The organism is Micromonospora sp. NPDC050784, assembly GCF_044456765.1.
In the GTDB taxonomy this organism is placed as follows: Bacteria; Actinomycetota; Actinomycetes; order Mycobacteriales; family Micromonosporaceae; genus Micromonospora; species Micromonospora foliorum.
Genome location: NZ_JBITGG010000012.1, coordinates 173,015 through 219,262, shown reverse-complemented (window position 1 = coordinate 219,262; position 46,248 = coordinate 173,015). Strand labels below are relative to the sequence as shown.

The 46,248-nt window shown below is 70.1% G+C and carries 36 protein-coding genes (1 of these 36 running past the window's edge); 17 read left to right on the top strand and 19 right to left on the bottom strand.

Going from position 1 to position 46,248, the window contains the following annotated elements:
• Positions 1 to 126: 126 nt before the first annotated feature.
• The 8 genes from ACIBD9_RS18695 to ACIBD9_RS18660 all read right to left on the bottom strand — a co-directional run bounded on the left by ACIBD9_RS18695 (position 127) and on the right by ACIBD9_RS18660 (position 13,695).
• Positions 127 to 1,476, bottom strand: coding sequence for a cytochrome P450 (locus ACIBD9_RS18695; protein WP_396719195.1), 1,350 nt, complete (start codon positions 1,474 to 1,476; stop codon positions 127 to 129).
• The gene (locus tag ACIBD9_RS18690; protein ID WP_387172956.1) at positions 1,473 to 2,024 is read right to left on the bottom strand and encodes a flavin reductase family protein; all 552 of its coding nucleotides are present in this window, start codon (positions 2,022 to 2,024) and stop codon (positions 1,473 to 1,475) included. The genes ACIBD9_RS18695 and ACIBD9_RS18690 overlap by 4 nt, the downstream gene beginning before the upstream one ends.
• On the bottom strand, positions 2,021 to 2,461 hold the full coding sequence (locus ACIBD9_RS18685) for an acyl-CoA thioesterase (RefSeq protein ID WP_396719192.1): 441 nt from the start codon (positions 2,459 to 2,461) through the stop codon (positions 2,021 to 2,023). Before ACIBD9_RS18685 ends, ACIBD9_RS18690 begins: the two co-directional genes overlap by 4 nt.
• Positions 2,458 to 8,223, bottom strand: coding sequence for an SDR family NAD(P)-dependent oxidoreductase (locus ACIBD9_RS18680; RefSeq protein WP_396719190.1), 5,766 nt, complete (start codon positions 8,221 to 8,223; stop codon positions 2,458 to 2,460). The genes ACIBD9_RS18685 and ACIBD9_RS18680 overlap by 4 nt, the downstream gene beginning before the upstream one ends.
• Positions 8,220 to 9,215 carry an enediyne biosynthesis protein gene (locus tag ACIBD9_RS18675; protein ID WP_238660303.1) on the bottom strand — a complete coding sequence of 332 codons (996 nt, stop codon included), beginning with the start codon at positions 9,213 to 9,215 and terminating at the stop codon, positions 8,220 to 8,222. Before ACIBD9_RS18675 ends, ACIBD9_RS18680 begins: the two co-directional genes overlap by 4 nt.
• A gap of 5 nt (positions 9,216 to 9,220) precedes the next feature.
• Positions 9,221 to 11,185 carry a CRTAC1 family protein gene (locus ACIBD9_RS18670; RefSeq protein WP_396719188.1) on the bottom strand — a complete coding sequence of 655 codons (1,965 nt, stop codon included), beginning with the start codon at positions 11,183 to 11,185 and terminating at the stop codon, positions 9,221 to 9,223.
• A 361-nt stretch (positions 11,186 to 11,546) separates the two neighbouring features.
• On the bottom strand, positions 11,547 to 12,602 hold the full coding sequence (locus tag ACIBD9_RS18665) for a carboxymuconolactone decarboxylase family protein (protein ID WP_396719186.1): 1,056 nt from the start codon (positions 12,600 to 12,602) through the stop codon (positions 11,547 to 11,549).
• A 37-nt stretch (positions 12,603 to 12,639) separates the two neighbouring features.
• Positions 12,640 to 13,695 (bottom strand): carboxymuconolactone decarboxylase family protein, encoded by a 1,056-nt coding sequence (locus ACIBD9_RS18660; RefSeq protein WP_396719184.1) that lies wholly within the window; start codon positions 13,693 to 13,695, stop codon positions 12,640 to 12,642.
• 235 nt (positions 13,696 to 13,930) lie between these two features.
• Here ACIBD9_RS18660 and ACIBD9_RS18655 point away from each other — a divergent pair, with 235 nt between their 5' ends.
• Positions 13,931 to 14,500 (top strand): hypothetical protein, encoded by a 570-nt coding sequence (locus ACIBD9_RS18655; RefSeq protein ID WP_396719182.1) that lies wholly within the window; start codon positions 13,931 to 13,933, stop codon positions 14,498 to 14,500.
• A 1-nt stretch (position 14,501) separates the two neighbouring features.
• Complete coding sequence (locus ACIBD9_RS18650) at positions 14,502 to 15,059, top strand: copper resistance protein CopC (RefSeq protein ID WP_396719180.1); 558 nt, start codon at positions 14,502 to 14,504, stop codon at positions 15,057 to 15,059.
• A gap of 146 nt (positions 15,060 to 15,205) precedes the next feature.
• Here the strand turns inward: ACIBD9_RS18650 and ACIBD9_RS18645 are convergent, their stop codons facing one another.
• Positions 15,206 to 16,168: a DUF1702 family protein gene (locus ACIBD9_RS18645; protein WP_396719178.1), complete on the bottom strand. Its 963-nt coding sequence runs from the start codon at positions 16,166 to 16,168 to the stop codon at positions 15,206 to 15,208.
• The gene (locus ACIBD9_RS18640) at positions 16,165 to 17,163 is read right to left on the bottom strand and encodes a DUF1702 family protein (RefSeq protein WP_396719176.1); all 999 of its coding nucleotides are present in this window, start codon (positions 17,161 to 17,163) and stop codon (positions 16,165 to 16,167) included. Before ACIBD9_RS18640 ends, ACIBD9_RS18645 begins: the two co-directional genes overlap by 4 nt.
• A gap of 161 nt (positions 17,164 to 17,324) precedes the next feature.
• Between ACIBD9_RS18640 and ACIBD9_RS18635 the strand changes: the two genes are divergently transcribed.
• The 5 genes from ACIBD9_RS18635 to ACIBD9_RS18615 all read left to right on the top strand — a co-directional run bounded on the left by ACIBD9_RS18635 (position 17,325) and on the right by ACIBD9_RS18615 (position 22,191).
• Positions 17,325 to 17,876 (top strand): DUF5987 family protein, encoded by a 552-nt coding sequence (locus ACIBD9_RS18635; protein ID WP_396719174.1) that lies wholly within the window; start codon positions 17,325 to 17,327, stop codon positions 17,874 to 17,876.
• The gene (locus ACIBD9_RS18630) at positions 17,873 to 19,507 is read left to right on the top strand and encodes a GMC family oxidoreductase N-terminal domain-containing protein (RefSeq protein ID WP_396719172.1); all 1,635 of its coding nucleotides are present in this window, start codon (positions 17,873 to 17,875) and stop codon (positions 19,505 to 19,507) included. Before ACIBD9_RS18635 ends, ACIBD9_RS18630 begins: the two co-directional genes overlap by 4 nt.
• A gap of 351 nt (positions 19,508 to 19,858) precedes the next feature.
• The gene (locus tag ACIBD9_RS18625) at positions 19,859 to 20,650 is read left to right on the top strand and encodes an AraC family transcriptional regulator (protein ID WP_274527817.1); all 792 of its coding nucleotides are present in this window, start codon (positions 19,859 to 19,861) and stop codon (positions 20,648 to 20,650) included.
• A 117-nt stretch (positions 20,651 to 20,767) separates the two neighbouring features.
• Complete coding sequence (locus ACIBD9_RS18620) at positions 20,768 to 21,421, top strand: MerR family transcriptional regulator (protein ID WP_396719170.1); 654 nt, start codon at positions 20,768 to 20,770, stop codon at positions 21,419 to 21,421.
• A gap of 335 nt (positions 21,422 to 21,756) precedes the next feature.
• Positions 21,757 to 22,191: an SgcJ/EcaC family oxidoreductase gene (locus ACIBD9_RS18615; RefSeq protein ID WP_238660999.1), complete on the top strand. Its 435-nt coding sequence runs from the start codon at positions 21,757 to 21,759 to the stop codon at positions 22,189 to 22,191.
• Between the two features lie 71 nt (positions 22,192 to 22,262).
• Here ACIBD9_RS18615 and ACIBD9_RS18610 read toward each other — a convergent pair whose 3' ends face one another.
• Positions 22,263 to 22,700: an SCP2 sterol-binding domain-containing protein gene (locus ACIBD9_RS18610; RefSeq protein ID WP_396719167.1), complete on the bottom strand. Its 438-nt coding sequence runs from the start codon at positions 22,698 to 22,700 to the stop codon at positions 22,263 to 22,265.
• A 229-nt stretch (positions 22,701 to 22,929) separates the two neighbouring features.
• Here ACIBD9_RS18610 and ACIBD9_RS18605 point away from each other — a divergent pair, with 229 nt between their 5' ends.
• Both ACIBD9_RS18605 and aroH read left to right on the top strand, forming a co-directional pair.
• Positions 22,930 to 23,733 (top strand): TIGR03084 family metal-binding protein, encoded by an 804-nt coding sequence (locus tag ACIBD9_RS18605; protein ID WP_396719165.1) that lies wholly within the window; start codon positions 22,930 to 22,932, stop codon positions 23,731 to 23,733.
• 16 nt (positions 23,734 to 23,749) lie between these two features.
• On the top strand, positions 23,750 to 24,178 hold the full coding sequence (aroH, locus tag ACIBD9_RS18600) for a chorismate mutase (RefSeq protein ID WP_396719163.1): 429 nt from the start codon (positions 23,750 to 23,752) through the stop codon (positions 24,176 to 24,178).
• Here the strand turns inward: aroH and ACIBD9_RS18595 are convergent.
• From ACIBD9_RS18595 to ACIBD9_RS18565, 7 genes are all read right to left on the bottom strand, one after another.
• Positions 24,113 to 24,889 (bottom strand): SDR family oxidoreductase, encoded by a 777-nt coding sequence (locus ACIBD9_RS18595; RefSeq protein WP_396719207.1) that lies wholly within the window; start codon positions 24,887 to 24,889, stop codon positions 24,113 to 24,115. The genes aroH and ACIBD9_RS18595 overlap by 66 nt on opposite strands.
• A gap of 6 nt (positions 24,890 to 24,895) precedes the next feature.
• On the bottom strand, positions 24,896 to 26,431 hold the full coding sequence (locus tag ACIBD9_RS18590; RefSeq protein WP_396719161.1) for a 4-hydroxyphenylacetate 3-hydroxylase family protein: 1,536 nt from the start codon (positions 26,429 to 26,431) through the stop codon (positions 24,896 to 24,898).
• Positions 26,428 to 28,032: a tyrosine 2,3-aminomutase gene (cmdF, locus tag ACIBD9_RS18585; RefSeq protein ID WP_396719159.1), complete on the bottom strand. Its 1,605-nt coding sequence runs from the start codon at positions 28,030 to 28,032 to the stop codon at positions 26,428 to 26,430. The genes ACIBD9_RS18590 and cmdF overlap by 4 nt, the downstream gene beginning before the upstream one ends.
• A gap of 13 nt (positions 28,033 to 28,045) precedes the next feature.
• Positions 28,046 to 31,252: an AMP-binding protein gene (locus ACIBD9_RS18580; RefSeq protein WP_396719157.1), complete on the bottom strand. Its 3,207-nt coding sequence runs from the start codon at positions 31,250 to 31,252 to the stop codon at positions 28,046 to 28,048.
• Between the two features lie 104 nt (positions 31,253 to 31,356).
• Positions 31,357 to 32,514, bottom strand: coding sequence for a methionine adenosyltransferase (gene metK, locus ACIBD9_RS18575; protein WP_396719155.1), 1,158 nt, complete (start codon positions 32,512 to 32,514; stop codon positions 31,357 to 31,359).
• Between the two features lie 26 nt (positions 32,515 to 32,540).
• A complete protein-coding gene (locus tag ACIBD9_RS18570; protein WP_210780593.1) occupies positions 32,541 to 33,479 on the bottom strand; it encodes a cyclase family protein in 939 nt (312 codons plus the stop codon).
• Entirely contained in the window at positions 33,476 to 34,630 is a 1,155-nt protein-coding gene (locus tag ACIBD9_RS18565; RefSeq protein WP_396719152.1) for an epoxide hydrolase family protein, read from the bottom strand. The genes ACIBD9_RS18570 and ACIBD9_RS18565 overlap by 4 nt, the downstream gene beginning before the upstream one ends.
• 237 nt (positions 34,631 to 34,867) lie before the next feature.
• On the opposite strand from ACIBD9_RS18565, the gene ACIBD9_RS18560 reads away from it, so the two are divergent.
• The 5 genes from ACIBD9_RS18560 to ACIBD9_RS18540 all read left to right on the top strand — a co-directional run bounded on the left by ACIBD9_RS18560 (position 34,868) and on the right by ACIBD9_RS18540 (position 40,414).
• Positions 34,868 to 36,049, top strand: coding sequence for an acyl-CoA dehydrogenase family protein (locus ACIBD9_RS18560; protein WP_396719150.1), 1,182 nt, complete (start codon positions 34,868 to 34,870; stop codon positions 36,047 to 36,049).
• A 208-nt stretch (positions 36,050 to 36,257) separates the two neighbouring features.
• Complete coding sequence (locus tag ACIBD9_RS18555) at positions 36,258 to 36,527, top strand: phosphopantetheine-binding protein (RefSeq protein WP_396719148.1); 270 nt, start codon at positions 36,258 to 36,260, stop codon at positions 36,525 to 36,527.
• Between the two features lie 7 nt (positions 36,528 to 36,534).
• The gene (locus tag ACIBD9_RS18550) at positions 36,535 to 37,407 is read left to right on the top strand and encodes a phytanoyl-CoA dioxygenase family protein (protein WP_396719146.1); all 873 of its coding nucleotides are present in this window, start codon (positions 36,535 to 36,537) and stop codon (positions 37,405 to 37,407) included.
• 142 nt (positions 37,408 to 37,549) lie between these two features.
• Complete coding sequence (locus ACIBD9_RS18545) at positions 37,550 to 39,040, top strand: FAD-binding oxidoreductase (protein ID WP_396719144.1); 1,491 nt, start codon at positions 37,550 to 37,552, stop codon at positions 39,038 to 39,040.
• A gap of 27 nt (positions 39,041 to 39,067) precedes the next feature.
• On the top strand, positions 39,068 to 40,414 hold the full coding sequence (locus tag ACIBD9_RS18540) for an FAD-dependent oxidoreductase (RefSeq protein ID WP_396719142.1): 1,347 nt from the start codon (positions 39,068 to 39,070) through the stop codon (positions 40,412 to 40,414).
• A 70-nt stretch (positions 40,415 to 40,484) separates the two neighbouring features.
• Here the strand turns inward: ACIBD9_RS18540 and ACIBD9_RS18535 are convergent, their stop codons facing one another.
• Complete coding sequence (locus tag ACIBD9_RS18535) at positions 40,485 to 42,116, bottom strand: MFS transporter (RefSeq protein ID WP_396719140.1); 1,632 nt, start codon at positions 42,114 to 42,116, stop codon at positions 40,485 to 40,487.
• A gap of 267 nt (positions 42,117 to 42,383) precedes the next feature.
• Between ACIBD9_RS18535 and ACIBD9_RS18530 the strand changes: the two genes are divergently transcribed.
• The 3 genes in view from ACIBD9_RS18530 to ACIBD9_RS18520 are tightly spaced (at most 31 nt apart) and all read left to right on the top strand, a layout consistent with a single transcriptional unit that may run on beyond the window.
• A complete protein-coding gene (locus ACIBD9_RS18530; protein WP_396719138.1) occupies positions 42,384 to 43,745 on the top strand; it encodes an extracellular solute-binding protein in 1,362 nt (453 codons plus the stop codon).
• A 31-nt stretch (positions 43,746 to 43,776) separates the two neighbouring features.
• Complete coding sequence (locus tag ACIBD9_RS18525) at positions 43,777 to 45,153, top strand: condensation domain-containing protein (protein ID WP_396719136.1); 1,377 nt, start codon at positions 43,777 to 43,779, stop codon at positions 45,151 to 45,153.
• A gap of 2 nt (positions 45,154 to 45,155) precedes the next feature.
• Positions 45,156 to 46,248, top strand: the 5' portion of a protein-coding gene (locus ACIBD9_RS18520; protein WP_396719205.1) for an FAD-dependent oxidoreductase. It continues 305 nt past the right edge of the window; 1,093 of the gene's 1,398 nt are visible here — the first part of the coding sequence; it begins with the start codon at positions 45,156 to 45,158; the stop codon falls past the right edge of the window.

Sequence of the window (46,248 nt, the reverse complement as noted above, 5' to 3'; positions counted from 1 at the left end):
TTTTGGTGCCCGGCCTTTACCCTGGCGTGGCCGGGGGGGGGGGTTCCCCGCTCGGGGGGGGGGGGCCCCGGGGGCCCCCCCCGGTTCGGTCCCCCCCGGGGGCCCCCGCAGCCCGATCCGATCCCGCTATGCCTCGTGCACGGTCATCGGCAACCCGCCGCGAACCCGCAGCGACAGCATCGGCTCGGGCACCACCCGGTATCCCGGCACCTTGGCCAGCCGCAGTTCCCGCGCGACCATGGCGACCACGAACGCCGCCTCCATCATCCCCAGGTTGTTGCCGACGCAGAACCGCGGGCCGGCGCCGAACGGGATGTAGGCGTACCGGGGTCGCGAGGCAGTGCCGTCCTTGTCGAACCGCTCCGGGCGGAACCGTTCGGGCTCCGGCCAGAACTCCGGGTTGCGGTGCAGGGTGTACGGGCAGATCAGCACGTCGACCCCGGCCGGCACGTCGTACCCGCCGATGGTGTCCGCCTTCTGCGGAATGCGGGAAAGCATCCACACCGGCGGGTACAGACGCATCGCCTCCTCGATCACCGTCGTGGTGTAACGCAGGCGGTGCAGGTCGTCGAACGTGGGCTGTCGCTCCCCGAGCACCGACAGCGCCTCGGCCCGCAGCCGCTCCCAGACGGCCGGGTTCTCGTCGAGTAGGTGGAACGTCCAGCTCAGGGTGCTGGCCGTCGTCTCGTGACCGGCCAGGCAGAGGGTGACCAACTCATCGCGCAACCGCCGCTGCCCGACCGCGGCGTCGGGCTCGGCGTTCGTCGACTGGATCAGCCGGCTCAGGGCGTCGTCGCCGTCGAGCCGGCCGCCGCGCGCATCGACCAACTCGTTGACAACCGTCTGCAGGTGACGGCGGGCGCGGCGAAACCGCACCTGGTGCGGCAGGGGCACCCACATCGGCACCGCGCTCATCGTGACCATCTCGAACATCGCCTGGTCCTGCATCGCCTCGAAGGACCCGCCGACGTCGCCGAGCCCGCCGAGATCCGCGTCGAGCAGGGTACGGCCGAGCACACCGAGGGTGAGCCCGGTGGCGGCGCCCGCGATGTCGACCGGACCTCGCCCGATGTGGCCACGCAACCGGTCCACGAACCGACCGGCCTCCTCGGCCACCACGTCGGCCTGCCGGGCGATCCGTTTGGGCTGGAACACCGGCTGGATGACCCGTCGCTGCTTGCGCCACAGGTCGCCCTCGCTGGTGAGCAGCCCGTCGCCGAGGGCCCGTTTGGCCTGGGCCAGCCCGACGCCCTTGTGGTAGTTGTCCGGGTTGTCGGCGAGCACATGCTTGGCGTGGTTGGGGTGGTTGAAGAAGAAGAGGACCTTCGGGCCGATCGCGATGCGGGCCGCGTCACCGAAGGCCTCGGCTGCCGACGACATCAGCCCGAGCCGGTCCCGGCCGAGCTTCCAGAGCAGCTTCGGCGCCGCCCAGAACGGTGGTCCGGGCGGCCGCCGCCGCGACGCGGTAAGCGTCATGTCGCCGCCTCGCTCGGCTCGGGCACCGCCGCCGGCTCGGTCATGCCACGGAACTGCCCGTTGACGAAGACCAACACGTCACCGGTGCTCTCCCAACGCAGCGACACCACGCTGCTCAGGAAGATCGTGTGATCACCGCCGTCGTACGTCCGCCAGACCCGGCACTCGAAGTGAGCCACCGCGTCGTCGATCAGCGGGGCGCCGGTGACACTGCCCGGCGTCCACTCGACCGAGCCGAACTGCGCCAACCCCAGTGGCCGCCACCGATCGGCGAAGTGGCGTGCCACCTTCTCCTGCCGGTGCCCGAGCACTGAGATGCCCAGGGTGCCGGCCTCGGTGAGGATCTGATGCATGATCGCGTCGCGGCTGACACAGACCAGCACGAGCGGCGGGTCCAGCGAGACCGACGCGAACGAGTTGGCCGTCATGCCGTGTGGTGTGGCGCCGCCGACCGTCACGACGGTGACGCCTGTCGCGAAGGTCCCGAACGCCCGCCGCAGCAGCTTTGATCCGGCAACCTCGCTCGGACTGAGCAGTTCGCCGCTCATCTCGCCTCCCCGTTCGCGTAGGGCTCGAGTGCGCGAGCCAACGCCTCTGGCACCCGCGCCGGCAGTGTCCGGGTGTTGGGGCCGCGCATGCACGCGACCCGTTGCCGACCTCGGGCGACGAGCGTCTCGCCGCCGTCCGGGTCGAGCCGCACGTAGTCGAAGCCGAACTCGATCTGGGTCTGCGCCAGTTCCACGAGCCGCATCCGGATCGAGACGTCGTCGAACGCCGTGATCTCGGCGTAGAACTCGCAGTCGACCTTCAGGGTGAAGAGCTTGAGGTCGTCCTGCAGGTCGGCCAGCACGTCCGGTGCCCGCTGCTTGAGGAACATCTCCCGGCACCGCCCCTGCCAGCGCAGGTAGTTGACGTAGTAGACGTTGCCCACGAGGTTGGTTTCCTCGAAGCCGACCGTGTGCGGGTACTCGAAGTACTTGCTCATCGCAGCGACCACCCGTCGGTGAGCACCGCGACGACGACCGGGTCGGCGTGGTCGCGCAGCCGGGTCACGAGCACGGCGATCCGCAGGGTGCCGGAGGCCAGGGTGAGCCAGCCGTGCGGCCCGACCGCGCTGAGCGTGATCGGCGTCTGCACCGGCAGTCCGACCTTGCGGAGGCACTCGATCGCCGTCCAGACCCGGGTGCTCGCGGTGTCGAGGTCCTCGTCGGTGTCCTTCGTGAGCTGGCCGACCAGGCCGTCGTGCGGGCCGAGCAACGTCGACCAGGTCTCCGCGTCGCGCTCGGAGACCGCCTCGATGTCGCAGCTCAGCACCCCCCGACCGCCGACGCAGACGGTCACGCCGGCGCCGTGTGCCGCCGAGACGACCCGGTCGTCGTCGACCTCCGGCCGGCCGTCGGGCCGGTAGCGCACCTCGACCGGGCGGCCGAACACCCGTCCGGCCGCGAGGCCGGTCATGGCGCGTCGGGGCGGGTCGTCCGAGCCGTGTGGCTCGACCGCCACCGCGACCTGGGCACCGAGCAGGTCGTCGAGCGACCGTTCGAGGTAGGGGCCGAGCAGCGGCGCCGCCCACGGGCCGCGCCCGTCGCCCTTGCGCACCGCCTGCAGGCGCAGGCCCTCCCACCGTTCCACCACCTCGCCGCCCGGCGTGCGGACCGCGATGTCGTAGAGGTAGGTGTCGCCGTCGCGGCTGCGCTCGGTCGCCGTGAACCGGGCCTCGCCCTTGTCGGCGAGGATCGGGCCAGCGGCGTGTACGCGTTCGATGCCGGCCGGCAGGAGCGTCGCGTGCGGTACGCAGACCTGCAGACCGTGCATGAGCGCGTCCCGCATTCCGGGGTCACCGAGCAGCAGGTCACCGCCGAGGAAGCTGGCGAACCAACCATCGGTCGCGACCGCTGACACGTCCACGTCGACGTGCCGTGCCGCCGCCCGGTGGTAGCCGCGGAGCCGCTGGAACCGCTGTCCCTGGAAGAGGATGCCCCCGTACAGGTCCGTGGCCGGGTCGAGGGGCACCAGCGGCAGGCCGGCGCCGGTCTCGTCCGGTGGGCCGTCGAGCTCTCCGCGGTCGCCGAAGCGCAGCCGCGCCCGGAAGTGGTCGACCGCGAAGCCGGTGTCGGCGGCGCGGATGGCGACGTCGACGTCTCCGTCGCCGGTTACCACGGCCGCGATGCGGATCGTGGCGCTGCCGTCGACAGGTACCACGATCGGTCGGAGGAACTCGACGTCCTCCATCGCCGGCACCTCAGCTCGCCCGGTGAGCGCCGTGGCGGTCTGCGCCATGGCCTCCATGCCGAACACCGCCGGAAACAGCAGGTTGCCGTCGAGTAGGTGGTCGGCGAGATACAGGTCGGTGCCGGTGTTGAGTTCGACCTCGGTCACCAGTTCCACACCGTGGTAGTGCACCAGCGGCGTGCCGACGAACCGCAGCAGCGGCAGCGTCGGCGTCTCCCGACGCACGGTGTCGATGCCCTCGGTGCGGCCACTGATCACCACCACCGGCGGGGCGTCGGGGTCGGCGACCAGGCGACGCATCAGGCGTACGCCCTCGTCGGGCGAGATCGGAACGATCCCGTCCCGCTGCAGACCCTCCACGACCGAGAGCCGCTCGCCCATGCCGACGCCGGACCAGACCGACCACTCCAGGCAGAGCGTCCGGCATTCGGGGTACGCCGCCGCGAAGTCCGCGGTGATTTCGGCCAGCCAGTCGTTGGCGGTCGCGTAGTGCGCCTCACCGCGCAGGCCCGCCCGGCCGATGATGCTGCCGAAGGTGACGAGCATCCGCAGGGCGCCCGGCTCGATGGCGTCGAGGACGGCGCGCAGCCCGTCGATCTTCGGGGCGAACGTCGCCCGGAAGGCCGCCGCGTCCAGGTTGGCAAGCGTCGCAGGCTCGTTGCGGCCGGCACCGTGCAGGACCGCCGTCACCGGGCCCAGCTTCTGGCGTACGCCGTCGACCGCGGTCCTGACCTGCGCCGGGTCGGTGACGTCGGCGCGGGCGTAGTGCAGGCGCACCCCGGCGGCCGTCATCCGGTCGAGGTTGGCGGCCAACTCCGCGTCGGTCGCCGGGTCGCTGCGACCCAGCACGGCCAACGCCGCGCCGGTGTCCTGTGCGACGGCGAGCGCGCACTCGGCGGTGATGCCCTTGCCACCGCCGGTCACGAGCATCACGTCCGACGCGTCGAGCGGCATGATCTCGCGGGCCGGTCGCACCGGCATCGCCCGCAGGGTGGGCACCCGCCGAACGCCGTCGGCGTCGTAGGACACCTCGTGGAACCGCCCGGTGGCGGCCACCTCCGCGACGACCAACGCCGGGTCGTCGAAGTCGGCGGGTACCCGAACGATCGTGGTCCGGATCCGGGGCACCTCCAACCGCAGCGACTTGGCCAGCCCGGCGGCACCTCGACCACGCTGCACGACCACGAACCGGTCGCGCTGCTTGTCGGCGATCGCCGCCTTGGCCCCGTCCAGTGCGAGCGTCAGGTCGGCCTCGGTGCAGTCAGCCGGCAGGCAGACCAGTACCCCGCCACCGACGCCGCCGTGCTCCAACGCCTGCCGCAGAGACTCGGCGAGCCGGTCGCCGTCACGCGACCAGCGCCGCCAGGGGCCGTTGGCCTCCACCTCGACGCGCGGCGGCAGCGGCAGGGCGTCGAGGTCGACGGAGAACGCCCGGGACCAGGCGGCCGCACCGGCCACCGTGGCCGCCGTCGCCGCGCCACCCTCCCCGGCGGAGCCGGCCAGGTCCTCCAACGCCTGGGCCAACTCCCCGACCGTGGCGACGGCGAAGTTCGTCGGCGTCTGGGCGCTCGGCACCGACAGCAGTTGGGCGGCCTGGTTGACCACCTGTCCCACCGTGATCGAGCTGAGGTGCAGATCGTCGAGGAGGTGACTCTCGCCGCGTACCATCTCGATCGGAAGCTCGGCGCGGTCGGCCACCAACCGACGCAGCAGGTGCAGCGGCGGCTCGGAGGCGTCGGTGTCGGTCTCGATCTTCTTCGCCTCGACGGCCCGCCGCAGGGGCTGCACGGTCAGCGGCGGCGCGGCCTCGCAGGGGCTTGCGAAGAAGCTGAACTTGGCCCCGAGCTGCAGCGGCCGGGTCAGGCGACCCTGGAACAGCGCGTCGTCGACCCGGAAAGCGCCGACGACGTACGCGGCGCCGACGGCGTTGAGCAGACCGGCGACCGACTCGTCATCGGTGTCGAGGGACACCGACGGCACGTCTGTCGCCGCGGTCGCCAACGCTCCCAGCACCCGCCCGGGGCCGACCTCGATGAACAGGTCAAGGTCCTTCGCCGCGAAGGCCACCGCCTGGGTGAAGAGCACCGGGTCGGTGATCTGGCGGCGCAGCAGGGCCGGCACGTCGGTGTCGGCCGGGAGGACGTCGCCGGTCACCGTCGACACCACCCGGCGCGACAGCGGGTCGAACTGCTCGTCGGTCAACCGGTCGCCGAACGCGTCGGCGGCCGGTGCCACCAGCGGTGAGTGGAACGCGTGCGAGACGCGCAGCCGGGTGGTGGTGAAGCCCGCTTCGCCGGCGCGGCGACAGGCTTCCTCGATCCCCTCTGCCGTGCCGGCAACCACCGTCTGTTGTGGACCGTTGAAGCCACCGATGACCACCGGGAGGTCGGCCAGCAGGGGCCGGACCGCCTCGGGTGCCGCCGCGATGCTCGCCATCGTCCCCGACGAGCTGTGCTCGGCCATCGTCTGACCGCGGACCATCGCGGTACGCAGCAGGGCGTCCTCGTCGAACGCGCCCGCCCAGTGCAGGGCGGTGATCTCGCCGAGGCTGTGCCCCACCGCGGCGGTCGCCTCGATGCCGAGCGCCGACAGCACGCGCAGGCCCGCCAGCGAGCCGGTGACGATCCGGGGCTGGGCGACCGTCGTGGCGACCATGTCGCCCGAGGTGGGCAGCGCCGCCTTGGTGTAGACCTCGTCGACCTCGGTGAACCGGCGGCGCAGGGCACCGCCGCTCGTCCCCCGCCCCGAGCCCTGCCCGGGGAAGAGATAGCCGATCCGGCCCGGACCGCCGACGTGGCCCAGGAAGCTGCGCTCGTCGGCGCTGACCAGGCTCGTCTCGCCGGCGTCCAGTAGGGCGCAGAGTCGTTGCAGCCGGGCGACCGCGTCGGACGGTGACGAGACCACGACTGCCGCCCGGTAGGGCAGGTCGCGCAACTCCCCGTGCAGCGTCGCGGCCAGGTCTCCCAGCTGGGCGTACGCGACGCTGTCGACGAACTCGACGAGCTTGTCCAGCCGCTCCCGCAACTTTTCCCGGGAGGCGCCGTCGACCAGCAGCAGCTCGACATCCTGGCCGGAGGAGGCCAGCCGGCTGGTCCGGCTGTCGAACCCGCGCCGACGCCGGGAGGGGCCGCCCTCGAGCACGATGTGCGTGTTGATCCCGCCGAAGCCCATCGCCGTGACCCCGGCCCGGACGTTCGGCAGCTCGGGCCACGGCTCCGCCTTGCGCAGCGCGCGCAGCGCCGGGTGGTCGTCGTCGGCCAGGATCTCGTGCGGCATGACGCAGCCGATGGCCGGGGGCAGCACCTGATGGTGCACGGCCAGCGCCGCCTTGATCAGGCCGGCGACACCGGCGGCGGCCTTGGTGTGCCCGATCATGCCCTTGATCGACCCGATCGCGGCCGGAGCGGCGCTCGGGTCGGCGGAACGGCGGGCGAGGGACAGCGCGGTCAACTCGGTGGCGTCACCGACCCGCGTACCCGTGCCGTGTCCCTCGAAGAGGCCGACCGTCTCGATTCCGAAGCCGGCGCGCTCGTACGCCCGGTCGAGCGCGAGTCGGTAGCCGCTGACCTCGGGTCGGGTCATCCCGCCCTTGCCGTCGGAGGAGATCCCCCACCCGGCGATGGTGGCGTAGATGCGGTGGCCGGCGGCGCGAGCGTCGTCCTCGCGCATCAGGACGACCATCCCGCAGCCCTCGCCCGGCCAGAAGCCGTTCGACCCACGGTCGTAGACGCGCATCTCACCGGTCGCCAGCGCGCCGGTCTTCGCGAACCCGATGATCTCGAAGGGGTCGATCGACAGGTCGACACCACCGGCGATGGCCACGTCGACGTCACCGTCGATGAGGGTCTTGCTGGCGGTCGCGACCGACAGCAGCGACGAGGAACAGGCGCCGTCGACGGTGTAGCCACCACCCTTGAGGTCGAAGTGGTTACAGATCCTCCCCGCGATGGTGTTGGAGAGCCCGCCGGCCAGAGTGTCCTCGTCGACCTCGGGGAAGGGACTCTTGAAGGTCGCCTCGAACGAGTCGAGGAAGGTCATCAGGTGGTCGTCGTCCCAGTCCTGGTCCTTGAGCGCCGCGGCGACCATGCGCCGGACGAAGGGCCAGCGCAGCCGCAGCTGATTCGCGCGGGTGAACTCACCGGTCAGGGTGTTGCCGACCACCACGCCGGTACGGTCCCGGGGCAGTCCCTCGGCCATCGGGAAGCCGGCGTCGGCCAGGGCCATCGCGGCCATGTCGAGGGCGAGCCAGTGGGTCAGGTCCGTCGAACGGTAGGTGCTCCCGGCGACCTTGTAGGCGATCCGGTCGAACTCGTACCCCTCGATGACGGCGGCGTTGCGGGCGTAGAACTTGTCGGGCGTGTTCGGGTCCGGGTCCCAGTAGTCCTCGAGCCGCATCCGCTCGTCGGGTAGACGGCGGAACGCGCGCCGCCCGGCGAGGGCGTTCTCCCACAGCTCCCTGGGTGACGTGGCGTCCGGATAGCGGCACGCCATGCCGACTATCGCTACACGAGTCATGCGGGGACGACCTCCTTGCCTGTGTGTTCCTTGCCGTTGCCGTTGCCGGTGCTCGCTGGCACCGGCATCGCGGCCGTGCCGATGCTGGGTGCGCGGTCGGCCTTGGACTTCTCGATGAAGTGCAGGGTCCAGTGGAAGCCGCCGCGGATGAGGCAGACGGCGGCGGTGGCGAAGAAGATGCCGTACGCGATGCCGAAGCCGGTGAGCAGGCCGTAGACCACGGCCACGCTGGCACCGAACGCCACCTGCGCGGCCGGCGCCGACGGTGAGGTGCCCGGGTCGGTGACCATGTAGTTGGTGAACAGCACGAACGCGACGCCGGTCATCATGCCCAGGGCCGCCGGGATCGACGTGTCGAGCAGCACCCCGCGCACGATCGCCTGCAGGGCGAACGCGGACAGCCAGCCCAGGATCAGCCACATCCGACCGGTCAGCTTGCCGTTGATCATCGTGCCACCGACGATGATGATCGCCGGGATCAGCCAGTCCCAGAAGCCCGAGATGTACTCGGTGAAGTGGTAGGGCGGCGCGACGCTGGCCCAGGGGAACACCAACAGGATCACCGCGATGCCGAAGTTCGACGGGTTCATGTAGTGCCGCATCCGGCCCCGGATAGGGGCCTGCAGGACCCACTTGGCGCCGATGGCGACCGCGATACCGAAGAGCATCGTCCAGAGCTGGTCGTTGACGTAGATCAGCATGTTGAGCGCGAGGCTCGTAATGTGCGCCGGATAGAGGAACTCGATCAGCCCGCGCAGCCCTCGGCCGCTGAATCGCGGGGCTCGGCCCTCGACGCGGGCACCGATGGCCTCCAGGGCGATCTCGATCGTGTAGCCGGCGAAGACCGCGATGAAGGGCCAGGTCCAGGGCTGTTCGAAGCCGAAGACCGTGAAGCCGAGGATGTTGAAGACCGTGATCGAGATAGCGAAGTTGCGAAGTGCGATGTTGACTTTCGGGTCGTGACGTGGCGGGGTGACGGTACTGGTTGCCATGTCGCTCACCTCTCCTGGGCCTGGGCGCCGAGCTCGAGCGAGTGCCAGCCCGGGGTCATCGAAAGCTCCTGTTGATGCGGCTGACCGGTGCGGTCACGCCAGTTCAGCTCGACCCGTACCGGGCCGGTGACGTTCTTGCCGAGTCCGATGTGGACCTCGTTGCTGCGCTTGCCGGAGTGGCCGCTGCCGCCGTCGACACGGCCGAGCAGCACCCGACCGTCTGCCGTCGTGACCTTGACCTGGGCGCCGACGACTGGCGAACCAGCGGTGCCGGTCGCGGCCGTCGCGCCGGCTGGGGCGGGGTGGGTCAGTCGGAGGCCGAGGAAGGCGCCGGGGTTCGGGCTCTGGTTGTGGTAGAAGACCGGTTCGTCCCACTGCCGAGCGACCGCGAAGTCGAGGCGTCCGTCGCCGTCGGCGTCGCCGGTCGCGATGCCGCGGGTCGGCACCGGTGCGTCGAGGCCCAGCCGCGGCGCGATGTCCAGGTAGCGGCCACTGTCGGACTTGACGAAGAAGTGCAACCGCTGGCTACCGCCGATGTCGTCGCCGGGGCGCAGGTGCGGCCACCAGGTGGTGTTGCTGAGCAGGTTGTCATTGGACATCGCGAGTTCCTGCAGCTGCGGCCACCTATTGACCTCGCCCTTGACGAAGCCGGTCGTCTGCGCCACGACCAGGTCGCCGCTGTTGTTGAAGTCCGCCATCTTCACGTCCCAGCCCCAGCCGGACCAGGCGAGCCCGAGCGGCGCGCTCTCGTCCTTGAACGGGGCGGTGCCGTCGTCGAGGTGGGTGCGGAGGTCCTTCTGGTCCTTGGCGGAATTGACGAAGGCGAAGTGGCTCTCCTCCAGGCCGAAGGTGGTGGCGATGTTGCTGACGTACATGTCGTAGAGGCCGTCGCCGTCCAGGTCGCCGAAGTCGACGCCCATGCCCTTGAACGAGTCGGCCCCCACCCGCTTCGACTTGGGGACGAGCGGGTCACGAACCGCCTTGACCGGAGCGAACTCGATCTTGCCGGGGGTCGACCTGTTGTAAAGCATCCGGTCGGGGCCGAAGTCGTGGGCCACGTAGAGCTCCGGCAGGAGGTCACCGTCGACGTCGTTGGCGGCCGCAGCGAGGGCCCAGCCCTTCGACACGGCGCGCGGAAGAACGTCGCTGACCAGTTCGAAGGTCGCCGTCGGCTCGGTGCCGGCGGTGGCGCCGGTGCACCGGAAGAAGTAGTCCTCGCCGCCGTTGAACGCCTGCGACATCGAGTGGTTCATCGCGACACCGTCCTTCTTGGTGTCGTCCAGGACCGGGCCGTGCGGGAAGTAGTTGCCGACAAAGATGTCGACGTGGCCGTCACCGTCGAAGTCGTCGACCGCGACGGTGTTGGTGTTCCACTGAGGGCCGTCGTAGCGGTCACCGGGCGACTGGGGCAACACCTCGACCGGTCGGAAGGTGTTCATCGTCAGGCCGACCGCGCCGGCCTTGGCGAGGTAGAGGATCGGCGTACGTCCCCAGAGGTAGACCAGCACGTCGGTGCGGCCGTCCTCGTTGAAGTCGCCGGGGACGCACCCCATCGGCGCCATCGTGTCGCTCATCGGCAGCGGCGCCGGGTTGAGCGCGAACGGCGCGTAGCGGGGAGTGCCGGGGCCGGGCACGGGGGTGACCACCACCTGGTCGATACGGGGATCGGTGATGCACAGGTCGTTGGGCAGCCCGTCCCCGTCGAGATCGTTCATCGCGACGCCCGAGCCGACCGACGAGATCCACGCGTTGATGTCCTGGTACTTCTGGTTGACCTTGCGGACGGTCTGCTGCGGGTAGCCCCCCGGCATCGCGATCGAGGCCGGCTGGAACGCGAACCCGCTCGCTGTCTGCGCCAGCTCGGATGCAGAGGCGGAGGGCAACCGCCCCAGTTGGAAGAGCAGGGCGACCAGGGCCAGCGCCACGATTGCGGGTAGCCGCCGATGCAGCCATGAACCCTTCTGCGACATCTACTTGACCTCCGATTGTGACGGACGGGTACGGGGCCGGTAATCCCATTACCATCGGTTTGGTAATGGGATTTCACCGATGCCTGGACGGCTCCACGGAACGGGCATCAGCACCGATAGCCGTGAGCGCGAGTTTCCAGTTCCGACCCCTTCGAACAGGGAGTTTGGCGATGGCCTATCACCACACATCCCGACTCACCGATTTCGGTGAGCGCGCTGGATAGAGCGTCGCAGGGGCCTTTAACGATGTCTTCTTCGTCTGTGCTGGGGGCTTCTTCGTTCGTGCGGTGCGCTCAATACCCGGACATACGCCGGTATTCTTTGGGCACCGGCCCGGGTGATAATTGTGTTTTCCGGCCGACTACCGAAGGTGTCGGCTGCCGACCGTCAGCGCGGTGGCGAAGCTGGCCCAGGCGACCGTCTCGACCAGCACGGCGTCGCCCTCGTGCCAGGCTCGGAACTCCGCGATGGTCTCCTCGTCGACCTGATACGACGCGAAGGCCGCCAGCAGGGCGAGCCGACCCGCTGACCGGTCGGGCTCCGGCAGGTCGGCAATTGCCCGCTCGCACCACTCGCGACTCAGGCCGGTGTCGGCGCCCTGCCAGGCGTCGAGGTGCGCGGCGACGAGCGCGCGCACCCGCGGCGGGACCGACCGTTCCCCGGCAGCGGTGAAGGCCGCGTTGGCGCGAGCTACCGCATCCGCCACCGCCGGGCTGCCCAGGGCCCAGCCCGCCTCCGGCGGCAGGTCGGCCGCGGGTAGCAGGGACAGTGAGCGACCGGCCGGGTGCTCCTCGAGCAGGATGTCGTGCAGCAACCGGCTGACGCCGCGCTTCATCCTCCGCTTGGCCCGGGAGCCGAGTTGCGGTGGCAGCAGAAAACTCGACAGGAAGACGTTGACCATGCGGCTCAGGTAGTGGAACGCCACCACGACGCCCACCAACTCGGCGCGCTCCGCCGGGGTGAGCGTCAGGTCGAACGCCGGGAAAACCGCCGGCTGGTGGGCGACCCGCGCCCAGCCGGCGAGCGTACGCACCCGCGGATCCACGATGTCCTCGACCCGGTCGGCGACGATCGCCTCGGCGTCATGCTCGGTCGACAGGTCGTACATCCCCGTGCTGTGCATGTCGACGCAGTAGGGGCAGATGTTGGCCACCGACACCGCCGACGCCACCGCCTCCTTGGCCAGCCGGTCGACGGCGCCACCGGTCATCAGCGGCTCGCGCATCAGCATCCAGTAGGCGGCGAGTGTCCGGGGGGCCGGCGAGTGCAGCAGCAGCGGCGGTACGACCAGGCGCATCTCGTCGGTGGCCTGCCGGTAGACCTCGGCCACCAGACCGTCGGCTGCGGTGGGTGCGACAGGCGTCACGTACTTGACCTGGCGCTGAACGACCGACGAGACAACGCGGGCGGCGACCATGGTTACCTCCGTTGAGGGTGTGGACGTCGCACTAGCATCACGCCGGTGACGCCGCCGACCCCACTCCGAGCGTGCCGACCCGCAGCGCCGCCTTCATCGCCGCCCAGGAGGTGACCTCGATCAGCTCGCGGTCGCCAACTCCCGTCGCCCGCAGCGCGTCGAAGTCGGCTTCGATCGACTGGTATGGACCGAACGCCGCCAGCAGGGCCAACCGGCCGGCGGGTTGGTCGGCCGGCGCGAGCGCCGAGACCGCCTCGCTCAACCAGCCGCGGTTGGCCCCGGGAGGCCGCCCGTCCCAGGCGTCCAGCCGATCGGTGACCAGCGACCGCACCGGTCCGGGCACCGAACGCAGGCCCGCGCGGTCGAAGGCGGCGGCGGCCCGCGCGAACGCGTCGCCGATGCTCGGGCTGCCGGCGGCCCAATCCGGCACCGCTGTCGCCGGCGCCGCTGGGAGCAGCGCCAGCGCCGCCCCCGGCTCGGGCCCGCTGCCGCGCAGATCCATCAACTTCCCGAACACTCTCCGGACCGTCGTCCGTGCCGCGCCGGGCAGCCGCGGCGGGAACGGCGACTCGGGGAGGAACAGGTTGACCATGCGGTTGATGTAGTGGAACACCACCGCCACGCCCAGCACCTCGGGGACCGCCGCGGCCGGCACCGGGACCGCCGCGGCGGCGTGCCCGCTGTCGCGTGCCCAGCTCGCGACCGCCCGCAGGCCCGGATCGACGAGTTGGTGGAGGTTGCCCGAGGCGATCTGCGCCGACTCCCGCCCGCGAGCCAGGCCGTGCATCGTCGAGCTGTGCACGTCGACGCAGTAGGGGCAGGCGTTGCCGATGGACACGGCGGTCGCCACCGCCTCCTTCGTTCCCCGGTCGACGGCACCCCTGGCGACAAGCGTCTCGCGCAGGATCATCCAGCACGCGGCGAGTGGCTCGGGGGCCGGTGAGTGCAGGGCAACCGGCGGGGCGAGCATTCCGAAGTCGCGTTCGACCTGCTCGTACACCGTGGCCACCAGTCCCTCGGCCACGGCGATCGGCACCGGCGTGACGTGCCGTACCGTCCCCGCGGCCCGGCGGGTGCCTCGAATCATGATCATGCCCACGACGCTCTCCCTTCGACCGCAAGCCCAAGGATGTCGATGCCGACGGGCCGGTGCCGTCTCCGAACTTGCGGTATCGGGTGGATCCGCACGAACACCATGTGGTGGCCACAAAACAGCGGCCGGCTCGGCCGGGCCCGGGTCGGGCACGAGAGCACGTACAAAGAAATTCTTCGGCCACCCATTGACTACCGTAAGCGCCGGGCCACGCTCACTGACGAATGGAGTGTCCATGTCCGCTGTTGCGGCCCCACCGAGGTCGGGCTTCCTCGCGTCCCTCAACGGCCGGCACCACCGCGCCGCCCTGAACACCTTCATGGTGATCGTGATCGCGCACTGGGCGGAACACCTCGTGCAGGCGTACCAGATCTTCGTGCTCGACATGCCCAGACCCGCGTCGCGTGGCGTGCTCGGACAGTTCTGGCCGTGGCTGGTCACCTCGGAGTACCTGCACTACGGCTACGCCATCGTGATGCTCGTCGGGCTCTTCCTGCTCCGGCCGGGCTTCGTCGGTCGGGCCCGCACCTGGTGGACGATCGCTCTCGCCATCCAGTTCTGGCACCACATCGAGCATCTGCTCCTCCTCATCCAGGTGCAGGCCGGCTTCAATCTCTTCGGTGCCGCGGTGCCGACCAGCGTCCTGCAGCTCGTCATGCCCCGCGTCGAGTTGCACCTGTTCTACAACTCGATCGTCTTCATCCCGATGCTGGTCGCGGTCTACTACCACCTGCGGCCGAGCCGGGTCGAAGCCGAGGCGATGCGGTGCAGCTGCGCGCCGCGTCCCATAGCGTCGCTGGCCTGACGTGGTCCGCCGAGGTGGGGCGCTGCTGCTCTTCGTCCTCCTGCTTTCGAGCGTCGCGTCGTCGGCCTCCGCCGACGGCGGTCTGATCACCAGCGACCCCGCCGCGGGTGCCGCCGTTTCGGCGGCGCCCGCGGCCGTCGCGCTCACCTTCTCTGATGCGCCGGACCTGGCGCTCTCCCACGTCGCCGTGCTCGACGACGCGGGCAACCCGATCCAGTCGGGCGACGCGCGACAGGGCCCGGAGCGCACGGTGACCGTGCCGATCACCGTCGTCCGGCCGGGCAACCTCACGGTCGCCTTCCACATGGCGCTTGCCAACGGGGGCGAGGCCACCGGAAGCCTGCGCTTCAGCGTGGGCACCGGGGTGCCACCTCCGGCGCCGTCCGAGGTCGTCCGGCAGGCCACCGCCGACGCGCTCGCCGCTCACCAACACTCGATCGACCCGATGAGCGCCTTCCTGCTCTTCGTCGACGGGCTGGCCGTGGTGGTCGTGCTGGCACTGCTGTACCTCCGCCGGCCCTACCGGGCCGCGTCCGACGCGCCCGACCAGCGTCCGTGATCTTCCGGCAGCGCCGGCGACCAGCTCACAGGGCCACCGGGCCACCGGGCCACCGGGCTGACCGTGACCCGCGGTAGGTGAGCGGCGAGGGCTGTCCATCACAAGCAGAAGGGGCCCCGCCGGACGGCGGGGCCCCTTGCCGCAGGTCAGCTGCCGAAGTTGGCGACCATGGCCGCGGCGATGCGCTCGCGCCAGACCGCGAACGCCGGGATCTGCCCGTCAGCGGGAAGGCCGACAAGCGCCTCGTCGGTGACCTTCGAGGCGCTGGCCGGCGACATGCCGCAGAGCAGCTCGGTCGCCAGCTCGGTGTGCGGCTGAACGAGGTCGGCCTTGACCCGGGCCGCCGCCGCGAAGGCGACGCCCTGCATGAGCTGCGGGCGGTACGGGCCGGCCAGGTCCCACAACCGGCGCAGTTCGGTGTCCGACGCGCCGCCCGCGTACGCCGCGGCGAGGCCGGTGCCCGCCCACAGGTCGGGTCGCCTCGCCTCCGGGAAGCGGTTCAGCAGGCCGGCCACCGTCTCGGGGTCGGTGCCGCCGACGAACCACGACGCCCGGCCGATGCCCTGGTCGATGGCGCTGTTGGCGTAGGGGTGACCCGGCCACGGGAAGCGTTCGTCGCGGAACTGCTGGTGCACATAGCGTGTGGTGACGAAGTAGGCCTGGTGGAATCCGTAGCCGTCAAGGACCAGCCAGCGCAGCAGCGGGTCCGGGGCGTGCAGGGTGGACCAGCGGAAACGGGGAAGTCGGGCCATCGCCCAGCCCACCCCGACGTAGACCATGTAGATGTGGTGTCGGGCCCGCCCGTCGAGGAAGTCGGCGACATGCCGGGTCCCGCCGCCGGGTAACCCGTCGCGCATCGCCAGGGCCATCGCGGCGCCCTCGTAGGCGAAGCCGCGATAGCCGGTGGGCACCTGTTCAAGCGACGGCTCGGCATCCGTGGGCCGCTTCGCCTCGGCCGCGAACGCGTACCCGGCGAGGAATGTGCGGCCGACCGTCTCCAACCGCTCCCGCCCGGCGGCGGACTTCACATGGAAGCCGCGGACGTCCATCCTGGTGGCCGAGACGTCGGGGGTCAGCACCCTGCGTCGCAGGCTGCGCCAAACGCTCATCGAACCCTCCTGTCCTCATCGTGAATGGCGGCGAGGCGGGCCCGGATCCGGTGGCGCCACACCTCGTAGTCGGGTTCCTCGGTGTCAGCGAAGCCCACGGCCGCGACCTCGTCGGCCAGCAGCGCGGCCTTCTCGGCGGGCAGGCCGGCGAGGATGGTGACACCCGCCTCGCTGTGTTCGGGCAGGTAGCCGGCGAAGGTACGCGCCTTTGCGGCGAAGACCGAGCCCTGCCCCAGGTGGTCGCGGTGCGCACCGGCGGCGGTGCGGAGGTGCCGCAGCCCCTCGGGTGTGGTGCCGCCAGCGAACGTCGCGGCCAGACCGACCCCGCTCCACAGGTCGGCATGCCGCTCGGGGGCGAACCGTTCGACGGCCGCCGTGACGTCTGCGGGTTCGCCGCCGTGAATGAACCACAGCGCGCGACCAATTCCCTGGTCAACGGCGCGCGGGAAGTAGTCGGCGCGGCCGAGCCACGGGTACGGCGGCAGCCTGCGCTGCTGCCCCACCCACCGGTCGGTCTCGAAGTAGGCACGGTCGAAGCCGTAGCCGTCGACAGCCAACCAGCTCATGGTCGGGTAGTAGGGGGTGCCGGTCAGGTCTGGCAGCACGTTCTTCCACAGTGGACGGGGTAACCGGGCCATCGCGAAGCCGATCCCGATGTAGGTCAGGAAGGTGTGCGGCAGGCCGGGGCCGCTCAGCAGGTCCCGGGCCTGGTGGCGCCGCCCGCCGGGCATGGCGTCCCGGACCGTGAGTGCCATGGTGGCGCCCTCGTAGGCGAAGCCGCGCTGCTCCTGGTCGACCAGTTCCAGTCGTCGCTCCAGTTCCCACTGGTCACGCGCCTCGATACCCCACTCGAAGCCGCAGATCACCGCCTGTGGAATCGCCTCCAGACGTTCGGTTGTCGGGCTCGGTCTGACCGGGAAGCCCCGGCCTTCGAACGTGACGTCGGCCAGCGACGGCGTCAGCGCCATCCGGCGGATCGCACCCAGCATCGGCATGTCGCTCGTACCTCCCAAGGTTTGTTCCATCGTGCGCGCGGGTGCTCGGGCGGTTCGTCTTCAGGCGTGCGCGGTCGACCGACGGCACGACGGAAGAACGGCACGGATGGCGACGGGAACACAATGTCCGCAGCGATGAATCTGCGGCCTGGAGGCATTTCGTGGAAGTTCCAGACAAGACCATCACGATCGAGGCTTTTGCCGACACGATCATTCCAGGAGAGAAACGCTGGCCGGACGATCGGGCGATCGCGGGCGCCGCAACCGGCGCCGGCGCGGTAGCGGCCGGCGCGCTCGCACTACTGGAGCTGCCCGCCGGCGGTCTGGCCGAAGCGCTCGATTCCCTCGTGGTGACCCTGAACGAGCACGCCGACGATTACGCGCACGAAACCGGGCTCAGCCTGGATGCGTCGGTGCCGTCGTTCGTGGCGCTGTCCTTCGACCACCGCACCGCGCTGGTGCGCATCCTTACCGACCCCGGCCATCCCGAGAAGCAGATGTGGGTGAGCCTTGCCCTCTTCTGCAACATGGCCTTTGACAGCGCGGCACACATGAGCACCCCGACGGCCTTCGCGACCGGTCATCCGGGGCTTCTCACGATCGGCTATTCCCAACCGAACGCCGACGGCATCTACCGGTTTCCAGAGTTCAGCTACGGACGGCAACTCGCCGACCACCATCCACAAACGACAGCGACGGGGAGCCCCGCATGAGCGCGACGGAATCGACCGACATCCTCGTCATCGGCAGCGGGTTCGGCGGCGCGATCGCGGCCTATCACCTCGCCGCCGGTGGCGCCCGGGTGGTGGTGTTGGAGCGCGGGCCCTGGCTGCGGGCGGACGAGTTCGACCACGACTTCGAACTCGGTAAGTCGTACACCCGGATCTTCGACTTCGTCGTGGGCGACGGCATGAGCATCCTGGGCGGCAACTGCGTGGGTGGCGGCAGCGTGGTCTACTTCGCGACGATGCCACGGGCGCCCCGGTTCGTCTTCGAGCGGCAGGGCAGCATCGGCCGCCGGATGTGGCCGGCGGCGATCAACCGCGACACACTCGACCCGTGGTACGACCGGGTGGCGGAGGCGCTGCCGATCACCCAACAGACCTGGGACCGCATCCCCTATGCCGGCGGACTCTGGGGGGCGGCGTGCCGGCACGCCGGACGGACCGCCAACCCCGCGCCGGCGGCGATCGACGTGGACCTCTGCACGAACTGCAACTGGATGATGGCCGGCTGCCGGTTCGACGCCAAGCGCTCGCTGTTGCTCAACTATCTACCGGCGGCTCTCGACCACGGTGCCGAAATCCGCCCGCTGCACGAGGTGCAGCATCTGTCCCGGACACCCGACGGTGGATATCGGGTGCATTACCGGGTTGTTGACGGCGAGGACTACAGAATTCTGCACGAATCCGGCGAGATCGACGCGAAGATTGTCGTCGTCGCCGCCGGATCCGGCGCCACTCCAGTCATTCTGCAACGTTCGGAGCCACACCTCGGGAAAATGCCACACGCAGTTGGCCGATATTTCTCGGGTAACGGCGAAAGGCTGAATACAGCTATTTTCGATGAAGAAAAGGTACGCGACGTGCTCGGCCTGAGCCGACCCGACGGACGCGCGTACTCCGCTTATCAGATCGGACGCGGCCCTACGGTCGCTTCCTGGGACAAGCTCGACGGCTCACTTCCCGAATACGAGCGCTTCTCCCTGGAGCAGCTCTACTTCCCGCCCGGACTCGGCACGATTCTGGCGCAGGTTCCGGGCGCGACCGGGCCGAGTTGGTTCGGCCTGGAGAAGAAGGAGATGCTGCGCCAGTGGCAGTCGTGGTTGACGATCTTCACGATGTCGGAGGACGACAACGAGGGCGTCTTCGGGCCACCACCGGAGACCGGCAACGCGCATCGGCTGTCGCAGCAGATGCTCGGAGTGGGCCCGCTGCGCTACGAGCCGACGAAGAACACCTGGCGCGGGTGGTCGCTGTCCGACGCCGAGGTCAAGGACATTCTCGAACGGGACGGACTGGCCCGGGTCGCTCCCTGGACCAACGACCTGGTCGGCGCGTACACCGTGCATCCGCTCGCCTCCTGCCGCATCGGCGACGACCCGGCGACCTCGGCCCTCGACGACCGACACGAACTGCGCGACCACCCGGGCATCTTCGTCACCGACGGCTCGGCGGTGCCCGGCGCCCTCACCGTCAACCCGGCCCTGACGATCGCGGCGCTGGCCGAGCGGGCGATGCCGGGAATCGTCGCCGCGGCCCGCGCGCGAGGGGTTCCGGTCAGCTACAACGGCACGCTGCCCGCCCCAGCCACGGTGCCCGCCGTCCCCGCTCCCGCGGGTTGATGCTCCGGGCGAAGATTGGAGAACGCGGAAGATTGAACTTTACGCACCCTTTGAGCTATCTCAACTCCTGGACGTGTATTAGAGACTATCACTATCTACCACGGAGGCACCCCTACTCCACGATTGCGCTCCGTATCCAAGCAAATCTGCAGTGTTGCGGCCGAGGGCGGGATCGACTAACGTCGACATGGATCTCGGTGCATCACCAACCGGACACCGGCGGTGACCGAGAGGCGTATCTCAGATATTAATTTACGCCTTTGGTGAGACCGGCAAGCTGTTCTCACGAATTGCTGGGGAGGAATCGTGGGGGACGCGGTTGAGGAAGCAGCGAAGCGCGCAATTGAGGCAATGCGCGAGAACCTCAGCGAGCAAATCACCGTAAGCGACATGGCGCGAGCGGCGATGTTCAGCAAATTCCACTTCACCAGGATTTTCCAGCGCGCAACCGGAGTGTCGCCAGGTCGTTTCCTGTCGGCACTCCGGTTGCAACGCGCCAAGGATCTGCTGGTCTCGACGTCGCTCAACGTCGCACACATCAGCGTGCGAGTCGGCTACAACAGTGTCGGGACGTTCAGCTCGCGTTTCAGCAAGAGCGTTGGAATGTCACCGACGGCGTACCGCAAGCTGGCCGGGTACGCCCCACACGTTCCCGTGGCGCCGACGCCGGCCGCGGGCACACCATCGACGGCCAGCATCCACGGCCAGGTGCACCCGTCCAGCCAGGCCAGCCCGGGTCTCGTGTTCGTCGGTCTCTTCCCGGACCGCATACCCGAGGGCCGGCCGATCCGATGCACCATCCTGTCCGGTCCCGGGTTGTTCCACTTCACCGGCGTGCCGCCGGGCACCTGGTACCTGCTGGCCCAGTCGGTCACCGGCGATCCCACGGAGATCGCCGCCGACCCGCACAGTCGTCCCATCTCCGTCGCCACCCACGGGCCACTCACCATCGCCCACGACACCGTGCTCACGGTGGATGTCAATCTCCAGCCCGTAACGGCCCTGGACCCTCCGGTCCTGCTCGCTCTCCTCGACGCACGCAAGGTGGCGCTCAGCGTCGTCGCCGCCCAGGAGAAGGCTCGGGCCGCCACCATCCTCTCCGCACGCTTTCCGGCCCGGTCGGTCGACCGTCCGGCCGCCTGACCGAAATCACCCACCCGTGCCCGTGCCCCGTTCCGGTGTGCACGGGCACGCGGTCGTATTCAACGACACCGGCTCATCGAAGAGTGGTCGACATGACGGGTCTACCTGGGGGAACCGATGCGCATTTCCTATCTGAGCAAGGAGACGGGCCTACCCGTCGCCACAATCAAGTACTACCTCCGGGAGCGGCTCCTTCCCCCTGGTAGACCCACCGGTCGCAACCAGGCCGACTACGACGACCGTCACCTGCGCCGCCTGCAACTCATCCGTGCGCTGACCCACGTCGGGAAGCTCGACCTGTCGACCGTCCGGCAACTGCTCGCGAGCATCGAGGACCGCCAGCTTCCCCTGGCCGGGCTCTATGAGGTGGTGCACTCACTCAGCGGCGAAGCCGTCAATCTGTCCGACGCCACCGCCGACGTCGACCAGTTCATTGACGAGCTGGGCTGGGCGGTGCACCCCGACGCGGCCGGCCGCGCCCAGCTCGCGCAGGTCGTCGCCGCGCTGCGCCGGCTCGGCTGCGACTGCAGCATCCAGTACTTCGCACCGTACGCGGCGATGGCCGAGCAGCTCGTGGAACAGGAGATGGCCCTGCTGCCCGCCGACGACGCGGACGTCGATCGGGCGGCCGCGGTGGTTCGAGCCGTGCTGCTGGAGGTCGCCCTGACCGCGGTGCACCGGATGGCGCGCGAGCACTACGTATACCAGTGGCTCGGCAAGGGCTCATCCGAGCGCCCCGCTCGCGCGGAGGCCGCCGCCGACAGGGCGTGAGCCGCCGCGGCGTGCGATGAGCTGCCCCGGCGAGGGCTGACCGGGTGGAGCCCGGTGGTTGTCTTCGTCCACGACGATGCCAGAGATCACGCGACGGTGCCCGGTCACGGGCTGTCCTCCTGTCGAAGTCCCCGATCGGATTCAACTGTGGTTGTCGTGGCCATCCGAGCATGCCGCTGACAGCGGTGCGCAGTCTTCTTTCAGAATGCCGAGTTGGATGCGACCAACGCGCATTCCAGGAGAACGGAACGGCCACTGCCAGCACTAGCCTCGGCAACGTCGGTATGCAACACCGACCGGTCTCTACGCCACCATCCAAGAATCGAGGACCAGCGATGACCACCAGTTCCTCCGCACCGTTGGTGACTGGCATCTCCGGCGCCGATCAAGCGGCCATAGCGGCGGTACCCGGCCGCCTGGTCAAAGCGTGGGCGGCTCAGGACGCGCAGGCGTTCGCGGACATCTTCGTCGACGACGGGTCGATGTTGCTACCGGGTGTCTACCGCCAGGGCAAGGACAACATTCGCGATTTCATGTCGACCGCGTTCGGCGGCCCCTTCAAGGGCACCCGGGTCACCGGCACGCCGGTGGAGATCAAGGCGCTGGCCCCGGGTGCGGTCGCGCTGATCACGGAGGGTGGTGTCATCCCGGCTGGCGAGACGACCCTGCCCGACCGGGCGGCGATCCGCGCGTCGTGGATTCTCGTCAACCACGACGGTGAGTGGCTGCTCGCCGTCTACCAGAACTGCCCGCGCGACCGCGTCGCCTGACCCGACCGGCGCCCCCGAACCGAACGACGCCGATGACTGCGAGAGTCATCGGCGTCGTTCTCGGCCTCCGGTCAGCCTCGGGGCGGATCGAACAGGGTGGGGAACTTCGCGGTCAGGGCCAGGTCACCCTTGGTCTTGAGGCGACCGCGCATCACCAGCGCCACCGCGTGGGCGTTGCCCGTGACGAGGTTGAGGAAGTCGACCCCACCCAGCGAGAGCGTGAGATCGGGGTGTCGACCATTGCCCGGTGTGCTGACGCAGGCGCCGTCGGCGATGACCATCTCGTAGACGTCGACGCCGCCGTCGGGCCGGTCGCCGATCCGCCAGTGGATCACGGCGGTGAGCGCGCCGGCACGATCGGCGCGGAAGACCTGGGGCATGTTGGTGAAGATCTCGTCGATGACGTCCGTCCGCCGCGGGCTGTGCATCAGCCGGCGCAGCTCGCCGTTGGGGGTCTGCTTGACGAACACCGCGAGCTCGCGCGGGCTCATCGTGGTGGGGTCGCTCATAGGGATTAGGTTGGCCGATCGGCCACCGGACGGACATCTCCGAGAGTGCGTTCAGTGGCGGATCCGCGCAGGTCGCGCACGTAGCGAGACGACGAAGCGGGGCTCCCCGTCCAATGATTGATCCGACCTGCTCCACAGGCGCGCACCGCGCACCAGCCGTCCGGCCGCGGGAACACCGGTGTCCCCTTCCGCGGCACGACACGAGCCCTGTAGCGGAAGGAAGAACCACATGTCAGCACAGCCCGATGTGTTCGCCGATCTGGTCAGCGAGGGCGACGCGTTCGACGCGCTGATCGCCGACCTGGACGACGCCGGTTGGCGCACCGAGACGCCCGCCGTCGGCTGGACGGTCGCCCACCAGGTGGCCCACCTCTCCGCGGTGTTTCGCCTGGCCGGGCTCTCGGCGTCCGACCCGGACACGTTCAGCCGGTTCCTCTCCTCCATGAGCGGCAGCTTCGAGTCCAACGTCGCCGCCGCGATGGCCCCGTACCTCGCCGCCCCACCGCCGGCGCTGTTCGCCAAGTGGCAGGAGGAGCGGTCGACCGCGGAGAAGGCCCTGGCGGCGCACGCGCCGACCGACATCGTGCCGTGGCTGGTCCGTCCGATGCCGGCCGCCATCCTGGCGGGCGCCGGCATGATGGAGCTGTTCGGCCACGGGCAGGACGTCGCCGACGCACTCGGCGTCGAGCGCCGGCACACCGACCGGATCCGGCACCTGTGCGAATTCGCCGCACGCACCTGGGACTTCGGTTACCTGGCCCGTGAGGAGGAGGTTCCGGACGTGGAGTTCGGCTACACCCTCACCGCCCCGTCCGGCGCCACGTGGACGTTCGGCCCGCCGGATGCGGACCAGCGGATCAGCGGCCCGGCGGTCGACTTCTGTCTACTGGTGACCCGCCGGCGACACCGCGACGACCTGCGGCTGAGCGCGGTCGGCCCGGACGCCGAGCACTGGCTGGACATCGCGCAGGCGTACCGGGGTCCGGCCGGATCGGGCCGCCAGCCCGGCCAGTTCGCCGCCGCGACGCGCTGACAACGGGGGTACGACGATGACGGCACCGACCCTGCGGGCCATCCGGGGCGCGATCCAGGTCGACCGGGACAGTCCGGACGTGGTCGGGGCCGGTACGCGGCTCCTGCTCGACGAGGTCGTCCGGCGCAACGAACTGGCGCCGGACGACCTCGTCAGCATCCTGTTCACCGCCACACCCGACCTGGTGAGCTGTTTCCCGGCGGTCGCCGCGCGGCATGTCGGCCTGCACGACGTACCCCTGTTGTGCGCCGCCGAGATCGACGTGCCCGGCGCGCTGCCCCGGGTCGTGCGGATGCTGGCCCACGTGCTGACCGCACGGCCGCGAGCGGCCGTGCGGCACGTCTATCTCGGGGGCGCCGGGGTGCTGCGCCCCGATCTGTCAGCGATGCAGCTCGCCGGCGTTCACATCGAGACACTGCCCGGTGATGGCGCTGGCCAGGTCTGACGCGAGGAAGACGACGGCGTTGGCCACCTCGTCCGCCTCGGGCAGGCGACGCAGGTCGAGGCTCGCCGCCGTCTCGTCGTAGACCTGCTTCTCGGTGATGCCACGCTCCTGTGCCAGGTAGGCGAAGTAGCCGCGGAGCCCGTCGGACCAGACGTAGTTGGGCATCACCGTGTTCACCCGCACGCCTGATGGGCCCAGCTCGGTCGAGAGGCTCTGCGCCAGCGCGAGCAGACCGGACTTCGACATCCGGTAGGCGCCGAACGTCGGCTTCGACTGCCGTACCACCATCGCGTTGATCATGACGATGGCGCCGTTGTGCTCAGTCAGCGTCGGGGCCAGCCGTTGGGTGATCCGTAGCGCCCCGAACACGTCGGTCTCCAGGCTCGTCCGTACGGCGTCGACGTCGATCGCGGTGAGTTCGGCGAAGGCCGGCACCGCGAACGCGTTGTACACCAACACGTCCACCCGCCCGAACGCCTCCAGCGCCGAGTCGGCCAGGGCGGCGACCGCCGCGTCGTCGGTCAGGTCGGTCGGCGCCGCGAGCGCCCGCCGGCCGAGCTGTTCGACCTCCTTGGCGACCTCGGCGAGGACCGACTCGTTACGTGCGGCCAGTACGACGTCGGCACCGGCCCGGGCACAGCCGAGCGCGATCGCCCGTCCGAGCCCCGGCCCCACACCGGCGACCACGGCGACTTTGTCCTGCAACATCAGCGCTCCTCACGTCGTGGAGAGATCGTTGCGCGCCCACCGCAGGTGGTCGAAGGACGCGAGGTCCGGCACGGTCCAGCCGTCGATGTCGTACTCGCTCATGCACTCGTCGACGAACCGCTTGTAGCCGTCTATCTGCCCCGAGGCGAGTTGCGCGAAGTACATCTCCACCCGGGTGTTCTCGTGGTTGCCGGAGTAGTTGCGCTCGTAGAGCTCGTGCCGGCCGCCGAACTCGGTGCCGACCGCGTCCCACAGCAGCTTCATCAGCTTCACCCGCTCCATCGCGGTGCTGCCGTCGGAGCCCCGCATGTACTGGTCCAGGTATCCGCGGATCGCCGGGTTCTTGAAGTCGTCGGCACTGGAGTTGAGGTAGATGAGCCCGCTGGCCACGTCCTGCATGATGATCTCGCGGACCCGGGGATAACCCACCTGCATGAACCACCGGTACGCCTGCCCGTACTCCGGGTTCGGCAACACCGCCCCGTTCTTCCACGGCACGGGGTTACGGGCGGCGGCGTCGGACAGCGCCCAGAAGAGATTGCGCCAGGCCAGCACCTCACCCAGACGGCTCTGCACCCCCCGGAAGTCCTTCGTACCGGTCAGGTCCAACGCCTTGGCCAGCAAGCCGGCGATGAATTCGAGTTTCACCGCCAGGCGGGTCATGCCGTGGAACGTGAACCGCTCGGTGAACCCCGAGCGCCCGCCGAACATCTGCACCTTGCCAAGGTCGCCGTAGACGAACACGTTCTCCCACGGGATCTCGACCTTGTCCAGGATGAGCACCGTGTCGTTCTCGTCCAGCCGCGACGACAGTGGGTAGTCGAACGGGCTGCCCATCACTGCGGCCGTCGCGGCGTATGACGGCCGGCAGATCAGCTTCATCCCGCGGGCGCCCATCGGCACCGTGGCGATCAACGCGAACTCCCGCCGTTTGACCGGCATCCCGTGGTGCGAGATGAAGTTGAAGTGGGTCAGCGCGGACCCGGTCGCGACGACCTTCGCGCCGCTGACGATCAGACCGGAGTCGGTCTCCCGCTCGACGTGGACGAACACGTCGCGTACCTCGTCGGGCGGCCGGTTGCGGTCGACCGGGGGGTGCACGACCGCGTGGTTCCAGAACTGCACCTGCTCCTGGGAGCGGCGGTACCAGGTCCGGGCGTTGTCCGCGTACTCGCCGTAGAAGTCGGCGTTCGCGCCGAGGGTGCCGAGGAAGGAGGCCTTGTAGTCCGGGCTGCGCCCCATCCAGCCGTAGCTCATCCGGGCCCATGCCGCGATGGCCTGCTGGTCGGCGACCAGGTCCTCGGCGCTGTGCGGCGTGGTGAAGAACCGGTGGGTAAAGCCCGTGCCGCCGCTGTCCACCGGTGCGGTGAGCACCGGTGCGGTGGCCGGGTCGTGGAGCGAGTCGTAGAGCCGCGCGGTCATGCGTACCGCGTTGGCGAACGCCGGATGCGTCGTGACGTCCTTGACCCGGTCGCCGTAGAGGTAGATCTCGCGATCGTCACGCAGGCTCTCGATGTACTCCGCGCCGGTGTAGGGCCTGGTCACCGTAGGTCGCTCTGCTGAGCGCTCACGGCCGCGGCGGCGAACTCGCCGCGGGACAGGGCGGCGGTGATGGTCTCCAGGTCGTCGGCCATGTAGCGGTCGCGGTCCAGCGTCGGCACCATCGACCGGACGTGGTCGTAGGTGGCCTTGGCGACCGGGCTCAGGTCGCCGTACCGCTTGGAGATGTCGACGGCTTGCGCCGCGGCCAGGTACTCCAGGGCCAGGATCGTGTCGTTGTTGCGCAGCACCCGGCGGGCGTTGCGGGTGGAGATCAGCCCCATGCTGACCACGTCCTGGTTGTCGCCGTTGGACGGGACGCTCTGCGTGCTCGCCGGCCCGATGGTGCGGTTCTCCGCGATCAGGGCGGTCGCCGGGTACTGGGCGCCGGCGAAACCGCTGTTCAGGCCCGGATCACCGGTGACCAGGAACTCCGGCAGGCCATAGCTCAGGTGCCGGTTGAGCAGGCGGTTGGACTGCCGCTCGGAGAGCACCCCGAGCTGGGTCAGCGCGATCGTGAGGAAGTCCATGACGAACGCGACCGGCTGTCCGTGGAAGTTGGCGCCGTGGAAGATTTCCTCGCCCTCGAAGAAGAGCGGGTTGTCGTTCGCCGAGTTCAGCTCGATGCCGATCTTGTTGATGGCGTGGTAGAGCGTGTCCCGCACGGAGCCCAGGATCTGCGGGATGGCCCGCAGTGAGTACGCCTTCTGCAGGTAGACCTTCGTCCGCGTGACGTCCTTGCCGGATTCCTTACCGGCGGCCACCTCCTTGCGCAGCTCGCTGTGCTCCACTGTCGACAGACTGCCGCGCATCAGCGCCCGCAGGTGGGCCGCCGTGTCGATCTGCCCCTGATGCGGTCGCGCGATGTCGTGCCCCTCCGGCTGGAACGGGCTCATCGAGCCCCGCAGCGCCTCGATCACCAGGGCGGTGACGATCTCCGCCTGGCGTACCTGCGTCATGGCCCGGTCGGCCACGAGCGCGCCGACACCGGTCATCGCCGACGTGCCGTTGATCAGCGCGAGCCCCTCCTTGAAACGCAGCTCCAACGGCTCGATGCCGTGCTTGCGCAACACCTGACCGGTGGGCACCTTGCCGGTGCCGTCGAGCACGTAGCCCTCACCGATCACCGTGGACGCGATGTGCGACAGCGGCGCGAGGTCCCCGCTCGCGCCGAGCGAACCGATCTCCGGGATGGCCGGGGTGATGCCCAGGTTGAGGTAGAGCGCGAGCCGCTCCAGCAACTCGGGGCGTACCGCGGAGTGGCCCTTGGCCAGCGCGTTGAGCCGAGCGGTCACGATCGCCCGCGACTCGTCCCGGGCGAACAGCGGGCCGACGCCGGCGCTGTGGCTCCGCACCAGGTTGGTCTGGAGTTCGACCTCCTTGGACGGGTCGACCAGCATGTAGATCATCTCGCCGTACCCGGTGGTCACCCCATACACGGGGATGTCCTGACGCACGATGTCCTCGAACATCGCGCGGCTCTTGCCCGCTCGTGCGAGCGCCGACGGCGACACCTCGCAGGCGGTGTCGTCCTCGGCGATCCGGCGAAGGCCCGGAATGTCGAGAGTGTCGCCGTCCAGCACGACAATGTTCTCGTTCGTTGTCACTGTCCTCACCTCATCACAGCCGTGGTGCCAGGTCGGGTCTGGTGGGCTCGCCCGGATGGGCGACGCCCGGTGCCTGCCGTCGTGGTCCGTCCTCGTCGCCGGCGACGCTGACAGCGTTGGCGAGGGTGCGGAGCGACGGGTTGGCGTAGAAGTCGCGGATCGGCACGTGTACGCCGAACCGTTCTGAGACGCGGTGGAGCAGAGCCGGGATCAGCGCGGAGCGTCCGCCGGCCGTGAAGAAGCTGTCGTCGAGGCCCGGTACGCCCGCGTCGACCACCTCGGCCCACAGGGCCGCGAGGGTCTGCTCGGTGTCGGTCAGTGGCGCCGGCGTCGCAGCCCGCACCGAGCGCGCCAGCTCGGGCAGCCGCCGCCGGTCGACCTTGCCCCCGATGTTGCGGGGAAGCCGGCCGTCGATGGTACGGAACACGAGGGGGATCACCTTGCCGAGCCGCTGGCGCAGGTGGGCCCGCCACACCTCGGGCGAGCCCTCCCCCGCTCGGATCGGCACGACGTACGCGTCGAGGCGGTTGACCAGCCCGTCCGGCCCATGGACCGCGACCACGCCGCACTCGCGTACCGAGGAGTGCGTCTGCAGCGCGGCCTCGACGTCGCCCAGTTCGAGGCGCACGCCGTACACCTTGATCTGGAAATCCTCGCGGCCCCGGTATTCCAGGGCGCCGTCGAAACGCCAACGGCCCAGATCACCTGTGCGGTAGGTGCGGATGTCGGACTGTCCACCGACCGGGGCGAACGCCGTGGACGGATCGACCGCGCCGAGATAGCCGGTCGCCACGAAGGGACTGCGGATGACGATGGCCCCTGTGACACCCTGCGGGCAGGGTCGCTCGTCGGCGTCGAGAACGAGCACCTGCCGGCCGGGAATCGCCCGTCCGATCGGCGTCGAACCATCCACCGGTCGGTCGATCGGCTGCCAGGTGGCCGCGATCGTCTCGGTCGGCCCGTAGAGATTCGCCAGGCGCACGTCGGGCAGGCTGCCGTGCAACCGGTTGACCAGCTCGCCCGGCAGCGCCTCACCCATCAGCAGCAGGTGCCGCAGCGCGCGCAGGGGCCGGTCCGCGCGGCTCGTGACCACCCGCAGCAGTTCGCGGGCGAAACTCGGCACGGTCTGCAGGTGGGTGATCTCCCGGCTGGCCATCCAGTCGACGAGCTTCTCGCCGTGGATCCGGATGTCCGGCGCGGGCAGGCACAGCGTGCCGCCGCTGGTCAGGGTGGCGAACACCTCGCACAGGGCGGGGTCGTGGTCGGGCGCCACCCATTGCGCTACCCGGGCGCCGTCGCCCATCTCGAACCGCGTGCCGAGCCAGGTGACGAACTGGCCGAATGCCGAGTGCGGCTGGGCGATGCCCTTGGGCCGTCCGGTCGATCCGGAGGTGTAGGCGACGTAGGCGACCGCGCCGGCGTCGACCGTCGGCAGCGCCCCGACCCCGGTCAGGGTCGCCACGTCGTGCACGGCGATGTCGAGTTCGATGCGGGCCCAGCGGGCCAGCTCGTCGTCGTCCGGGTCACCGGCGACCAGCAGACACGCGGGACGCAGGTCGGCGAGCACGGCACGACCGCGATCACCCACGTCCCCGGTGCCGAACCAGCACAGATGTCCGCCGGCGGCGAGCACCCCGAGCAACGCGGCGGTCTGCTCCGGCCCGGACGGGAGCCGCACCACCACCGGCCGTCCGCCCGCACCTCGCGCGAGCAGGGCGGCGGCGATCTCCCGGGCCCGCAGCCACAGCCCGGCGTACGTGAGGCCGCCGCTGTCGGTGAGCACCGCCAGGCGCTCCGGGTGGGTGTCGACGATCCGTCGCACCAGTTCGTGCACCGGCACGTCGACCGGTGGCCCGTCGGCGATCCGGTCGTCGCCGCCCAGCTCATCGGCGGCGGGGGCCGGCTGGTCCATCGGCAGGGCGGTCGCCGATGTGTCCGGCGTGGCGACCCCGGCGGCGAGGACGGTCAGGACCTGGTTGGCGATCCGTTCGACGGATTCGTCGTCGAACAGCTCGGCGCGGTAGGCGAGGGTGCCGATCGTCGCCGGCCGGGTCGCCACCCGCAGTTCCAGGTCGGCAATCGTCGCCGGCGGGTCGATGTCCTGCCGGGTCGCCGTGGTGTGCGCCAGGCGTAGGGTGGAGTGCTCCTCGGCTGCCTCGTCGACCAGCACGTTGACCAGCGGGATCGTGCGCGGGTCCCGGGGTGCGCCGAGCAGTTCGACGAGCCGGCCGAACGGCAGGTGCCGCTGGTCGGACAGCGCGTCGAGACGGCCGGCGACCTGGTCGACAAGCTCCCGGAAGGTCGGCGCGCCGGTCAGGTCGACATCGACAAGGGCGAGGTTCTCGAACGGCCCGACCAGCCCGGTCGGCGTGGTCGCGAGCCGGGTGCCGACCCGGGTGCCGACCGCGATCCGACGCTCCCCGCTGTAGCGCGCCAGCACCACCTCCAAGGCGGCGAGCACGACCGCCAGCGGAACCGTGCCGGCGTCGAGCGCGAGCCGGTTCACGTCGGTGGCCAGCTCGACGCCCCAGTCGAAGTGGTACACGCCGGCCCGCCAGTCGACGTCGGCACCCCGGTACCGGTCGGTGGGCAGCTCGACCGGCGCCGGCGGGGTGGACTCCCGCCACCATTTCTCGGCCCGTCGGGCGGCGGCCTCGACGGCGCGTGCGGCGCGCGCGTGCTCGGAGAACCGCGGTGCGGCATCCGTGCCGACCGGGCGCGCCGGTGTGCCGCCCAGAGCCGCGGCGTAGTGCCGACCCAGCTCGTCGATCAGGGTCGACATCGAGGGCTCGTCCGCGACGATCTGGTGTACGACGAGCACCAGACAGTGCCGCAGCGGGGCCAGCCGGGCCACCGCGAGCCGGGCCAGTGGACCCCGGTCGAGGAGGAACGGGGCCGCCACCTCGGCGGCGAGGAACGCCTCGACCGTCGGATGGCCCTGGCGTCCGCCGGTCGAGCAGTCCACAACGGACATCGCGGCGGGCAGGCTCTCGTCGAACACGGCGTGGCCGGATTCGGTGAAGCGGAGGCGCAGGACCTCGTGCCGGTCGACAAGCGTCGTCCAGGCCGTCCGCAGCGCGGCGACCTCCAGTGGACCGGCGATCCGGTACGCCCGGTAGCGGTGCAGAGCCGGGGACCGGGGCGTCAGACGATCGAGGAACCAGAGGCCGTCCTGCGCCGCGGAGGTGGGAAGCACGTTCGTCGTGTCGTGAATGGACATCTGCGGCCGCCCCCTTCTGCTCGGAAAAGTATGTCAATGTGGGGTTCCGACCTTCAACTTCCGAATTGCGGCGTTGAGGGGGTTACGCTCCCGGCGCGCAGGCGCTACGCGGCGAGCGACGCCAGGCTCTCGGCCCGACTGGTGTCCTCCCAGGTGAACGTGGGCAACTGCCGACCAAAGTGCCCGTAGGCCGACGTCGCGCGATAGACCGGGCGGAGCAGGTCGAGGTCCCGGATGATGGCCGCCGGGCGCAGGTCGAACACCTCCGCCACAGCCTTTTCGAGCCGCTCCGGCGCGACGGTCTCGGTGCCGAACGTCTCGATCGACAGGCTCACCGGCTCGGCGACGCCGATCGCGTACGCCACCTGGGTCTCGCACGTCCGCGCCAGGCCGGCCGCCACGATGGTCTTCGCCACCCACCGCATCGCGTACGCCGCCGAGCGGTCCACCTTGGACGGATCCTTACCGGAGAACGCGCCACCACCGTGGCGGGCGTACCCGCCGTAGGTGTCGACGATGATCTTCCGGCCGGTCAGTCCCGCGTCACCCATCGGGCCACCGATCTCGAATCGCCCGGTGGGGTTGACCAGCAACCGCAGGTTGTCCACGTCGAGGTCGAGCGGTTCCAGTTCCGGCAGCACCACGTTGTCCCGGACGTCCGGGCTCAGCATCGACTCCAGCGAGATGTCGGCGGCGTGCTGAGCGGACACCACCACGGTGTCGACCCGCACCGGACGCCCGGCGTCGTACTCGATCGTGACCTGGGTCTTACCGTCCGGCCGCAGGTACGGCAGCAGGCCGTCCTTACGCACGGCGGTGAGCCGGCGGGACATCCGGTGGGCCAGCGCGATCGGCAGCGGCATCAGTTCCGGCGTCTGATCGCACGCGAAGCCGAACATCATCCCCTGGTCGCCCGCGCCTTGCGCGGCGCCCGCCTGGTCGACCCCGAGGGCGATGTCGCGCGACTGCGCCCCGATCGACACGCTGACGCCGCAGGACGCTCCGTCGAAACCCTTGTGCGACGAGTCGTACCCGATGTCCAGGATCGTCTCCCGGACGATCGTCGGAATGTCGGTGTAGGCGCTGGTGGTCACCTCGCCGGCGACGTGCACCTGACCTGTGGTGATGAGCGTTTCGACGGCGACCCGGCTGTGCGGGTCCGCGGCCAGCAGCGCGTCGAGAATGCCGTCGCTGATCTGGTCGGCGATCTTGTCGGGGTGACCCTCGGTCACCGATTCGGACGTGAAGAGGTGGCGTCCCATGGCTTCCCCGTTTCAGGGTGGTCGGATCACTTGATGGCGAGCGGGTTGATCGGCGAACCGACAGCGCGGGTGATCTTGAGCGGCGGCGCCGCGAAGAAGAACTCCCACACCCCGTCGGCCCGGCAGTCCTCGGTCAGCTCCTCGAAGTCGAGGATCTCGCCGAGCGTCAGGCCCATGTCCCGGATCAACACCATGTGCACGGCCAGGAAGGCGCCCGGGTCCTCGCCCGGCAACGCCTCGACCGCCCAGTTGTCCGCGCAGACCGCCGCGACGTCGCGGTCCCGCAGCCACTGGCAGCTGGCCAACCCCAGGCCGGGTTCCCCGGCCATGAATCCGGCGTCCTGCCCCTGCTCGACGAACTTGCGCCGCCAACCGGTACGGACCAGCAGGATGTCCCCCGGACCGACGTCCACGCCGCCCTGCCGGGTGATGGCCGCGTCCAGATCGGCGGGGGTGATGACGTCGCCGACCTCCAGCCACGGCACGCCGCGCACCGCGGGGATGTCGAGCAGCACACCCCGACCCGCGATCCCCTTGCCCTGCCGGTCGATGCCGCAGCGGGCGGCGCCCTTGACGGTCAGCTCGTCGGCCGGAAAGCCGTTGTAGAACTGGCCGTCGTAGAAGACGTGGGCCAGCGCGTCCCACTGCGACGAGGCCTGGATCGGCATGAACAGGAAGTCGTCGGCGTACCGGAAGCCACCGGGAAACACCTGCTCCGCGCCGGTCTCCGACATCAGGTGTACGGGGTTGCTGCGGAAGCGGCCGTTCTGCGGCCCCTTGTCGTCCAGGTTGATCCCCAGGTCGAAGGTCCGTCCCGCGCGAATCAGTCGGCCGGCCGCGACCAGCCGCTCCGGTGTGATGAGGTTGATGGTGCCGCGCTCGTCGTCCGGGCCCCAGCGACCCCAGTTGCGCAGCCGCTCCCCCACCGCCCGGAAGTCGTCGACCCGGGGTTCGGTGTGGGTCACGAGCCGGCCCGCACGACGCGGGCGAACTTCCGCACGTCGCCGACGAACAGGTCGGGCTCCTCCAGGGCCGCGAAGTGGCCACCACGGTCGAACTCCGACCAGTGCCTCAGGGTCGGGAAGTCGCGCTCGACGAACCGGCGGATCGGCAGGAACACACCCTGGGGGAACACCGCGACGCCGAGCGGCTGCCGGATCGGGGCGTACCGCACGGTGGGGTTCGAGATCGGCAGGTAGTCGACTGTCTCGTAGTAGAACTGCGCCGACGAGCCGGCGGTGCCGGTGAACCAGAAAATCGAGACGATGGCCAGGATCCGGTCCCGTTCGACCGCGTCCTCGGGCACCTTGCCGGAGTCGGCCCAGTCCTTGAACTTCTCCACGATCCAGGCGAGCTGGCCGACCGGCGAGTCGCTCAGCGCGTACGCGATGGTGTGCGGCCGGGTCGCCTGCAGCTTCATCGAACCGGCCAGCACGTCGAGGAAGCGCTGCGAGCGGGCCAGGCGCCGCCGATCCTCGTCGTCGAGCACGTCCGAGCCGTCCGCCGCCGGCGTGGTCACCAACGTGTTCAGGTGCAGACCCACGACGTGCTCCGCGTCGATCTGGGCCAACGCGTACGAGATGCCGGCGCCGAAGTCGCCGCCCTGCGCGAGATAGCGGTCGTAGCCGAGCCGGCTCATCAGCTCCGCCCAGGCCTTGGCGACCGTGAGGTTGTTCCAGCCGGGCGCCGGCATCGGCCCGGAGAACCCGAATCCCGGCATCGACGGGATCACCAGATGGAAGGCGTCGGCCGCGTCCCCGCCGTGCGCGACGGGGTCGGTCAGCGGGCCGATCACGTCGAGGAACTCGGTCACCGAGCCGGGCCAGCCGTGCGTGATGATCATCGGGGTGGCGTCCGGCTCCGGTGAGCGTACGTGCAGGAAGTGCACAGGCGCGCCGTTGATGGTGGTGACGAACTGGGGCACCTCGTTGATGCGCCGCTCCATCGCTCGCCAGTCGAACTCGTCGCACCAGTAGTCCACGAGTTCGCGTAGGTAGTCGGCGGGCACGCCGCGGTCCCAGCCGGCGTCGAAGAGCACGGGCCAGCGGGTTTCCCGCAGGCGGCGGCGGAGATCGTCCACGTCCTCCTGAAGAATGTCCACCCGGAACCGTTCCATGTCGGAAATCCCTTCGACGACGGGCGCAGCCAAGTCCGCTACGACGGAAGTCAATATCACCTGCCCGAACCGGAACGGCGCACCTTCCATATTGCGCCGCTTCGGCTCTTGCCCCGGCCGGGAGCAGCGCACTCCGGAAGATGCGTGGCGGCAGCGGTGGTGCAAGGGTCAGTTGGGCGTCCGCCGTCAGTTCCGACGCGCAATTCACGGACTCCCCAACCCTTTCGAGGAGGATCGATGTCGATCACCGACGCTCCGCCCCGCGCCGACCTCGTCCGCGCGGCCGCGGAGCTGGTGCCGTTGCTGGCCCGGCACGCCCAGTGGAGCGAGGACAATCGCCGACTGCACGACGAGGTCGTGGAGGCGTTGAGTGACGCGGGCATCCTGCGGATGCGGGTGCCCGAGAGGTTCGGCGGCTACGAGTCCGACACTCGCGCCGTCGTCGAGGTCATCGCCGAACTTGCCCGCGGTGACGGCTCAGCCGCCTGGACTGTGGCGGTCTGGCACATCAGCAGCTGGGTCACCGGCCTCTTCCCGGACTCGGTGCGAGAGGAGGTCTTCGCCGACCCGTCGGCCCGGATCAGTGGCATCCTCAGCCCGACCGCGATGGCCGTCCCGACCGAGGGCGGCTACCTGCTCAACGGCAAGTGGTCGTTCAACACCGGCGCGACGCAGAGCCAGTGGAACACCAACGCCGCCGTTCGACCCACCCCCGACGGTGGCTACGAACCGATCATGACCCTGATCCCGATGGCCGACCTGCAGGTCATCGACGACTGGCACACGTCGGGCCTGCGCGGCTCCGGCAGCGTCTCGACGGTCGCCGAGGGCGTGTTCGTGCCCGAGGAGCGCGTCATGTCGATGGTCCCGATCATCATGGGTCAGCACCCGCTGCAGCAGGACCCGAACACCACCATGTGGGGTGGCCCGTTCATGCCGGTGGCCTGCGCGACCGTCGGCGCGACCGCGCTGGGCCTGGCCCGCGCCGCCAAGGAGGCGTTCTTCGAGCGGCTCCCCGGCCGAAAGATCACCTATACCGACTATCCCGACCAGAGCCAGGCGCCGCTGACCCACCTCCAGGTGGCCGAGGCCGAAATCAAGATCGACCAAGCCGAGTTCCACGAGTACCGGGCCGCCGACCGGGTGGACCGCAAGGGCAAGTCGGGCGAGGAGTGGACGCTCGAGGAGCGCGCCAAGGCGCGCCTCGACCTCGGTGCCGCCTGCCAGGCAGCCAAGGACGCCGTCGACGTGCTCCGCACGGCGAGCGGAGGATCCTCGGTCTACCAGCATGTGCCGATCCAGCGGATCCAGCGCGACGTGCAGACGTTGAACCTGCACGCGATCATGCACCCCAACACCAACCTCGAACTGTACGGCCGGATTCTGTGCGGAATGGGGCCGAACACGCAGTACCTGTAACAGGGGCACCGGCGCGGCCGGGCTCGGATGCGGCAATCGCTCCGGGCCCGGCCGTCATTTTGCCTGGGCTCATTCGAATGCGCCCGACGAGAGCGCAATAGCGAAGAACACATTCGGCGATATCACCGACATCATATGCGGTGGGGGTCGCCGAATTCGCCGGCCGACCCGTGCGGCAACCATCAGCTCTTATCTCGGGAGGATTCCCATGCCGATCGACCCACCCGGCACGCTGACCGTCACCGATATCGAAAAGCAGGTCGAATCCATCTGGCGGGACGTTCTCAACGTACCCGCCGGCCGGACCGACGGAACGTTCTTCGAGCTGAACGGGCAGTCCATCTCCGCCGTGCGGATCGTCGCCCGCGTACAGGAGGAGATCGGCGTCCAGATGGACCTCGGTGACCTCTTCGAAGACCCGAACCTGGCCACTTTCACGCGCGACATCGTCGCGAAGGCCGAAGCCCGAGGAAGGTAGTCCGACCATGGTGGAGTTCGTCCGGGTGACGTCCGATGCCCCCCTCGACGACGTGGTCACCGTGCTGGAGCGCGACGGCTGCATCATCATCGAGAACTTCGTCGACCAGATCACGCTCGACGGCCTCTGGGAGGACCTGGGCCCCCTGCTCGACGGCACGCGCTACAGCAAGAGCGGGTACGACGGTCACCTGACCCGACGGGTCTCGTCGCTGTTCCGGCGTACCAGCCATCTGACCCCGATCTTCCTGCACCCGCTGTACCTCGGCGCGGCGCGGCAGATCATGGAGAAGCCGGTGCACATGTGGGTCGGTCAGGCCCGCATCGAGATGACGCCCAACATCCAGATCAGCGCGACCCAGGCCATCCAGATCGACCCGGGGCAGGGGCGTCAGCCTTTGCACCGCGACGACTCGCTGCACCTGCGTCGACACCCGGGCCCGACGACGCGGGTGCAGTTGATGCTCGCGCTGAGCGAGTTCACCCAGGAGAACGGCGCCACCCTCGTGATCCCGGGCAGCCATCACTGGGACGACGAGCGTGCCCCGCGCTACAACGAGGCGATCCCGGCCGCGATGCCCGCCGGGTCGGCGCTGCTCTGGCTGGGCGGCGTGTACCACGGCGGCGGCGGCAACGTCTCCACCGAGCCGCGGACCAGCCTCACCGTCTCCTACGACCTCGGCAACCTGCGGCAGGAGGAGAACCAGTTCCTGGCGGTGCCGCGCGACGTCGTCCTCACGCTCCCCGAGGAAATCCAGCGCCTGCTCGGCTACGACCGTTGCCCGCCGGGCGTGGGCTGGTACGAGATGGAGGACCCCCACATCCTGCTCACCGACCCGGACGCCGACCCGGCGGTGCTCGAGAGCCCCGCCCGGACCTGAGCGCGTCCGACGTGGTGGACGAAGCGGCCGCCCCGCCCGCTGTCGGTGGGGCGGCCGTCCTGTTCGCACGATCAGAGATGCGTCCACCGGCCGGCGGATGTGAGGGTCTGATGGTCGTCGCCCAGCGGAGGGACCCACCCACATGACCGACATCCTGCCCGACGACCCGCGCTACGCCGCACTCGTCGAGGGATACAACCACCGCTTCACCGGCCGCCCCGATCACGTCCGTCAGGTCCGCACCACCAACGAGGTCGCCGCCGCCGTGCGGGAGGCCGTCGACTCGGGACGGCGGGTGGCGGTGCGCAGCGGCGGCCACTGCTTCGAGGACTTCTTCGCCAACCCCGAGATCCAGGTGCTGATCGACCTTGCGCCGATGAGCGCGGTGTCCTACGACGCGCAGCGGCGGGCCATCATGGTCGAGGCCGGCATCACCCTCGGGGCGCTCTACCCGATCCTGTACGACACCTGGGGCGTCACGATTCCCGGCGGCACCTGCTTCGAGGTCGGCGTCGGCGGCCACATCACCGGCGGCGGCTACGGTCACCTGTCCCGCCGCGACGGACTGGTCGTCGACCACCTGTACGCGGTGGAGGTGGTCGTCGTCGACGAGTCGGGCACCGTCGACGTGGTGGTCGCCACCCGGGAGCCCGACGACCCGCACCACGACCTGTGGTGGGCGACCGCGGGCGGCGGTGGCGGCAGCTTCGGCGTGGTCACCCGGTTCTGGCTGCGCAGCCCCGGAGTCGACTCCGACGACCCGTCGCGTCTGCTGCCCACGGCGCCCCGCCGGATCCGCCGCTGCGACGTGCTGTGGTCGTGGGACGGGATGACCGAGGACGCGCTGACCCGACTGATCGCGAACTACTGCGGCTGGCTGGAGCGGCACAGCGCCGTCGACGCACCGGAGATCCAGCTGTGGAGCAACCTCATCGTCATGCACCGCTCGGCCGGCATCGTGGCGCTTACCGCTGTGGTCGACGACGCGGTCGAGGGTGCCGCCCAGATGCTCGACAACCAGCTCGCGGCGATCGGGGACGGCACCGGGTTGACCCCCCGGTCCGTCGACCGGGACGTGGTCGACTGGATGGCGACCTGGATGCCCTCGTACAGCTGGCCCAGCGACCCGAAGGGGCGCTACAAGAACAAGGCCGGCTATCTGCGCCGGGGCTACACCGACAAGCAACTGGCCACGATCTTCCGCTACCTGGCCGACCCGGAGTACGCCAACCCGGCGGCCGGCATCGTGCTCACCGCGTTCGGCGGACAGGTCAACGCGGTGCCGTCGGACGCCACCGCCGCGGCACAGCGGGACAGCGTGGTGAAGGCGTCGTACAGCGCGGGCGCCTGGCAGTCCCCCGACGACGACGCCGTCAACACCGCCTGGGTCCGCGCGTTCTACCGGGACGTCTACGCCGAGAGCGGCGGTGTCCCGGTGTCCGGCGACGTCAGTGACGGCTCCTACATCAGCTACCCCGACGTCGACCTGGCCGATCCGGAGTGGAACACCTCCGGCGTGCCCTGGCACACCCTCTACTTCAAGGACAACTATCCCCGCCTCCAGCGGGTCAAGCGCCGCTACGACCCCCGGGACATCTTCCGGCACGGTCTGTCGGTGCGGCTGCCCGATTGAGCGGTCCACACCACCCAGGGAGCCACGATGGCAGGCGAGGTGTACTTCCCCCACGATCCGGCGTACGAGCACGCCACGACTGTGTTCAACCTGCACGGAGCACCCCGGCCGGCCGCGGCGCGCACCGTGCGCACCCTCGCTGATCTGCGGGACGTGCTCGCGTACGCCCGGACGACGTGCATGCCGGTGCGGGTGCACAGCACCGGTCACGGCGCCGCGGCGGCGCGTGAGATGAGCGGGTCGGTGCTGGTGCGTACCGAGATGGACGGTGCGGTGCAGATCGACCCGGTGCGCCGTACCGCGCTGATTCCCGCCGGCACCCGCTGGGGCGCCGTCGTCGACGCGGCGGCACCGTTCGAACTGGCCGCGCCGCACGGCTCGTCGGCCGATGTCGGCGCGGTCGGCTACCTGCTGCGCGGCGGCGTCAGTGTCTACGGGCGGCTGGTCGGGCTCGCGGCCAACGGTGTGACGGCCCTCGACCTGGTCACCGCCGACGGTGAGCTGCACCGCGTCGACGCCGACCACGACCCGGAGCTGTTCTGGGCCCTGCGGGGCGGCGGCGGTGGATTCGGGGTGGTCGTCGCGGTCGAGATACGGCTGTTCCCGGCCCGGCCGGTGGTCACCGGTTCGGCGTACTGGCCGGTCGTGCACGCGGCGGAGCTGCTGAGGCGGTGGACCCGGTGGGCCGCGACCGCGCCGTGGGAGGTCACGAGCGCGTTCCAGGTGCTCAACCTGCCGGACGTACCCATGGTGCCGGTCGAGCTGAGGAGCGGAACGATGATCGGGGTGGCGGCGACCGAGGTGCGAGCCGACGACGCGCCGAGCGGGCTGACCGAGCTGCTGGACGAGTTGCGCGCGGTGGCCGCCCCGGTGGTCGAGTCGTGGCTGCCGTGTACGCCGGCCGAGGTGGTCCGCGCTCAGCTCGGGCCGGACGAGCCGGTGCCGATCGTCGGCGACCATCTGCTGCTCGCGGACCTCGACGAGCGGGCGTCGGCCGCGTTTTTGGCGGCGACCGGCTCGGGATCGCCGCTGATCACGGCGGAGCTGCGCCAGCTCGGTGGGGCGTTGGCAGTGCCGGACCCGCGGGGTGGGGCGCTCGACCACTACGACGCCCGCTACTCGTACCTGGGCAACGCGATCCCGGACAGCCCCGAGGCCACCGCGACGATCGAAAAACACTGCGCCGTCGTCCGGGCGGCGCTGGCGCCCTGGGACACCGGTCGCACCGCGCCGACGTTCGTGGAGAGCTGGCAGCAGCCGCAGCGGCACCTCGACCCGGAGCAGATCGACCGGGCGGACCGCGTCCGCACCCGCGTCGATCCCACCGGCCTGTTCCGCCTCGACGCCAGCCCCGGTACGACGATGTTGCGCTAGGCAGTGGACGGACCAACGGCGGTCGCCCGGGGGGATGGGCGGCCGCCGTTGGCGTATCGGGGTGTCCGGCCTAGACGGCACCGGTGGTGGGCACGGTCTCCGACGACGACGCAGACGCGGGCGACGAGGCAGGCGCGGACGACGCCGTCGGGTCGGACCCGGGCGCCTGTGCGGCGGACTTGTTCCGCAGCGTCACCGCCACCAGCACGATCAGGGCGACGATCAGCAGCGCCTCGACGCCAGCCACCACGTTCATCGCGGTGGTGAACGCCTCGCCGGCGACGTCGCGGACGGCGGTGGCCAGGTTGCCCGGCAGCGAGTCGGCCGCGGCGGTCGCCGCGGCGACGTTCTCCCGGGACACGTCGGCAACCTCCGGGGGTACGTCGGTCAACGGCGCGTCGGCCATCCGGTCGCGGTAGACGGCGGCACCGACGCTGCCCAACAGCGCGAGGCCCAGCGTCGACCCGAACACGTTGCTGGTCTCGGAGAGCGACGCGGCCGAGCCGGCCTTCTCCGGGGGTACGGAGCTGACCACCATGCCGGTGCCCTGGGTGAACAGCGGACCGGTGCCGAGGGCGACGAGCGCGACCGCGACGACGATCGCGATGAGCCAACCGGAGCTGCCGGCCTGGGTCAGCACCAGCACCGCCACCAGGGAGATGCCGAGCCCGATCATGATCGCGGTGGCCGGCTTGAGCGACTTCATCAGCATCGGCGTGGCCATGCTGCCGATCGCGATGCCCAGACCGGTGGGCGCCTGCCAGAGGCCGGACGCGGCCGGCGAAAGGCCCTCGACGCTCTGGATGTACTGCGTGCTCATCAGGCTGACGCCGGCGAGCGCGGCCGAGGCGAACATCATCGTGACGAGGGTGCCGCTGAAGGAGGCGTTCCGGAACATCGTGAGGTCGATCAACGGGTGCTCCAGCCGGGATTGGCGGCGGACGAAGATCCAGCCGACCACCAGGCCGAACAGGATCGCGCCGCCCGCGACGGCCGGGTTGTCCGAGTCACTCGCGGCGAACTCCTTGACGCCATAGACCACCGGGAGGATCGCACCGAGCGACAGCACCACGCTGAACAGGTCGAACTTGCCCGCGTTGGGGTCGCGGTACTCGGGCAGCAGCACGAACCCGGTGGCCAGCAGCACGATCATGAACGGCACGCCGAGCAGGAACACCGAGCCCCACCAGAAGTGCTCGACCATCACGCCGCCGACGATCGGCCCGATCGCGGTGCCACCGAAGAGCGCGGACGCCCAGATCGAGATCGCGACGCCCCGCTGCTTCTCGTTGCGGAACATGTTGGTGATCAGCGCCAGCGTCGACGGCGACAGGGTCGCGCCGGCGATGCCCAGCAGGGCTCGCGCGATGATCAGGGTGGTGCCGCTGTTGGCGTACGCGGCGAGCACCGAGGCCACCGTGAAGGCGACCGCGCCGATCATGAGCAGTCGACGGCGCCCGACCCGGTCACCGAGGGTGCCCATGGTGAGCAGGAAGCCGGCCAGCAGGAACCCGTAGATGTCGATGATCCACAGCTGCTCCACGCTGCTGACGCCAAGGTCCGCGCTGAGATGCGGCAGCGCCAGGAACAGCGCTCCGATATCCATCGCCACCAGCATCGCTGGCAGCGCCAGCACCGCCAGCCCGATCCATTCCTTACGTCCCGCCAGGTCGTTCGCTGGCGCCGACGTGGAGTTATCCATCGTGTCGATCCCTTCTCGGCCTCATGAGCCTGCGACGGCGGTCTTCGACGCCCCGAGGCCCCTCTACCGCCATGTCGAAGCCGACGCGCGGTTTTCGACATGTCTTTCCGGCGTACCCACGTTCCGCCGTGAACAGGTGCTCGGGACGACTTCCGTCGTGCGCAGTCGCCACCCACCGCACGGCGTAGCACTCGCGGAGATGACCGCTCCCCGCATCGGCGGGCAACCTTTGGGCGACCCCCAATCGAGATGCCGGAGGACTGTTGCGTGAGGACGGACGCCGAGCCCATCAGCATCGACATCTGGCTGCCCAGCTACCCGGCCGTGCCCGACTACGTGGGCGGAATCCGGGCCCTGGCCGCGAGCTTCCACGACGCCCACCCCGACTACCGGATCCGGATTCGTGAGTCGAGCTACAAGACGTTGCCCGCCGACGTGGACGCCGCGGCCCGCCGCGGCGCCGCGCCGGCCCTCGTTCAGTACTTCCACACCTCCACGCAACTGGCCCGGGACATGCGCGACGTCCACGGCGCACCGTTGTTCCGACCGGTCGCGACGACGCTCGCCGAGCGCAGCACAGTGCTCGGCGAGCCGGTGGTCACCGACGACATCGTCGCCCCGGCACGGGGGTACTACTCGGCGGACGGCCTGCTGCTCGCGGCTCCCCCGCTGGTCTCGACCACCCTGCTGTACGCCAACACCACGTTGCTCGCGGCGGCGGGAGTGACCGCGCTGCCGACCACGTGGGCCGAGGTGACGGCCGCCTGCAAGGCGGTCAGCGCGCACACCGGCGGGCCGGCGATCACCTGGCCCAACCATGGATGGATCTTCCAGCAGGCGGTCGCCCAGCAGGGTGGCCTGCTCGCCGACCACGCCAACGGCCGCGACGGTCGCGCCGAGAAGGTCGACCTCGCCGTGCCGGAGATGGTGGCCTTCGCGCAGTGGTGGCGCGGTCTGTACCGCGACGGTCACTACCACTACACCGGCGGGCAGGCGTACGGCGAGAACACCGGCCGGGCCTGGCAGGAGAACTTCGCGGCGTTCGCCGAGCAGCGGGTGGCGTTCGTCCTCAGCTCCTCGGTCGAGGCGGAGTGGCTGATCCAGGCCGGCCGCGACCACGGCTTCACGGTCGAGGTCGGCCGAATGCCCCACAACGGCGAGGTCCGCTACGCGGGCAACATCGTCGGCGGAGACGCGATCTGGCTCACCGACAGCGTGCAGCCGGCGGTCCGGGACGGCGCGCTCGCGTTCCTGCAACACCTGCTCAACCCGCGGGCCGTCGCCGAGCGGCACAAGGCGACCTGGTTCATCCCGGTCACCACGACGGCCATCGACCTGCTGGCCGGCGACGGCTGGTTCGACGAGCGGCCACATCAGAGGGTCGCCATCGAGCAGTTGCTGGCGACCGACGGTTCACCTGCCGCGCGCGGGGCCGTACTCGGCGAGTTTCCCCGCATCCAGGGCCTGATGACGCACGCGATGGAGGACATCCTGCTGCACGACGCGGACCCGTCGGGCCGCTTCGCCCGCGCGTCCGAGCAGGCTCAGCGCCTGCTCGACGACTACAACGCCGACTGCCTCGGCCTGCGGGCGGGTCCGCCCGGGCCGCGTCAGTTCGTCGTGGACTGACTTCGCCCAATCTCCCGTGAGGAGCGCGCTCATGACCATCTCGCAGCAACCACCCCCGGCGACCGCTGATCTCCCGCTCTCCCTGCAGCAGGAGTTCCTTCTGCTGTTCGACACGGGCGAGACCACCGGCCCGTTCGGGCCGCACTACCTGATCGCCGATGGTTGGCGAGTGCACGGCCGGGTCGATGTGGACACCCTCGAACTGGCGTTGGCGGACGTGATCGGGCAGCACGAGGCCCTCCGGACGTCGGTACTGCGCGACGGCGAGCACGGGCAGCGGGTGTTGCCGGTGACCTCGCCGAAGGTGGACGTCCGCGACCTGCCGGGGGTCGACCCCGCCGACCGCGAGCGCCGCGCCGAGGAGCTGATCAACGAGATCGAGGCCGGCACGCTCGACGTGCACGACCTGCCCCTGCTGCGGGCCACGCTGGGGCGCTTCGACGAGACCGACTCGGTGCTGATCCTCACCACGCATCACTCGGCGGCCGACGCCTGGTCGATGCAGATCATCCTGCGCGACCTGGCTCGCTCGTACGCCCAGCGGGCCGCTGGGGAGACACCCACCGCGGGCACGGCCCCGCAGTACCGCGAGTACATCGCCGCCCAGCACGACGAGGCGGACGGTCCACCGCTGGTGGCGGCCCGTGAGTACTGGCGGGACAAGCTGGCCGGCGGGCGGATCATGGTGACCGCGGCGGACCGGGAGTTGGCGGCCGACACCGTACCGACCACCACCTGGCACCGCTTCGTCACCGACGCCGAGCTCCGGTCGGCGACCACGGCCCTCGCGGCCGACACGCACACCTCACCGTTCATGGTGCTGTTGGCCGCCTTCTACGTGCTGGCGAGCCGCTGGACCGGCAGCACCGACCTGACCGTGCCGACGTTCACTCCCGGACGCGGGCACGGTCGGTTCCAGGAGACGGTCGGCTCGTTCTTCAACTTCGTTCCGCTGCGGACCGACCTGTCCGACGCCACCACCTTCCGCGACGTGGTCACCCGGACCCGCGCCACCTGCCTCGGCGCGTACTCCCACGAGGTGCCGCTGCTGCACGTCCTGCAGGAGGCGCCCGAGCTGATGGCGTCGGTCGGGCCCGGCGTCGTGCCCTGCCTCTTCCAGGTCATCCAGCCGCCGTTCGTGATGGAGCGCGAGCGGGTGGGCGACCTGGAGTACTCGGCGGTGTGGCGGCGGGTCATCTCCCAGCCGGTCGGTTCCGACATGCCCGACGGCATCCTCTGGTCGCTGCATCTCGGCCCGTCCGACGACATCGTCGGCGCGATCGGGTTCAGCGCCCACCTGTTCGATCAGAAGACGATCGACGACCTCGTCGACCGTTATCTGCACCTGCTGCGCGAGCTGCTGACCCGGCCGGACGCGGCACTGACCACGATCGAGGGCGGGCGGTGACCATGGGCCGGAAGGTGGGCGATCGTGTGGTCGTGCTCGGCGCCAGCCTCGGGGCGCTCCTCGCGGCGAAGGAACTCGCCGAGTCGTTCGACGACGTGGTGCTCGTCGACCGCGACGAGGTCGTGGACAACCCGACCTACCGGCGGGGAGTTCCGCACGGTCGACACGCGCACGGACTGGTCGCGAAGGGCCAGCAGATCTTCGAACGGCAGTTCCCCGGCCTGATGGCCGACCTGGTCAACGCCGGCGTCAAGCCCGGTGACTTCAACGGCGACATCCAGTGGATCTTCGGCGGACAGCGGCTCAAGCCGTCGACCTCCGGGCTGCTCTCGGTGCCCGCCACCCGACCCGTGCTCGAATACCACCTGCGCAAGCGGGTGCAGGCCATCCCCAACGTCCGGTTCCTGCAGAAGCGCGACGTCCTCGGGCTGGCGGTCACCGCGGACGGCGCGACCGTGACCGGCGCGCGGATCCAGGCGCAGACACCCGGCAGCGCTCCCGAGGTGCTCGACGCCGACCTGGTCATCGACGCCACCGGCCGGGGCTCGCGCACGCCGGCCTGGTTGGCGGAGCTGGGGTACACGCGGCCCACCGAAGACAAGGTGAAGATCGACCTCGCCTACACGACGCGGCACTACCAGGCGCCGTACGACCCGTTCGGCAGCGACCTGGCGATCATCCCGGCGGCCACGCCGGCGCAGCCGCGCGGCGCCTTCTTCTACCGCCTGCCCGGCGACGACAACCGGCTGGAGCTGTCGCTGACCGGCATTCTCGGCGACCACCCGCCCACCGACCCGGAGGGTTTCGGAGAGTTCGTCCGCTCGGTGCCGGTGCCCGAGATCGCCAAGGTGCTCGCCGACTGCGAGCCGCTCGACGACCCGGTGCAGTTCCGCTACCCGGCGAGCGTCCGACGCCGCTACGAGCGCCTGACCCGGTTCCCGGAGCGCTTCCTGGTGCTCGGCGACGCGGTGTGCAGCTTCAACCCGATCTACGCCCAGGGCATGACGGTGGCCGCGGTGGAGTCGGTGGTGCTCGGCGACCTGCTGCGCCAGGGCGCGATCCCGCACTGGCGGGAGTTCTTCCGGAGAATCGCCG

What these genes read in the sequence shown, in the direction of transcription:
- ACIBD9_RS18675 (WP_238660303.1), bottom strand. Translation starts at nt 9,215, where the DNA reads ATGGCAACCAGTACCGTCACCCCGCCACGTCACGACCCGAAAGTCAAC.
- ACIBD9_RS18535 (WP_396719140.1), bottom strand. Translation starts at nt 42,116, where the DNA reads ATGGATAACTCCACGTCGGCGCCAGCGAACGACCTGGCGGGACGTAAG.
- ACIBD9_RS18610 (WP_396719167.1), bottom strand. Translation starts at nt 22,700, where the DNA reads ATGAGCGACCCCACCACGATGAGCCCGCGCGAGCTCGCGGTGTTCGTC.
- aroH (WP_396719163.1), top strand. Translation starts at nt 23,750, where the DNA reads ATGACGGCACCGACCCTGCGGGCCATCCGGGGCGCGATCCAGGTCGAC.
- ACIBD9_RS18625 (WP_274527817.1), top strand. Translation starts at nt 19,859, where the DNA reads ATGCGCGAGAACCTCAGCGAGCAAATCACCGTAAGCGACATGGCGCGA.
- ACIBD9_RS18550 (WP_396719146.1), top strand. Translation starts at nt 36,535, where the DNA reads ATGGTGGAGTTCGTCCGGGTGACGTCCGATGCCCCCCTCGACGACGTG.
- ACIBD9_RS18685 (WP_396719192.1), bottom strand. Translation starts at nt 2,461, where the DNA reads ATGAGCAAGTACTTCGAGTACCCGCACACGGTCGGCTTCGAGGAAACC.
- ACIBD9_RS18605 (WP_396719165.1), top strand. Translation starts at nt 22,930, where the DNA reads ATGTCAGCACAGCCCGATGTGTTCGCCGATCTGGTCAGCGAGGGCGAC.
- ACIBD9_RS18680 (WP_396719190.1), bottom strand. Translation starts at nt 8,223, where the DNA reads ATGACTCGTGTAGCGATAGTCGGCATGGCGTGCCGCTATCCGGACGCC.
- ACIBD9_RS18640 (WP_396719176.1), bottom strand. Translation starts at nt 17,163, where the DNA reads ATGCCGATGCTGGGTGCGATCCGCCGGATGGCGCTGACGCCGTCGCTG.
- ACIBD9_RS18665 (WP_396719186.1), bottom strand. Translation starts at nt 12,602, where the DNA reads ATGGTCGCCGCCCGCGTTGTCTCGTCGGTCGTTCAGCGCCAGGTCAAG.
- ACIBD9_RS18670 (WP_396719188.1), bottom strand. Translation starts at nt 11,185, where the DNA reads ATGTCGCAGAAGGGTTCATGGCTGCATCGGCGGCTACCCGCAATCGTG.
- ACIBD9_RS18690 (WP_387172956.1), bottom strand. Translation starts at nt 2,024, where the DNA reads ATGAGCGGCGAACTGCTCAGTCCGAGCGAGGTTGCCGGATCAAAGCTG.
- ACIBD9_RS18545 (WP_396719144.1), top strand. Translation starts at nt 37,550, where the DNA reads ATGACCGACATCCTGCCCGACGACCCGCGCTACGCCGCACTCGTCGAG.
- ACIBD9_RS18555 (WP_396719148.1), top strand. Translation starts at nt 36,258, where the DNA reads ATGCCGATCGACCCACCCGGCACGCTGACCGTCACCGATATCGAAAAG.
- ACIBD9_RS18655 (WP_396719182.1), top strand. Translation starts at nt 13,931, where the DNA reads ATGTCCGCTGTTGCGGCCCCACCGAGGTCGGGCTTCCTCGCGTCCCTC.
- ACIBD9_RS18660 (WP_396719184.1), bottom strand. Translation starts at nt 13,695, where the DNA reads ATGATCATGATTCGAGGCACCCGCCGGGCCGCGGGGACGGTACGGCAC.
- metK (WP_396719155.1), bottom strand. Translation starts at nt 32,514, where the DNA reads ATGGGACGCCACCTCTTCACGTCCGAATCGGTGACCGAGGGTCACCCC.
- ACIBD9_RS18615 (WP_238660999.1), top strand. Translation starts at nt 21,757, where the DNA reads ATGACCACCAGTTCCTCCGCACCGTTGGTGACTGGCATCTCCGGCGCC.
- ACIBD9_RS18525 (WP_396719136.1), top strand. Translation starts at nt 43,777, where the DNA reads ATGACCATCTCGCAGCAACCACCCCCGGCGACCGCTGATCTCCCGCTC.
- ACIBD9_RS18560 (WP_396719150.1), top strand. Translation starts at nt 34,868, where the DNA reads ATGTCGATCACCGACGCTCCGCCCCGCGCCGACCTCGTCCGCGCGGCC.
- ACIBD9_RS18540 (WP_396719142.1), top strand. Translation starts at nt 39,068, where the DNA reads ATGGCAGGCGAGGTGTACTTCCCCCACGATCCGGCGTACGAGCACGCC.
- ACIBD9_RS18565 (WP_396719152.1), bottom strand. Translation starts at nt 34,630, where the DNA reads ATGGAACGGTTCCGGGTGGACATTCTTCAGGAGGACGTGGACGATCTC.
- ACIBD9_RS18580 (WP_396719157.1), bottom strand. Translation starts at nt 31,252, where the DNA reads ATGTCCATTCACGACACGACGAACGTGCTTCCCACCTCCGCGGCGCAG.
- ACIBD9_RS18630 (WP_396719172.1), top strand. Translation starts at nt 17,873, where the DNA reads ATGAGCGCGACGGAATCGACCGACATCCTCGTCATCGGCAGCGGGTTC.
- ACIBD9_RS18620 (WP_396719170.1), top strand. Translation starts at nt 20,768, where the DNA reads ATGCGCATTTCCTATCTGAGCAAGGAGACGGGCCTACCCGTCGCCACA.
- ACIBD9_RS18695 (WP_396719195.1), bottom strand. Translation starts at nt 1,476, where the DNA reads ATGACGCTTACCGCGTCGCGGCGGCGGCCGCCCGGACCACCGTTCTGG.
- ACIBD9_RS18645 (WP_396719178.1), bottom strand. Translation starts at nt 16,168, where the DNA reads ATGAGCGTTTGGCGCAGCCTGCGACGCAGGGTGCTGACCCCCGACGTC.